Here is a 56244-nt window from a genome sequence, read left to right as displayed (position 1 = left end):
ACGGAGATGTAGGCATCGAGCTCGCCGTTGGACCCGGCTCGCGAGAGCTGGTACAGCAAGCGCGAGAACGCGGGGTCCTGCTTGTCTCGGCGCCCCACGAGCATATCGAGTTCGTCGAGGACGAACACGACGGAGTCGAAGTTCTGATTGACGATACGGAACAGTTCGTCCCACTTTTCCTTCGTGGCGACGCCGTGTTTCGGGACCTCGATTTCGACGTCGGCTGTATCTGCAGCCCGGCTGACGAGCTCGTACACGGCGACGCCGAGTGTATCGAGGTCCTGGCAGTTGACCTCTATCGTTCCAAACCGGATATCCCGGGTCTCACAGACCTTGCTGATGTTGTTACAGACAGCCTTCGTAATGAGAGATTTGCCCGTCCCGGAGGGACCATACAGGAAGAGATTCGGAGGGCGATTGTCACCGAGCGCAACACGGAGCATCTTGGTAATCTCCTGTAACTGCTCGTCGCGGCCCACGATTCGCTCTTCGGAGACCACGTGATTCGGGTCGAGGAGTGCTCGTTCCCGTATCAGGCCCTCCTGGTCGTCGAACTCTAGCAGCATATCTTCTATCGACTGGGAACCGGGTGAGCCCTCGTCCGTGACCCCGTCTGACTCGGCCGGCTCCCGTGACGAGGAGGAATTCGTCCGCGTGGAGTCTGTGTCTGCCGAAGCGGAAGTAGTAAGCTCAGCTTGAGAGGTCTCCGTCGCCTCCGACGTGTCGGACGTATCACGAGTCGGCTCGGAGTCGTCCGCGTCCATATCCACGTCCAGACATGGTGGTACCAAAAGTCTTCCCCAACCCCTGTCGAAGTGTATTTATTCGTAAGACGCTCCAGAGAGCAAATATCGAAGGGGATGCTGTAAGAAGTCCCCATTGTAGCCGTAGCCACCGACGAAGTGAGAACGGCAAGACACACACCCCTCTATCGATGTGTTCGAGGGATATTCGAGGAGGGGGTGATCTGGCGAGCGTAATCGGTCGAGGAGGACTGTGGGCGGAGATTCTGCTCGTGACTCGTTCTAGTGGGACTCTGCAGCGGTTGCGAAACGGAGCTATTTCTTTTCTTTCTAGTTTTCTAGAACAACACAACACACACACCCCTCTATCGATGTGTTCGAGATGTTCCGAACGGACCCATCAAAATTTCATCACGTACCGCAGTGCCATCTCTGCGTAACGTCCCTGATAACCAGTCTAACCACTCGTATCGACTGTTCTGTGTATCTCACCGCTCTTTCGATGTCGAGTAGAGGCCACACAGCCATCCTATGAACACATCGATAGAGGGGTGTGTCTCCCCGTTCCCTCTCAACGGAGTGAATCGACCCTCGTGACGGTCGTCGAGTCCGACTGGTCGGGACCGTAGTGGCGCTGACTTCAAGAATGAGTCCTGCTGTAATCGTACCAATGCACAGTATTTCTAGATGTACTGTGAGTACTGTGAGTGCTGTGGGTGCTGTGAGTGCTGTGAGTGCTGTGGATGCTGTGAGTGCTGTGAGTACTATGGGTACTCGTCCACGGGCGGTACAACGGACCGGCGTCGACATTGCCTGCGGCCAGTTAACCAACACACCGGCGAAAAGCGGATGTTGTTGGTTAACGGGCCGGACGTGAAAACCGTCCGGCGAAACACTCGGGGGCACTGACCGCGCAATCGGGTCACCGACGCGTGGTGGCGTCTGCGAGTGAGGCCGCAAATATCGGCGTTTCGCGGGCCTCGCCGGCGCGTACGAATAGATCGTTCCGGGAAGCCCTCTCGGGCGTCGGTCCGTTCGAGATGGTCGACGATATCGCAGCTCTCGGCCATGCCCGAGACGTCGTTTCCGGGGTCGACGAGCACTGGCACGCCCGACTGTCCGCTCACCCTTCTCACGTCCCGACGGAGAAACCGAAACGGCACGACGTCGTGCTGTTCGTACTCCGGCCCCAGTTCGTCGAGTTCGTCCTCCACCTTCGCACAGTACGGACACCCGGACAGCCGATACAGTTCGATACACGTAGCGTAGCGAGCCTGCTTCAAATAGAAACGGGGAGAGACGGTAACCGCGTTACCTCCGGCTCACCCTTCAGGTCTCTCGCCAGTATTTCCAGAGGTAGCGGAGATCGCGGGGATACAGGAGCTTGGCGATCTCGAACTTGTTCCCCTTGTTGATGTCCGACACGATATCGCGATCCAGCTCGTTCAGGTCCCGGACGAGCTGATCGTATCGGTCGTTGGGAGCGAGATACAGCAGCCGCATCATCATCAGACGGCGGTCCTGTCGGGTGGCGACCTCCTCGTGCCAGAGGTCGTCGTACACCGCCGTCTCTGGCGCCGATGTGTCCACCGAGCCATGGAGGCACCGGTCAGCTGTCATGGCCGCTGCACGACCCGATTTCATGCATTTGTAGATTCCCTCTCCCCAGACTGGATCGACCGACGGGACGGTGTCACCGATCGCGATGAAGGAGTCGGTGCTCATAGACTCCGGGGGCTGGACGTGGGCAGAGCCTCGAACCTGCGTATCCGCGACCCGTCTGGCGTCCTGAAAGCGCGGATCGGTATCGAGCCAGTGTTCCAGATACTCGTTTACGGTCCGATCTTGGCTCGAATGCTGGCGGTAGCTTTCGTTCTGGATGTAACAGACGCCCACTTTCGCAGTGTCTTCACCGGTGTGGAAAATCCAGGAATACCCCCCAGGTGCGTAGGTGTGATCGAGTCGTAACATCATCGAATCGGTGAGGTCGGCGTATCCCGGATAGTTCAGATCGACGCCCTCGAACAGGTACTCTATCCCGATTGCGTGGTTCTGGCGTTCGAGATCGACAACGCCCAGGTCCTTCGCGAGCGTCGCTGCTGGTCCTGTCGCGTCGATGACGATGTCCGCGTACAGTTCCGTATCACGGTTGTATCTGATACCGACGACCTCCCCGCCCTCGACGATTGGGTCACGGACGCGTGCGTCAAAGCGATACTCCACGCCGTTCTCTCGGCCGTCGTCGACCAGGAACTGTTTGAAATCGCCGTATTCCAGCACGAAGCCCGGTTGGTCCCTGACGAAGTGTTCGTTCGGGGACTCGAAAACCACCGAGTCCGTCCCGTGCATGACCACGTCGTCCGGGACCCCGAACGAGGTCATCATCGACGCGAAGGTTCCACCGGTGGACTTGTCGCTCTGTGCCGGGAAGGCCTCCTCGGACTCTGTTTCCAGGACGACCACATCGTACCCACGCGTGACGAGATCCCGGGCGCACTGGGCCCCGGCCGGGCCTGCGCCAGCGATTGCCACCTGATAGCTATCGCTCATGTGCTGTGGGAGTGTATCGCGTTCGGGAGGAAAAGCCCGCTCGAACGGGCCGAACGACACCGCTCTCCGCTGTTTTTCCTCTGCGTTTCCGCGCTGTCGATGACGCTGCTGTCCGTTTGACGCTGTCCAGTTTCACACGGCATTACGAGAAACCAACACATGTCGGATGATAAAGATGACGAACCAGTGTCTCGCTTCCGCTCGGACCGCGGCTGTATTTCGGTCAGCTCTCCACCCACCGTCGTTAACTGTCCCGAAAATACCATCCAGTATGGACAATATATTTACCAGTTCTGGATGTACAATTACCCGGACTGAAACAATGGATGCGACCACAGACGAGCTCACAGTAGACGATGTACACCGCATATTCGAGGCCTGGGAGGACAAAGACCCAGTAACCCCTTCGGAGTACTGGGCCGAAGAGGGCGTGTATATCGACCCGCACTATCCGGACGACGAATATCGGGGCCCGGAGGAAGTACGACGAGTACTCGAATCAGGGCTCGAAGAGAGCATCGCCCAACCCCGGCTCACGATTCAGAACGTGTGGGAAGATGGGGACGCGTTTGTCGTCGAAGTTCGGACACACCACACACTGATAGACGAAACCGAGGTGGACTATCAGCAGGTGTTCGTAATCGAGACCCGCGACGGTAAAATCACCCGATGGCAATCGTATCTGCCGTTCAAACGGCCCTCCGAATAGCGGGTAGCGAGAGCCGACACAGGTGGGCGCTCCGTTTTGCTTACCGTATCGAACGTTCCTCCGGGACCGTCCAATCTCGCCGCCAGCCGGTCGTCCGCTCAGACGTGTTTGAGAACCCCGCCGATGATGACCACGCCGAACACAGCTATATTGATGAACGGTATCGCGAGATAGAGGTCTTTGAGTTCTCTATCGCTCCAGAGCGTGTAGATGAGCCCGACGGTGAACACCGACATCAGGGCCGCTGCGGGCAGGCTTTCGAGCGCTATCAGCGCCGGCGCGAGCAGCCAGAGGGCGAGGAAGAAGGCGATTGCCCGCTCTCGTCCGAGGAACGTGGCCGTCGTAGTCAAGCCCGCTTCGCGGTCGGGTTCGATGTCTTCGATCGCGCCGATGATGTGATATCCCATCCCCCATGCCCACGAGCCGGCGATAATCGCGAGCGGCGGGAGCGTTCCTGCGATTGCAGCGTAGGCCGCGATGGGGGGCAACAGCAAGGTGCTGGTGATAAACGAGTCGATGAAGGGTTGGGCCTTCAGTCGGATGGGCGGCACGTTGTACAGGATGGCCGCGCTCGCGAGTATGGCGAGTGGAACGAGGACCAGTGGATCGGTCGACAGGAGGACGACCGAGGCCATAAGCAACCCACTCAGCAGGATGAGCGCCATGTTGATCTTGTCGTGTTTGTACATGACGGAGGGGGTGTCCTCGTCCAGTTTTCGCGGGTTCATCTGGTCTGTATCGACGTCGAACGCGTCGTTCATGCCGTACACGTAGAGATTCCCGGGAAGTGAGAAGTAGACGAGAAACCAGAACGACGTCACGGAGAACACCTGATTCAGGGAATCAGCAGCGTACAAAACGGCGAAAGTAATCGGTAACAACATATGAATCCACCAGATGGGCCTCGACATCTGGAACAGATGCAACGCACGGTCGCTCACGCTGTCGTACGCGTCGCCACTCACTTCGATTGATTGCTGTGACATGTTCAAATAGTGGAAGGTTTGTTTCTCACATTAAATTTACGAAATGTAATCTAATATTAACTTTTATAGTACACGCTAAAAAACATGACTGTGTGACACCATCGAGATTCGAACCTGACCGGGCCAAAGACCAGTTTCGCTTCCGTTGTATCGGCGGCTATTCGTGACAATTATAGAGAAATTAAAATGCGACTACTAATATGACGTTCGGAGCGGTGGTGCTTATGCCGGGTCCCTCTTCGATTCTGGGGTCGGTGTGGGGAGGCGGTGCGACAGTAACGATTGCCCTGTTACTTGCTGTGTTCTCCTTCGGGTATCGAAGCGACCTCTCGCCAGTCTTAGACCGGATTCTGTCCATGCTTCCGATTACGTTTGTCTACATCACGCTGACTGGGGTCGGCGTCGTCTTTCAGGCCGATGCAACGGCGTGGACGAGGACTAACTGGCTCTACGTGGTGACCGGGTTCGTCTCGATGTCGCTCGCCCACTGGGGGCAGTGGTTTATCAACGACCTGACTGATATGGACACCGACCAGTTCTCGAACGCGGACCGGCCGCTCAGTCAGGGGACCCTCTCCGAACGACAGGCGCTCGTCGCCGGAATCACGCTGATGACGTTCGGAACGCTGTTCGGTGGAGTGGTCCGGCTCGAGGCCGCCGTTGCCATCTTCGCGTGGGTCGGTGTGGCCATGGTCTACACGCTGCCACCGCTCCGGTTGAAAGACGGCGCGTACAGCGGCATGATTTGTTTCGGGCTGTTGGGAACTGTCGCGATACTGTTCGGTAGTCTTCTTATCTCGGAGACACCGACCCAGCAGGTCTGGCTGTTAGTCGCCGTGTTACTGGTCGTTATCCCCCTCAACAGCTCCTATCAGGATCTCCCCGACGAGGAGGGCGACGCCAAGGCGGGCATCGACAACTTCGTCGTGCGATACGGTTCGGACCGTATCAGTCGGTTCCTCGCCGTTAGCTTCCCGCTATCTTTCGCGGCGACGGCCGCGGTCTTCGGGTGGTATCTGGCACTCCCGGCGTTCGCTTTACTCGGACTTGCGGTGACGTACCTGCTGATGACGTGGGATGGTGGCGACGAAATCGACCCGCAGGTATCGTCGGTCATCGGCCTGTTCTTTGTTCTGTTGGCCGTTTCCGAGTTCCTCTGGTAACTAGCGCCACCTCTGTCAGATAATTTTTGTTTCATAAACATTGAAATGTATGCGCCGAAAACCGTGCGACGATGCCTTCCAACCGTCACCACCCCGCGCCCGTGAGAGACGAACTCCCCGACACGACGGTGGTCTCTATCGATTCCGAGACGGACCTAGAGACGCTGCACGTTCCGGGTCAGGGACCGGCTCTCGTGTTCGTCCACGGCGGATTAGGCTCGCTGTGGAATCACTACCTGCAGTTCGAGTATTTCCGAGGTGAGCGTGAAATCGTCGCGTATTCGCTGGCCGGGTACGGCGGGTCGTCGGCTCCCCCAGTCGGGTCGATGTTCGAGCACGCGAAACAGCTCAGAAAGCTACTGGACGAACTCGGTGTCGCCGACGTCGTCATCTGTGGGTGGAGTTACGGCGCCGCAATTGCGCTCGAATACGCCAACGAGTGGTCCGTCAGTGGGTTGGTTCTGGGTAACGGTGCCGATAACTCTCTGACTCCCTGGTGGGAGCCGCCGCTGGTAAACGGCGTTCTCGCCTCGGGTCTCTATCGGCTGTTCAGGGGAGAGACCGTTCCGAAGTCGTTTCTGCGGTCACGGATATTCCACAGTTCGATGCCCGAATCCGCGCTCGACAAATTCATCGAAACACAGTCCTTGCCACTGCCAAAGTCCTCGTGGGAAGTGCTGCGGAGTTTCTGGGGATACGACAGGAGTGACGGGACCCACGACATCGAGGCGCCAACCGCAGTCGTACACGGTCCGGCGGACGGACTCGTTCCGGCCGCGGCGGCACGGCAGACTGCAGGGAGAATCCCCGGGGCAGTGTACTGCACGTTCGAGCGGTCCGGACACGCGGTCATGTTCGAGCGACCACAGCGGTACAACGCGCTGGTCGAACTGGTCGTCGACTCCGCACGTACCGGAGACGAGCTTGCACCGCTCGTCCGTGAGCGGTTCGGGTAGCGGTTGAAGAGACACTGCACCACTACCACGGACCGCTCTCACCCCCAGTTGGCCAGCAACAGACCCGTCAGGGCCGCGTAACTTCCGACCACGTTCCACTCGACGACTCGGCGAACCGTCTCCGCTCGCACTCGACCGAACGCGAACCCGGCCGTGACCGCGAACACTACGCCGGCAAGGGCCACCGGGACCACGGTGCCAACCCCCTCTGTGACGGTCCCGAGGAGGATAGCGAACGCGACGGTACAGCCCCCTACGACTAGCCCGACAGTCCGTCGCGAGAGGTTTCGCCCGAGCGACTGGATGTCCGCTTCTCTGTCGCCGTCACGGTCCAGAAATGCACCGACAGTGTCGTGAGAGAGGTCCCAGACCCACGTCGCGGCGAACATGACCAGGAGCTCGACGCCCAGCCCTCCGTAGACGAGCCATCCCATCACACTCGCCGTCGACACGCTCGTCACGGTGACGAGCGTCGAGATACCCGGAAGCCCGAGTTTGTTGAACACGAGCGGGTCCGAAGCGAGCACTGCGAGCAGGACGCCTACGGCGAGGAGAAACATCGGCCCGACGACGACGGCCAGCAGCAGACCGACGGCGAGCATTGTCAGCGACACGACCAATGCCTGTCGTTTCGTGACTCTGCCCGATGGAATCGGTCGATGGGGCTTTTCGATCGCGTCAGACTCGGCATCGAAGTAGTCGTCGATGGTCAGCGCCGCGCCCCGGACGAACAGCCAGCTCGCTAACCCGGCCACCGCGAGTGGGCCGAGCGGGCGACCGCCGGAGCCGAGCACGAGTGGCAGGCAGAATATAGCGATGTCTACTGCGAAGTACCGTACAGGGGTGACACGGTTGAACTGGACGACGGCACGGGCGTAGTTTGTTGCCGACACCGGCATCACCCCTCAGTGGCACTCACCAGTGGAGTGGCCGGTAGGGGCGGCTCGAACCGGCCACAGACAGTCTGATCGATAGAGGACGTGACACAGGCACTCATACTGGTCACTCGACGATTTCGACGCCGTCCTCGTCCGCCAGAATGCCCACCTCTGTCGACACCGACACGCCGGTCTCCGCTTCGACCCGTTCGACGCCACCGTTGGTACACTTCTCGACGACACAGTGGGCGCCTTCGACCGACGCTCCGGCCGCCCGTACCGCCTGAATCATCGCTGTCATCGTACCACCGGTGCTGATCGTATCGTCGACGATAGTGACGCGGTCGTCACTCGAAACGCCGTTCAGATAGAGCTGTCCGGAGTAGTATTCGGAATCCATGTCGATTTCGACCTGACACTCCTCCTTTGCATCTATCTCGTAAGTGTACCAGCGGGCGACAGCCAGTGGCAGCTCTAGTTCTTTCGCCACGATAACACCTATCGGCAGTCCTTTGTCCTCTTCGACAGCGATGACGTCCGTCTCGGCCGAGATACGGTCACGTATCAGTTCGGTGGCCGCCGATAGCGTCTCCGGTTGCAAGGCGGGCAGCTGATCCGTCAATTCGTTTACCGTCGTAACGTAGTCCCTCGACTGTGTCACTCCGGCGTTTCGGTAGACGGATTTGATTCGTTCGGCGGCGCTCGTCTCGTCGCTAAGTTGTGCGATATTGTCAGTCATGGATTAGGACCAATCCAGTACGTTCTACCAGACATTTCAATGAAATAATTTTTGGTATTAGCTGTCATTTACTGAAATTACGCCGTCCGGCTTCTGTGTGTCCAACCGAGGCGGTTGAGGGGATTCCGGGGCAGGCAGAGGTAGCGCTCTGCACACCGTTGAGCGAGAGCGAGAAATCGGGAAGCAAGCTCTGGGCCGTTGCTTCCGTCGTGATTTATTCACAGACAGCTACCGTTTCCGAACCCAGCCGCTCACACACTACTGTTTGTAGTCATCTCGCGGATTGCGGGCCGAAGCTGGCTGCGGATTCCGACGGAGTCAATCCGTTTCAACTGCCACCGTAGCAGTACGACGCCGGGACGGGCGGCCAGTCCGACGCTACTCGACACGCCGGTTGTGGGCTGTATTTTCCCGGGTAAACCGCGTATACAAGCGATTATACCGGCACTACTTCCCGCTCGGCCGCCCGGTGAACGGACGAGCACGCTCACAGTTCGGTGGGCCCTGCTGGGCCCGAAGCCGCACGCAACGGTAGTCGGAGGGGCGAGCGTGTCGACACCAACTCCAGTTTTCGTGTTATAGGCTGGGTAACAATTACGAAACTAATCGGTATGGAAGAACGTGCTAAACCTAGAATCCGAACTCTCAGGCCGCCCGGTGTTCGTTACGGGCGCCGCCGGTTTCGTCGGGAGCCACCTGGTCGATACGCTCGTAGAGCACGACGCGAACGTCCACGCGTTCGTCCGCGCGACCTCCAGCGGTGAGCTCGGCAACATCACCCATCAGGCGGACGAAATCACCGTCCACCGCGGTGACCTGCGCGACAAGGCGTCGGTCGAGAACGCGCTCTCGGCGCTGCAAGGGACCGGTGACGCCATCATCTTCCACCTGGGTGCACAGGCACACGTCGGCGAATCCTGGGACCGACCCTACGACACAGTCGACTCGAACGTCGTCGGGACGCTGAATCTGCTCCAGTCGTGTATCGACCTCGACCTCGACATCGACAAGTTCGACACCGCGGGCACCTCCGAGGAGTACGGCAACGTCAACGAGGAGAAAAGCGACCTGTACGACTACGCGACCGACGGGGGGGTGCTCCTCTCGGAACGGTCGCCGGTGAATCCGAAGTCCGTCTACGCCACCTCGAAGCTGACGGCGGACTTCCTGACGATGAACTACTACGACGCCTACGGGCTGCCGACCGTGACCACCCGGATGTTCAACAACTACGGGCCGCGACAGAACCCGCGATACATCACCGGGACGATAATCACGCAGGCCCTGGAGCGTGAACAGATAGAGCTCGGTGCGCTCCACCCCAAGCGGGACATGTGTTACGTTCAGGACGGCGTCCGCGGGCACCTCCACGTCGCGCTGGCCGGTGAGTCCGGCGAGCAGTACGTCTACGGCTACGGGGAGAACGTCACGATGCGCGACTGGGCGAACATGATTCTCAGCGTCGGCAAGGACCACGACTACTGGGGCGAGCGGGAGATCGTCCAGCGCGACGACCGGTTCCGGCCGGGCGACAGCGACGTGGAAGAGCTCCGCGTGGGCTACGAGAAGATAAACCGGCTCACCGGCTGGGAGCCGGCCGTCAGCTGGGAGGAGGGCATCCGGCGGACCATCGACTGGTACGCCAAGAACCCACAGGCGTGGAAAATGCGGGTGGACTGGCGATGAGACGCGGCTACTGGGACGGCAAATCGGTCGTCGTGACGGGCGGTGCGGGGTTTCTGGGGGGACACCTCGTCGAGGCGCTCCGGCAGCGGTCCGACGACGTCGACGTCTTCGTCCCGCGGTCGGCGGAGTACGACCTCAGGAACCGCGAGGAGATACGCGCGATGCTCCGGGACGCCGACCCGGACGTGATTATCCATCTCGCGGCGTCCGTCGGCGGTATCGGCGCGAACCGCGACAACCCGGGCCGGTACTTCTACGACAACGCGGTCATGGGTATCGAGCTGCTGGAACAGGCGCGGCGACACGGCGTCGAGAAGGTGACGCTGCTGGGGACCATCTGTGCCTATCCCGAAGTCACGCCGATTCCGTTCCGCGAGGAGAACCTCTTCGAGGGGTTCCCCGAGGAGACCAACGCCCCGTACGGGGTCGCCAAACGGTCGCTGCTCGTCCAGTCACAGGCCTACCGGAAGCAGTACGACTTCAACAGCATCTACCTGCTCCCGGTGAACCTCTACGGCCCGCGGGACGACTTCGACCTGGAGACGTCCCACGTCATCCCGGCGCTGATACGCAAGTGTATCGAGGCGCGCGACAGCGGGGCCGACACCGTCACTGTCTGGGGAACCGGCTCGCCAACCCGCGAGTTCCTCTACGTGAAAGACGCCGTGACCGCCATCCTCGACGCGACCGAGACCTACGACCGGTCCGAACCGGTGAACCTCGGAAGCGGCGAGGAGCTGTCCATCGAGGCGCTCGCCGAGAAAATCGCCGAACTGACCGGGTTCGACGGCGAACTCGTCTGGGACACGTCCAAACCGGACGGCCAGCCGCGCCGGAAGCTCGACACCACCAGAGCCAGAGCGGAGTTCGGATGGGAGGCCTCGACGGCCCTGACCGACGGCCTTCGCGAGACGATCGAGTGGTTCGAGGCGAACCATCCCAGCCAGCGCGACCGGGTCGAGCAGTAGCGTGACGACAGTCGGTGTGTGAACGGCGAGGTGACACCAGTAGCGACCGTACTCGCACCAGCACGGCGGGGAGCCGTGCTCACCCGACACCGTCCGCTCAGCGATTCCCTGTACCGGTCAGGCGGCTAGTCCACTGGCGACACTGTCGCCCTCACCCCGTCGCCGGGTCGGAGTGTCGGCGTCACCAGCAGGTCTGACAGTTCGTCCCGGGGCACGTCCAGATCGAAGTCTCTGGTGAGCGTCGCCAGCGCGACACGGGCCCCCATCGTCGCGAAGCCGCGCCCGATACACGAGTGGGGACCGCTGGCGAACGCGAAGTACGCCCCGCGCTCGTCGGGGCTCTGGTCGTCCCAGCGCGACGGGTCGAACTGGGTCGGGCTATCGAAGAACCGCTCGTCCCGGTGGACGGACCACTGGGGCATGATGACGAGCGACCCGTCGCTGACGACGTACTGCCCGAGCTGCTGGTCACCCTGCGCCCGACGGATGACCGCCCACGCGGGCGGGTAGAGCCGGAGCGCCTCGGTGATCACCTGGCCGGTGTAGGTCAACTGTTCGGCGTGCTCGTAGCCCGGCTCGTCGTCGCCGATGACGTCGCGGGCCTCGGCGCGGACCCTCTCGCGCACCTCCGGGTGCCACGACAGGAGGGCCTGCGTGTACGTCGTCCCGAGCGCCGTCGTCTCGTGTCCGGCGATGAGAAACGAGACGACCTGGTCGCGCAGGTGGTTCTCGGGGTACTCACCCGACTGCTCGGCCAGTAACAGGAAATCGAGCATGTCGCTCGGCGTGTCGTTGGCACCGCCACTCGACCGCTTCGTCGCGATAATCTCCTCACCCATCCGCTTGAGACCCTCGGCGACCTCCCGGGCGTCCGACGAGGGGCGGTCCGGGAACCACTCCGGCGTGATGGTCGTAACCGAGAGCTCGAACTCCGAGGCTGCGCCCTGTGCGAGCCGGTGCATCTCGCTGGCGCCGTCGGCGCCGATGTCGGTACCGAACAGGGCCTGGGTGGCCGCTCGCACTGTCACCGTCGTCATGTCGCGGTGCAGATTCCGGTCCGTCTGGCCGGCTGTGACGGCGTCGCCCCACTCTTCGCGGAGCCGAACGGCCTGCGCCCCGACGCTGTCGACGTACGTTTCGAGCGGCCCGCCACCGAAGCCGGGCGCGATCGCTTCCCGCTGTCGTCGCCAGAGGTCGCCCTCCGTCTGGACGAGCCCGTTTTCGGCGATGAGCGCCGCGGCACCGCTGGCCGGCACCCGCGAGAAGTCCGCTATCCGGTCCATCGCCTCGTGACAGAGGTCGGGGTTCGTCACGACGACGATGGACGGTCCGGCCGGTATCGACACCTCGACGCCGTCGCGATACTGCGACTGCATTACCGAAAGAAAGCGCAGCGGTGAGCGGACGAACCGGAGCGCGTTGAAAACCCCCGAATCGGGCGGGTTGGGAAGCCGTTGGCTTTGCTCCATGTCACAGGCTACGGCCAACCCGTCTTCACAGTTGCGATAGTGTCAACCTATAGCAATGAGGTGGGTGCGTAGCGGCCGACGGGTCCCGCCGTTCCCGTCGACATCAGCCCGATTAGTCACCGCATAGTAAGGTGGTGGGAGTACGATAGTCCTCTCCGGGACACGGACCCAGTGGCGCCATGGGTCATGCTTGTCAGCATCGGAAGGGTCCTGGTCCCGTGTGTCTGCGGCCGGGCACTGGGTCCGCCCGGCCACTCATCGACGCCGTGAGAGCCCTGTCGGTCCGGACAGGCGTGGTCCAACTCAGTTGACACCACAAAACCTATTTCCGGGTAGCCGTCACTGTCGGCGTGGGCGACGGTCCCCGCACTGGCCCTGACCCCGCCACAGTACCGGGACTTGCCCACAGCGTGGTTACGCCGGGCACTGACCCCACCCGGTGTTCGCGTTTTCTCAGTGGCCGTCGACGATTCCGCGATGAATGTGGGGTGGGCTCGCTGTTCGCCACGTCACCGGCCGATGGTGTCTGTTTCCTGCCTGTCAGCCGCAGGTGGAGTGGTCCGACCAGTGTGACGGACGAGCACGGCTAACGAGAGGGCGTGCGCCGGGGCGACGATAGCCGTACTCAGAAACCCCCCGGCGACCGGAATCTGTGCGAGGCCCCACGAGCCGAGCCCGAGCACCACGACGAGCCCGAACACTGTCCACCCGATGCCGTAGGACCGGCGCTGACTCTGTCGGAACGCCGTCCGGTACGATTGCCCAGCGACAACCAGTCCGGGGAACAGGAACAGTCGCACTGCGAGCACCGAGAACAGGACGACGGTCACGAGCCCGACCAGCAGGTTCGACAGGGTGACGCGTGGCGTGCCCAGCCACTGTGGGAGAAACCCGACGAGGGCCAGTACCACGCCGTATCTGAGGACGGCGGTTCGATCCGTCTCGACGTCGAGCGCCCGCTGGAGTGTGAGATAGCCACCGGCGCCGACGGCGACGAGGACGAGCAGTTCGAGGCCGACCGCACCGAGGAGATACGGTACGCGGAGGTCGACGAGTGCACCGACGGCCCTGACTGTCCGTGACGTGCCCATGGGAACGAGCGAAAACTGCACGTTGACCGTCTCCCGGAACGAGGTCGGAACCTGCATCGGAATCGGGTCCACGGTGCGAATCCAGTCGGCGAGCCCGACGACGAGCCCGGCGACGGTGAACGGCACGACCTGGCGAGGCCGGCGACGAACAGCGGTCGCCACCGCACGCAAGACGGCCCACACCGTGAGTTCGGCGAGCGGTCCACCGCTCGGCTCAGAGTGGCGACGGTCCATCGGCGGTGTCACGAGGCTCCCTCCAGCGCGAGAACGCCGTGCGCGGTCGTGACGAAGAGCCTCCCGTCACCGATTATCGGTGTGGCTATCGGATAGTCGTCGGGTTCGAACGTGAACCGCTGTGCCCCCGACCCGGCGTCGATGGCGACGAGAGTGTGTCTCGATTCGACGGCGTACACGACACCGTCGGCCACGACCGGCGTCGACTCGCCGTTGAAGGGCGTGGTCCACAGCGACTCGCCCGTGGCCAGGTCCAGCGCGTGCATCGCGTCCTGGCTGTCCGAGAGGAAAACGCGCCCGTCGGCGACCGCCGGTGCCCCCTCGGTGACGTTCGCATCGAGCGACTGTTTCCACAGGGTCGCGCCGGAGGCCATGTCCAGCAGATACACCGCGTCCCGCGTTTGTACGACGAGTCCATCGTCGGTCGCGACCGGTGCCAGAACCATCTGTTCGTCGAGCTCGCGCTGCCAGTCCTGCGTGCCGGTCGCGGCGTCGTACGCGGTGGCCTGGTACGGCCAGTTCGTGACGAAGACGCGCCCGTCTGTGACGGCTGGGCGCTTGATTTCCACGCCGTAGCCGTCCTCCTCCCTCGGTGTTTGCCGCCAGTCGACTGCCCCGTCGTTGGCGTCGAGTGCGACAATCGAGTCGGCCCCCGGCGGGGCCGCGTACACTGTGCCGTCGTCGGTGACCGGGTCGACAGCCATCGGTTGCCCGAAGAAGCCGCCCCCGGCGGCCCGCGGACCGGTCCACCGCCGGGCGCCGATTGCGGCGTCCACACCGGGCAGCGCGATGCCGCCGCCGGCGTTCAGGCCGACCACACCAGCGGAGCCGGTCACCGCGAGCGTATCGGTGGTGTATATCGAGGCCCGGACTCGGGCCGGGGTCGAGCGGTACTGGCCGGCGCGCTCGAACTGGGTCGCGCCGGTGTCGCTGTCGAGCGCGACCAGTCCGTCGTGGGTCGCATACAGCGTCCCGTCGAGGTGAACCGGCGGGACCGGCCGGCCGAAAGACGACGAACTGGTGTACGTCCAGGTGACCTCGACATCGTCTTTCGGTCCCGAGGCTGTCGGATGCGCGCCCGTCCCGGCGGGGTCGTATCTGGCCATCGGCCAGTCGACGTCGCTGGCGGCGGCCGTCTCACCGGCATCGCCCGTGGGTGCCACTGCCCCGGCGACAGCGACCCCGGCGAGGGTGAGAAAGTGGCGTCTGGTGGAGGGCATCACCCTGAGTGTTACAGTCGAGCACAATAGTCCTTCGTCTCAGTCAGCGCCGTGGGGCTGTGCCTACGGCGCGGCGCGCCCGTCGAACGGGCCAGTTCAGTGGTGGGCAGACGACCACGGTACCGCTGTGGGTCATCGACGTTCGTTCCCGCAAGGAGAGAGAAAGCATTATATTACCGGCGTTGGCACAGACCCGTTGGGGATTGGGCCCACACGTGAAGTCTGTCGCACTGACGGTGCCACCGTGGGTCCGTGGCACCGGCCGGGCACTGGGTCCGCCCGGCCCGTCGTCGACGTTTCCGTGTCCCACCGCTGTGAGACACTTCTGACCGGTCGCTCCCGATACAGCTGCCACCACGAAACATACTGCGTGGGTGGCGCTACCGACTGTCCGGGTGACGGTCCCCGCGCTCTCCCTGACCCACCGGTGTCCGGGGACCGGCCCGTAGTGTGCTCGTGTCGGGCGACACGTCGCCCGATTTTTGCGATTCGTCGGTCGCGGCCCCGGTCAGACGGTCGGTGACCGCCGTTACCCGTCGACTCGGGTCACCGATGCCCGACAGCCCTATGGCCGTACAGCGAGTAACGCGCCGACTACGGCTCGTCTCTCACTGTACTGCCGATGACGAGCGCCGCGGCGATGATGACCAGGTTCTTGATGATGTACTGGCCCTCGACGGTCAGCGCGTAGGGGAACGTGACGTAGACGACATCGGGGAGGAGGACGAGCGGGAGAAACGTCCCCGGGAGCTGGATGGCCAGTAGCAACAGGCCGACGCGGGTAAGCGGCCGATAGAGCAGGCAGAGCCCGATGAGGACCTCCCAGACACCGAGTACGGGGACGAACAGTTCGGGCGGGACGATATACACCGTCGACGCGACGAGGTCGGCGGCCGGCGAGACGCCGAGTACCTTCAGTCCGCCGAACCAGACGAACACGATTCCGAGGGCCGCTCGCAGGGCCGGAACGCTCCATCGCTCCATCAGCGACGTGAGGGTCGCATCGACCGCGTCGAACCGCTCGCGATAGTTCAGCCACGGCTGCTCTGTCTCTGTTTCTTGGGCCGTCATTATTCTACCAAATCGTACGGTCTCAGCGGTCTAAAAACCTCTTAGCCCCTGATTGATAGTGGACGTCCGTAGAGCGAAAGAGGGAGACACAGCTGTTCCAATCGGGCGTCGAAGCGGGTCCCGTGGGGGAGGACTATCATCGCACGGACCGAAGACGGGGTGTATGGATGCACGCGGCCGCACCGTCGTGGCCCGGCCACGGAAGGCGGTGTTCGAGTTCATGGACGTCCCGGAGAACCAGGCCCGTATCTCGCCGCGGTTGTCGGCCGTCGAGACCGTCGGCACGCGCGACAACGGCGCCAAGCGAGCGACCTACACCTACCGGCTGTTCGGGCTGGCGTTCGACGGCGAGGTACGGGGCATCGACCACGACCCGCCCGAGCGGGTGACCTTCGAGATGACCGGCGACATCACCGGCCACATCCAGTGGGAGTTCGAGCCGACCGGCCGGGGGACGCGGGTCACGTACGCCGCGGAGTACGACCTCGGGTTGCCGTCGGCTGTCACCCGGCTATCGGGGCCGCTCATCGACCGGTTCAACCAGCGGGAGATAACTCGCACGCTAGAGAACCTCCGGCGAGCGCTGGAAGCCACCGAATCGCCGTAGGTAACCGGACGGTGGTGGGCGGGACGAGGGGGTGCACGCCAGATCGCTTCTCCGCTGGCGCGGTGTCCACGAACACCCCGAGAAGCGTCCGCCTTTCGGCCCGGGAGACGCTGTCTCAGCGGCCAGCGGACAGCCCACAGTCGCGAACGAGTGAGTGCACCTCGTCGGAGTCCGACAAACCGCCGTCGTTCGGACGCTCGATACCAGCGAAGCCAGTTCGGTCTCACGCAGACAGTCCGTCCATAGACCGTGTCGTCGGGCGGCCAGTGACCCCGACCGGGCCGCGGCCGGTGAGCCGACGCTAGTCGTCGCTCGTGGCGACCGTCGCCGGCGTCTGGTCGTCCCCGGGAACCGCCGCGTCGATAGTGGCGGCGTAGTACCCAGCGAGGCTGGCGGCCGCCGACAGGGAGTACGAGTGAGCCGCGGCCTCGTCGCTGGTGGGCTGGACAGCGGAATGGCGGGTGATACTGAGCGGTTCGGCGAGCAGTTCCTGCTGGGAGAGCGAGGTCAGACGGCGCTCCCGGCACGCAGCCGTGAGAACGGCTGGCTCGGGATACGTGGTGGTGACGACGTAGCCGTGGAACACGAGGTCGTCCGAGATACAGGCCTGGACCGCGATCTCGTGGGACTGCTCACCACCGCGGGTCGTGAGCACCAGTTCCGGAAGCGAATCGAAGCGATGGGTCACCTCGGGCAGCGTCGGATACGTCACGTCGAACTCCCATTCGGACGGGACGGTACCGATGACGTCGAGGAGAAGGCGCTGATTGGAGGTTGGGGTATTGTCTGTCATAGGTTCGCTGCGACTCTATATCGCCCACCGGCGAGCGGCGACCCTAAGGATTTCGAAGCGAGCACGACCGGGAAAATGAACAACATTTTATACACGCGGAGATAGGGGCAGTTCGACAGCCGACAGTGCCGTAATCGAACGAGCAACTCCCGATAGTTTAGCGAGTTGAGTATTCCTGCGTGCGACCGCAGCGAACCGCAGGTAGCGTTTCTCACGAAGCGTCGGCCGGCCAGTTTCGACTCCGGCCCCCATCGACAGTACCTGTTTGTCCGTGGCGGCCGTACGGGACCGTATGACCGGGTCGCCAGAGGCACTCACGGGTGTCACGGATGTGGACTGCACCGGGCAGCAAGCGCTCGTCACCGGGTCGACGAGCGGTATCGGCCGGGAGGCCGCGCTGGCACTGGGCCGGCTCGGCGCCGACGTCGTCGTCCACGGGCGGGACACAGCAGTGGGCGAGGCGGTCGTCGACGAGCTCACCGAAATCGGCGCCGATGGGACGTTCGTCCCGGCGGACTTCGAGAGCGTCGACGAAGTGCGGTCACTGGCCGAGACCGTCCGGACCGACACCGACGGGCTGGACATCCTCGTCAACAACGCCGGCGGGCTGTTCCGCGAGGGCCGACTGACCGACCTGGGCGTCGAGCGGACGTTCCACGTCAACCACCTCTCGCCGTTTCTCCTGACAGCCGCCCTCCTAGACCACCTCCGGGACGGCGCCCGCGTCGTCACCACCGCGTCGGCGGCACACCGGGGCACTGCGCTGGATACGGCGCGGGTGAAAAGCGTCGAGCGATACTCGGCCTTCTGGGCGTACAGCCACTCGAAACTGGCAAACGTTCTCTTTGCGACGGAACTGGCTCACCTGCTGGATGTCTCGGACCGGCCCATCACGTCGAACAGCGTCCATCCGGGCGCGATTCCGGGGTCCGGTTTCAGCCGGTTTCTCCCGGGTCCAGTGCCACAGCTCGTCCGGGGCCTGTCCGCCGTACCCGGGGTCACCACCGTCGCGGACGGTGCCGCGGAGCTGTTGTTCCCGGCCGTCTCACCCCGGACTGCGGATATCTCCGGGCGATACTTCGCCGACCAACAACCCACGAACCCGTCGAGTGAAGCCCGTGACGCGGACGCCGCCCGACGGCTCTGGGAGTTCAGTGCCGAGGTCCTCGACATCGACACCCCGCTCGAACCGCCCGAGCTGTAGCACTGCTGGCGGTGACCGCAGCAAGCCCCGTCTCTGTACCGTCTTTCGAGGCGGAGAGACACCGCAAAAAGCGAGCGGGTCCAGCCCCAGCGGCACCGACGAGACAGTGAGCTAAGCTATACCGTATAGCTGAGCTAATTGGCGACACCGACGAGGGCGCTCTCGTTCCCGTCGCGGCGACGATAACTGGAGTCGCCGTGCTTTAGGAGTCGAGGCCACGCTTTCCGAACGTATACAGTACCGCGACTGGTAGTCGGCGTACGATGGCGGAGAGCCCCTGTACGAACGTCTGTGCCGTAGCTGACGGTGTCTGCGTCGGCTGCGGGCGGACGGTGAGCGAAATCGCGTCGTGGCGGTCGATGACCGACGCCGAACGGGAGCGCGTCGTCGACGAGATTCGACGCGGTAATCGCGAGTATCCGAAGCCGGAGTAGGTCTCGACGGCATTCCGAGACAGCCGGCGGTATGGAGCAGTCCAGATTCGCCGGGACTGTCCGGTGGCCCCTGTCGATTCAGGTCGAATCCGAGCGACAGTGTACGGTATGTCCGGGTCAGATGTCAGTCATGCACAACTATTTTGTGTAGCGGTTCGTGGTAAATTTACAATATGACTGGGTCAAATGTAACGCGGTTGGTAGTGGTGGGTCTCGTGGTGGTAGCAGCGATGGGACTGATCTCCGGTGTCGCGGGCGCCGCCGAGTCGGGCGAACACCGTCCCAACGAGACGAGCGGAGCGATCACCGGCGAGCAGCTGACACATGCGGTCGACAGCGCTGCCAACCGAACCTCCGTCTGGGGGTTCACCGAAGCGGGACAGCCCATAGAGACGTACCGTCTCAGCGTCCGGACCGAGACGACGGCCCCCAACGCGGAGCTCTGTCTCACGCAGAACGGGACCACGACGTGCCAACCAGTCGGCAACGGGACCGCTGTCACGTTCCCCGTGGCGGGCAACACGTCGACCAGCCCGTTTGCCGTGACGCTCTCGCTCCGACAGCAGCGCAGCGGCGCCGTCCTGGACACGGAGACGCTGACCGTTCGACAGCTCAGCCGGTCAGGTGACCTCGATGGGGACGGGCTGCAGAACGCGGCCGAACTCGCCGTCGGCGGGAACGTCTCGGTGCCGGACACCGACGGCGACGGCCTCGCCGACGGACCGGAAGTCCACCAGTACAACACGTCCGTGAGGCGGGCGGACACGGACGGTGACGGACTGAACGACACCGCAGAGATTACCGAGTACGGCACGTCCCCGGTCGCGGCCGACACCGACGGCGACGGGCTCTCCGACGCGACGGAGGTGAGACTGGGGTACAACACGACAGCGCCAGATACGGACGATGACGGCCTGCGGGACGGTGCGGAGTTGGCAGCCGGGACGGACCCGGCGACGGCGGACACGGACGGGGACGGGCTGTCGGACGGCCGGGAGCGCAAACTCGGGACGGACCCGACGGCCGCTGACACGGACGGGGACGGGCTGTCAGACGGCCGGGAGCGCGAACTCGGGACGGACCCGACGACCGCTGACACGGACGGGGACGGTGTGTCGGATAGTCAGGAGCGGGCGCTCGGGACTGACCCGACGACCGCTGACACGGACGGTGACGGGCTGTCAGACGGTCGGGAGCGCGAACTCGGGACCGACCCTCAGACAGTCGATTCCGACGGTGATGGTCTGTCTGACGGCCGGGAAGCCCAGCAGCTGAACACCGACCCGACTGCGACGGACTCGGATAGCGACTTCCTCGACGACGGTCTCGAAGCCGGTCTCGGGACGAACCCGACGACGCCGCTGACCGCGACCTGGCTCGTCGGGCTCGTACTCGGCGTGGTCATCGGCGTCTTGGCATCGGTGGCAGCGATACAGCGGGGTCTCGTCATCGCAGTGGTCGACCGGCTCCGTGCGTGGAGATACGCGGCGGTTCAGTCGCTGTGGCCGTCGACCGACGGTGCCCGGGACCGGTCGGCCGAGTCGGTCAGTCAGCGGACGCCCGCCGCTCGGCCCGACCCGTCGGCCACCGCCGAGTCGGACCCCCTCACAGACTCGGAGGTCGTCACCCGGATGCTCGAGGCCGAGGCGGGGCGGATGCGCCAGAGCGAGATCGTCGAGGCCACGGACTGGTCGAAATCCAAGGTCAGTCGCCTGTTGTCACAGATGGCCGACGCCGACGAGGTGGTGAAGCTCCGGGTGGGCCGTGAGAACCTCATCTGCCTCGACGGGGCCCAACCCGCGGCCTTCGCCGCGGACCGGGTTCGGGATGGCGTGCCCGACGGCCCTCCCGGCGCTGCTCATAATTAGGCGACGAGCCGTACCGGGAGCGACAGCGCTGCCCCGTCAGCCGACCGCCGAGCAGCCGCTGCGGCGTGTCACGGCCGGATTCGTCACCTGAGCCTGTCGCCTGCCAGGGGAGACTCCCGTCGCGCCGGCCAGGGCCACGGTGACGCTGTCCCGACCTGAACTCTGGTTGTCGAAACGGCAGGTATCCATCTCAGTGTGGCTCGCAAACAGTTGTGAACTGACTGCAACGGTGATATTCCGTGCAACTGACCGGGACGGTCGCCTCGCTATATCACCGTGTGGCCAGTACGGGGAAGCGAGCATGACCGACTGTGAAACGACTGACGACGCAGCGACTGACGGTATCGACCGACAGGCCTCCACGTCCGACTCCCGGCTGACCCGCGACGATATCTTTCACGTGTTGCAGTGTCGGCGGCGCCGACTCGTGCTGAAATTCCTCCAGGAGTACGACGGAGACGGGAGCGTTCCCATGAGAGACATCGCCGAGCACGTCGCCGCTGTCGAACACGATACGACCGTCGACGGACTGGCGTCCAGACAGCGCCAGCGCGTCTATATCGCGCTCTATCAGGACCACTTGCCGAAGATGGATACGGCGGGAATCATCGACTACGACCAGAGCCGTGGCCACGTGGCGCCGACGGCACAGACAGTCGCCTTCTACCGGTATCTCGACCGTGAGCCGTCTCTGGTGTCGGACCAAGCGCGGACGGACGGGTAGTCAGACCGGGGCGTCGCCGGCACGCTCCGGTGTCGCCGCCGCTTCGGTGTGAGCTAGTGCACCGACTCGTCCGGCCGACGCTCGCAGACTGTTCTGCCCCGTCGCTACCGCGCCCTCGTACCGTCGTAGCGGCCGTGACGGCGCTCCCGCGCAGCTGCCGGCGGCGTTGTTTTCCAATCCTTAGCATCCGAATAATAAGGGCCGTAGCGGCGCGAGTGGGAACTGCATGTTTCACAAACTGACGCGGTCACAACTAGCCGCAGTGCTAGTGATAGGGCTGGTCGCACTGACCGGCTGCGCCGGTCTCGAAGGGTCTGGCACGGAGACGCCGGCCGCCGAGGACGAGTCGACACCGGACGAAGCGCCGACAGAGACAGACGACTCGGAGACAACTGAACCCGAGGACAATCTCCTGGCCGACGACGGCCAGTCCGACCCGGTAGCGACCGACACCGACGAGGCTCCGGGAGACGACGGCAGTGACGCGGATTCGACACCGAACGTGACCGGTGACGATTCGATACTCGACGAGGGAGACGATCCAGTGGGCAACGAGACCGGAGCGGACCAACTGGCTAACGACACGGAAGACGACTCGGTAGCCAACGACAGCGACGACGACTCGGTAGCCAACGACAGCGACGACGACTCGGTAGCCAACGACAGCGACGACGACTCGGTAGCCAACGATACGGAAGACGACTCGACAGCTAACGACAGCGACAACTCGATGGCCAACGACACGGAAGACGACTCGACAGCCAACGACAGCGACGACAATCCGCTGTACGACGATTCGTCGGAGAACAGTACCGACGACAATTCCACGGCGAACGACTCTGACGGCAGTTCATCCGAGAACAGTACCGACGACAGTCCGTTGTACGACGATACCGACGAAAGTTCCACGGCGGACGATATCGGAGTCGAACCGACTTCTACGACACCGCGACGGAATACGGTACTCGGGGAGTGACACCGGAGTACGGCCCCAGAGCGGGGCCGACTGGAATCGAGACCGAGAGGCACTGAGCTCGGTCGAGCGTTCCGGGGCTTCCCGAAGATAGGCGGTGTGTTCCGGACGGCGGCTCGCGGCCGCCACCGCGTGAACTGCTCGGGACAACCGGCAAGTCCCATCCATGCCGGCTGTTCGACCGGCTACGGGTGGGACTGGGCGGGGCCGCGGGCTCCGCGATGGACCGGATTTCTCCGTCCTGGCGAACGGGCGACGCCTGCGAGCCAACGTCGAGAAGGCGGAGGAGTTCTGCATCTCAGTAGCGAACACTGGTTCCGACAACACGACCGCTGATGTCCCCGAATTTTTATTACACATCGTTCTGAACGAAACATTGGGGGACGGGACACTGTGCCTCTGACAGCCTGCACACTGGTCCACGGAAAGTGGGTGCGGTGTTCGTCTGTCGCTGGCCGAGCAGTGGGTTCGCTCGGCCGACCGCTGCCACCAGTGCCGGACCACGTCGGTCCGACCGCACCGAGGCCGGCACACACACTCGTCGACAGCGGCTGTGGCCTCTTTTAACGGACGTGGTACCGTCGACGCGTTGTCGCACGGACCGGGCTGCCGGTACCGCCTGACGGCCGCTGTCCGTGACCGCCGCGGTGGACAGGTTTCGTTGCTGACACCACAAAGCACATGCCGGGAGCGATGTCACCAATCGAACGGGCCATGGTCCCCGCACAGCTTCAGCCCCAGCCTCGGTGCTGGGACCAGCCCACAGTGTGTCCCCACCGGGCGTTGCCCACGCCCGGTTTCTGCGGTTCCTTGCGGGCCGTCTGCGCCCGCGGGCGTGACTGATGGTTTGGTTCCAAGCGCCGTCACAGCGGGCGCGTCGCCGCGACCTCAGCCGTCCGAGAACTCGACACCGGTAATCTCGAAGCGGGCACCCCCGTCGGCACTCTCGGTCAGGCGGATGTCCCACCCGTGGGCTTCGACGACCTGTTTGACGATGTTCAACCCGAAACCCGTGCCCTCGGCACTCGTCGAATAGCCGACCCGAAAGACCCGCTCACGTTCGGCGGCGGGGACGCCCGGTCCATCGTCTGCCACGTAGAACCCATCGTCGAGGGGTCCCACGGTGAGAGACACCTCCGGCCCGTCGTCGTCCACGGCGTCGTCTGACTCCGTCCGACTGCCTGTCGTGCCGCGCTCGACGATGTCGTCGGACGCAGTCCGATTGCTTGTCGTGCCGTGCTCGACAGCGTTCCGAAAGAGGTTCTCGAACAGGTGTTTCAGCCGCGACTGTTCGGCGACGATAGTCGCGTCGGTCGTAATCGAGAGGGCCGCCGCCGACAGGCCGGTCGTCTGGGCACATTCCTCGGCGAGGGCAGGCAGCTGGACCGGGGCCGGCTCCGAGCCGGTCTCGCCGTGGCGTGCGAGGTCCACCAGCTCGTCGATAAGCCGCTCCATCCGGGCGACCGGGCGTTGACACCGTTCGAGCGCCGCTTCGTCGTCAGTCTCGATCAGATCCAGCGACGCCGACAGCGTCCGCAGGGGGTTCCGGAGGTCGTGACTGACAACCGTGACGAACTCGTCGAGCCGGTCGTTTTGCCGCTTTAGTTCGCGTTCGCGCTGCTTGCGGGCCGTGATATCGCGGAAGTACCCCTGGTTGTAGCACTCCCCGTCGATTTCGACGGTCTGGGCGCTTATCTCCACGGGGGTCTCGTCGCCGGCCGCGTCGACGACGGCGAGTTCGACCTGTTCGCCAAGCGTCGCGTCACGACCCTCACCGTCGCCTACGTGTTGTCTGAACAGTTCGGCGTACTCCTCGGCTTTGTCCGGGGGATGGAGCTCCGTCTGGTCGAGGCCGACAATCTCCTCGCGGGGACGGTCGAGCAACCGCGTCGCCGCCTGATTCGTTTCCCGAATCTCGCCCGACTCGGCGTCGGCGATGAACACCGCGTCCGGGGCTGCATCGAGCAGGGTCTGATACCACGCCTTCGTCTGAGCGAGATTCCGCTCTCGCTCCTTGCGCTCGGTGATATCCCGAATCGTCCCGCGGACACGCTTGCAGGTTCCGTCCTCGAACTTCGGGTCGGCCCGCGTGCGCACCCACTTCTCGGCGCCGTCGCCGGTGACGATGCGGACTTCGATATCGTACGGGTCGCCGTCTTCGAGCGCCCGTTTCACGCCGTCCCGAACCGCGTCGCGGTCCTCGGGATGATAGAACCGCTGGATATCCGCCTCGGGGTCCGGCTCGAACTCCGTATCGACGTCGTAAATCTCGTACACCTGCTCCGTGAAGTACGCCTCCTCGGTCCGGGGGTCGTACTCCCAGGCCCCGACGTCAGCGAGATTCTGGGTTTTCTCCAGCAGATCCGTCTTCCGTTCCAGCTCCCGCTCCGCGCGGAATTGCCCCACCGCCCTGCTGATACGGTTCGCGAGGAGGTCGTACTGGTCCGTTCCGGAGTCTTTCTGGAGATAATCCGTCGCGCCGAGGGTGAGTGCTTCGCTCGCGACTTCCTCACTCCCCTTTCCGGTGAAGAGAATAAACGGGAGGTCGGGATAGGTCTCGCGGACGGCGTCGAGGAACTCGAGGCCGTTCATGCCCGGCATATCGTAATCGGAGACGACACAGTCGACCGCGGACGTGAGCCGGTCCAGCCCCTCGGCCCCGCTGGTCGCAGTTTCGACGGTGAAACGGTCGTCGTCGCGTTCGAGAAACTCGGCGGTCAGCGCCCCGAAATCCGGGTCGTCATCGATATGAAGAACGTGGACGGCATCACCCATACTTCCAGTATATACACATAGTTATATAAGAGAGTTCCCCGCTGTATCGATGCTCTGTAGCCGCCAGTGCCACGCTGGGACAGATGAGCGTAATTCATCTGTCAACTCTGTGTAGCATTAGCAGGCCAGTCGCCGACAGCACAGCGACGCGGGTAGTTGCGCACGGGGTTGGGGACGGAGGTCCCGGCCACGGTACCGACACAGCCTGTGACAGGCCGCTCGGTCGGCGAGACGACGCCCGAGCCGTCTAGTAGTGTTTGAACAGCAGGCCCCTGATGTCGTCTTTCGTCCGAACTGCTTCGGTCGTCCCGTCGGGCAGGTCGACCTCGTACGGTTCGTTGCCGCCGCTCTTTCGCCACTTGTCGTCGTGTGTCTTGAGCAGCTGGTTGGCTGCCGAGAGGACCGCGCCCGGCCCGTCGGTGTTCGGTGTCGAATCGGCAGTATCGGCGTCCCCGCCGCTCTCACCGGCCTCGGAACCGCCGTCGGCATCGCCGTCTCCGTCCGACTCGGTCGGTTCGTCTCCCGCCGCCGTTGGTTCGTCGGTCGACGTGTCGTCACTGTCGGCCGCGTCACCGTCCTCGGCATCGGTGTCTACGTCGGAATCGCCCGCTTCAGAGTCGCCCACGTCCGCGTCGGGGCCTTCGGAGGCGTCGAGCTCGGCGAGTCGCGCCGCGAACTCCTCGACGCCCAGCGTCGAGAGCAGCTCCCCGCGCATGGTCGCGGTGTCGATTCCGCTGCCCGGCACTCCCTCCACGTCGGCGGCGATCTCTTGAAGGAGGTGGAACTCGGCCGTGGCGATGCGCTCGTGGGCACCCTCGCCCGACGGCTGTGTGGGTGGTGTGTACGTATCGAGGAGATACTGGACGGTGTCCGTCGTCCGGATGTGGCCGTAGGTGTCGATGTACGCCGCCTCGAGGTCCGACTGAATCGACTCCAGTCGCTGTCGCTGTGTCTCCGTGACCGTGATTTCGGGCATTAGTAGCCAAGTGTATACGGCCCAGCATGGTGTAGTTTATCCCCGATTCCACCGGTATCCGGGGCAGTGTCGACTCGGCGGTCCACGACGAGCCACGAGGGCAGTGGTCCGATTTCCGACGACGGGATCGACGGAGGTATCAGCCCCGTCCTGTCCGTGTCGCCGCCGTCAGGCCTTAGCCTCGCCGGCCCGTCGGTCCGACATGGAGTCACACGCCGGCTTCCACTCGCTCCACGAGGAGACGGCCACGTCGCTCGATGTGACCGGCAGCCTGCCCGAATGGCTCGACGGGAGCCTCATCCGGAACGGACCCGGGGCCTTCTCGTTTCCCGGCGGGAGCAGCGTCGACCACTGGTTCGACGGGTTCGCGATGCTCTACCGGTTCACGTTTACCCCGGCGTCCGCCTCCGATTCGGCCGACGACACCGTCCACTATCGGAATCGGTTCCTGCGCACCGACGCCTACGAGGCGGCGCGAAAGGGCGAGTTCGAGGGCGGGTTCGCGACGGGAGCGACCACGCTCCGCTCGCGGCTGGCGACGTTTCTCACGGACCCCTACGACAACACGAACATCGTCGCCGAACGCGTCGGCGGCGAGTACGTCGCGCTGACCGAATCGCCCCGCAAGGTCCGGTTCGACCCGAACCTCCTCGACACGACGGGCCACGTGGAGCACGACGACGTCTCGGCCGGCCACCTCTCGTGTGCACATCTCAAGCGCGACCCGGCGACGGGAGTCCTCGTCAACGTCGATACGGCCTTCGGCCGAACCAGCCAGTATCACGTCTACGCGACGGCGCCCTCCGGCGACCGGCGACACGTCGGCAGCGTCGAGACCGACCGGCCCGCGTACATGCACAGTTTCGCGCTCACGCCCCGGTTCGTCGTCCTGACGGAGTTCCCCCTCCGTCTCGACCCGCGGCGGTTCCTCAGGCCCGGCCGACAGGCCCCCTTCATCGAGCAGTTCGAGTGGGAGCCCGACCGCGGGACCCGGGTCATCGTCATGGACCGGACGACCGGCGCGGTAGTCGCGGAGCCGGTGACCGACGCCGTGTTCGGGTTCCACCACGTCAACGCCTTCGAGCGGGCCGACGGGACCGAACTCGTCTTCGACCTCGAGACGGTGCCCGACGCGACGACGATAGACTCGCTGTACCTGGAGAACCTCCGGGCCGGCGAGATGGGGGCTATCGCCGGGCGTATCGAACGGTTCACCGTGGACCTGGGACCGACAGACGCGGCGGACAGATACGGTCCCGGCGACGCGACGGTCTCGCGCGAGATGCTGTACGACGACGGCAGCGCGCTGCCGACGGTCGCCCCGACACGCTGGTGTCGCCCCCATCGGTACGTCTACGCGATGGGGATGGACACGCCGGTCACCGAGTGGGCCCGTCGGGTGCTGAAACTCGACACGGAGACCGGGACCGTTCGGACCTTCGACGGCGGTGGCGACTACTTCGGTGAGCCCATATTCGTCCCGGCGCCCGACCCCGACGCCGAAGACGACGGCGTCGTGTTGACAGTGGCGCTCGACACAGCGGCCGAACGGTCGCGGCTGCTCGTCCTCGACGGGGACACCCTGGCGGAACGCGCTCGGGCGACGCTGCCACACGCGGCCCCGTTCGATTTCCACGGCCGGTACTTCCCCGAACTCCGGGCGGCCCGGGGCGCCTCGTCGTCGTGACCATCTCACGCTGTCGGAGGGGTAGAGCGAGTCGGTCTCGCGAAGTCCACGTGTTCCGGCTCCTTCCACCGTGGCAAAGCGGCGATACTCACGGCGGGAAGTCGAGCCGACCTGTCGACAGCCGCGGTGGTCTGCGCTCTCAGTCCGCCACGACGTCCCCCAGCAGTTTCCGCTGGGCCGCGGCCAGATGCTCGGTGAACGTCGTGGTCGCGATACCGAGTTCGTCGGCGACCTCGCCGGCGCTCGCGTCGCGCGGATGCTCGAAGTACCCCATCTCGTGAGCGACTTCGAGGACCTCGGCCTGTCGGTCGGTCAGGACGTCGGGGTCGAGAACCATCGGCGTCCCCGAGCGCTGCCCGGCAGAACTGTCTATCAGCCGACGGAGGCTGAGGGTGCCGCCGGTCTCCTCTAACCTGTCGAGGACCCGTTTCAGTGTCTCGGTCCCGTCGACCAGGAACGTGACGACGATAGAGTCCTCGTCGACGGTGATATCGCGGAGTACACAGCCCGCTCGCTCGACCTGCTCGCAGACACAGCTGTGCTCGGCGGGCCGAACGACCCGGAAGACGTGTGCGTTCTCGTAGGAGAACACCTTCTCGACGCCGTCGTCGGCCGTCGCCGGCGGGGCGCCCGTGCCGTCGCCGCGAACGGTGAACTCCTCTATGACCTCGCCGTCGAGCCGGGACCGCGAGACGTCCGTGACTGACCACTTCGCGGTCGCGTGCGGCGTGACATAGCAGGAATCCGGGTCGAACACTTCGACCTCTGCGAGGATGTGGTCGGTCACGTACTGGTGTTCACACTCGGGGAATACCGCTTCTGACCCGAACATGTTCGCCCCGTCTGCCCGTATAAAACACCACAGATGTCAGGATAGCAGTTGAGGAGTACGCTCCCGAAATCTGGCGATAGAGGCACTACAAGTACACCCAAGAACTCGCCACTCATGGAACGAAACACGCTAGTCATCGGTCTGTTACTCGCAGCCGTGTTGGTGCCGATGTGGTACGTCGCCGCACACGGCGAACCGCCCGCAGAGGAGATCGCCATCGACGAGAGCGTCACCGAACACCGGCCCCTGGAGGGGGTCGTCGACACGCCGAACAAGCTCTCGCCCAGTCAGGTCGGCGTCATCGTCTGGGTCGCGCTGTTCGGGTTGCTGGCGCTCCTCGCGGCAGTTCACCAGTTCATGAACCGCGCGGTGAGACCGCCCGAGGGCGCAGTCACCGACGGCGGGACGAACAGGGAGAGCGGGTCCCTGCCGTGGCTGTCGACGGACCAGCGGTGGGTCGTCGAGTACCACGACGCCTCGGAGGCTATCGAGGGGCTGGTGGCGATGGGCGGGCTCACGGTGCTGTCAATCGTCTTCGCCGCGCTGTTGACCGGCGAGTACCTGACGCTGGCCCGGACCCAGTATTTCGGGCTGTACGCCGCCGGGATGTTCCTCTCGCTCGCACTGTCGACCGTCGCGTACTACGCGTGGTTCATGCCACACGTCGAGGTCGCCGAAATAAGGGGGCACTGAGCGTGGGGGACCCGAAATCCGACTCCGACGGGACGTGTGACTGTGCGAGCGAGCCGACCCTCTACAGCGACGCGCGGGCCGAACTGCGGCGTCGGGACTTCGCGAAGTTCCTCGCCAGCGTCGGCGGCCTGACCGCCGTCGCCAGTCTGACGGCGCCCCTCGCCAGCACGACGCAGGTGTTCGAGCGCAGTTACGAGGGGCCAGTCTACTCCGACGGGGTCTACCTCGTGGACGAAGCGGGCGAGCGCATCTCCGAGAACCGACTGGCATCGGGCGACCAGCTGACGGTGTTTCCGGAGCCGCGACCGGGTATCGAAGACGCCCCGACGCTGCTGGTCCGGTTCGAGGAGTCGTCCTACGGCGGGGACATCGACATGGGGTTCACCGTCGACGGCTACGCCGCGTTCTCGAAAGTGTGCACGCACGCGGGCTGTATGGTTTCCGACACGGAGGGACAGCTGTTCGTCTGCCCCTGTCACTTCGGGAAGTTCGACCCCACGGGCGGCGCCGCGGTCGCCGACGGCCCCCCGGGCCGGCCGTTGCCCCAGCTCCCGATTACGCTCACAAGCGACGGCTATCTGGCCGCCACGGGCGACTTCGAGGGCCCCATCGGGCCCGGGGGTGAGTGATGTCTCGCGCCGAGTGGCTCTACGACTGGTTCGACACCCGACTGGACGTCGAGGGCGCCCAGTCCTTTCTCGGGAAGGCGTTCCCGGCCGAAGACTCCTTCCTGCTGGGGGAGGTGGCCGTCTTCTGTTTCATCCTGCTGGTGCTTTCGGGCGTCTTTCTGGGCCTGTTCTTCGAGCCGTCGACCTCCGACGTGGAGTACGACGGCTCCGTACAGGAGTACCAGGGCGAGGAGATGCCCGAGGCGTTCGTCTCCGTGTTACACATCACCTACGACGTGCCGTTCGGGATGTTCATCCGCCGGCTCCACCACTGGGCGGCACACCTGTTTGTCGCCTCTATCGGCCTCCACATGCTCAGGGTGTTTTTCACCGGGTCCTACCGCAACCCGCGGGAGCCGAACTGGCTCGTGGGGACGGGCCTCGCAGCGCTGTCGATGGGGGCGGCCTACACGGGCTATGCGTTGCCCTTCGACGAGTTCGCCGCGACCGCGACGGGAATCGGCTACAATCTCACCGTCTCCGTTCCGCTCGTCGGGGACTTCTTCGGGCAGGTGATATTCGGCGGGGAGTTCCCGTCCAGTGCGACGATTCCACGGCTGTATTTCCTGCACGTCCTCGTGCTTCCGGTGGCCATCTCGGCGGGTATCGCCGTCCACATGGCGATTCTCGTCAGGCAGAAACACACCGAAGCCCCCCGCGACGAGGCCGTCGAGACCGGAGAGCGGACCGTCGACGCGGCGGACGACAGCGTCATCGTCGGTCTGCCGGCGGTGCCCAATCAGGCCGCGGTGTCCGCGGTCGTGTTCTTCCTGACGGCCGCGACGCTCTCTGCGCTCGCGGGGCTGTTGCCGGTCCACAACATCGCCGAGTACGGTCCCAACGACCCCGCCAGCACGCCGGCGCTCATCATGCCCGACTGGTTCCTGATGTGGGTGTACGGCTTCCTGAAACTGCTCCCCCAGTGGGCCAGTTTCACCGTCGGCCCGGTCCACGTCAGCGGGGAGTTCATCGGCGGCGTCGTCCTGCCCGGACTGGTCTTTCTGGCGGTCGGCATCTGGCCGTTCGTCGACCGCGAACCGGAGCCGACGCATTTCACTGCGAACCCGCTGGAGCGGCCCTGGCAGACGGCCGTCGGGGTGGCCGCCGTCGCGTTCATCATGATCGCCTCGATAGCGGGCATGAACAACATCCTCGCGGCACAGGTGCTCGGGACCACCACCAGCGCAGTCAACCCGATACTGACGGCGGCGCTGCTGGGTGTCCCGCCGCTGTTTGGCGCCGTCACCTATCTCCTGTTGCGGGACGGGGACTCGGCGACACCGCCCGATAGCGAGGCGACTGCCACGCCGGACGGCGGTGACCCGCCCGACGAACTGCGGGGCCGGCGGTCCGACGGAGGTGGGGCGGATGAGTGAGCGGCCCGCGCTCACGGAGTCGCGGTACCGACTGATAGATACGGCGAGTAAGCTCGTCGGCCTCGCACTCGTCGCCGCGGGGCTAGACGTCGGTGGCTCGACGCCAGCCGGCCTCGCACTGGCCCTCGCCGGCACCGCCTGTGCGACCCTTACTGTGTTTCTGAGCTATGAGTAGACAACACTCCGACGACGAACGCTGGATGGATAGCGCGCGAATCAGCCGCCGCGACTTCGTCCGTGGTCTCGGCGCTGCCTCCGTTCTGGGGGCAGTCGGGCTCTCCTTCGCGGACGAGGGCATGCGGGGGTTACGGGCCGTCGAAGACCCCATCGGGAACTACCCGTACCGGGAGTGGGAGGACCTCTACCGGGAGGAGTGGGACTGGGACTCGGTCGCCCGGTCGACCCACAGCGTCAACTGCACCGGTTCCTGTTCCTGGGACGTCTACGTCAAGGACGGACAGGTCTGGCGCGAGGAACAGGCCGGCGATTACCCGACCTTCGACGAGGACCTGCCGGACCCGAACCCGCGGGGCTGTCAGAAGGGCGCCTGCTACACGGACTACGTCAACGCGGACCAGCGCGTCCTCCACCCGCTGCGTCGCACCGGCGAACGCGGCGAGGGCCAGTGGGAACGGGTCTCGTGGGACGAGGCGCTGACCGAAATCGCCGACCACGTCGTCGACGAGGTGCAGGCGGGCCGATACGACGCTATTTCGGCGTTCACGCCGATTCCCGCGATGTCGCCCGTCTCCTTCGCCAGCGGGACCCGGCTCGTCAATCTCATCGGCGGCGTCTCCCACAGCTTCTACGAGTGGTACTCGGACCTGCCGCCGGGCCAGCCTATCACCTGGGGCACCCAGACGGACAACGCGGAGTCCGCCGACTGGTACAACGCCGACTACCTCATCGCGTGGGGGTCGAACATCAACGTCACCCGCATCCCCGACGCGAAGTACTTCCTCGATGCGGGCTACAACGGCACCAAGCGCGTCGGTATCTTCACCGACTACTCCCAGACGGCCATCCACACCGACGAGTGGCTCTCGCCGAAGGGCGGCACCGACGCCGCGCTCGCGCTCGGGATGGCCCGGACCATCGTCGAAGAGGGCCTGTACGACGAGGCGCATCTGAAAGAGCAGACCGACATGCCCCTGCTGGTGCGCGAGGACACCGGGAAGTTCCTCCGGGCGAGCGAGGTCGGGCTGGCCGCCGGCGCCAGAGACCCCGAGAAGGTGTTCGTCACCGTCGACGGCGACGGGCGACTGCGGGCGGCGCCGGGGTCGCTCGGCAACCGCGACGGCCAGCACGACTCGGAGGCGAGCATCGCGCTCGACTTCGACCCGCAGCTGAGCGTCGAGCGGTCAGTCCAGACGAGCGACGGAGACGTGCGGGTCCGGTCGGTGTGGGACCGACTCACCGAGGAGCTCGCCCAGTACACCCCCGAGTTCGTCCACGAGGAGACGACCGTCGGGACCGAGACCTACCAGCGAGTCGCCCGCGAGTTCGCACGGGCCGACGCCGCCAAGATAATCCACGGGAAGGGGGTCAACGACTACTACCACAACGACCTCGGCAACCGGGCCATCCAGCTGCTGGTGACGCTGACCGGCAACCTCGGCGAGCCCGGTACCGGGCTGGACCACTACGTCGGTCAGGAGAAGATATGGACCTACAACGGCTGGAAGGAGCTATCCTTCCCGCGTTCGGACCAGCGGGCGGTGCCGACGACGCTGTGGACCTACTACCACTCGAACGTGCTCGACAACGCCGACCCCGAGATGCGCCAGCGGGTCGAGACGGCCATCGACAACGACTGGATGCCGGTCTACCCCGCCGAGCGGGCGGACGGGAGTCGGCCCGACCCCTCGACGATGTTCGTCTGGCGGGGCAACTACTTCAATCAGGCCAAGGGGAACGTCGCCGTCGAGGAACAGCTCTGGCCCAAACTGGATCTGGTCGTCGACATCAACTTCCGGATGGACTCGACCGCGCTGTTCTCCGACATCGTCCTGCCCGCGGCGAGCCACTACGAGAAACACGACCTCTCTGAGACGGACATGCACACGTACGTCCATCCCTTCACTCCGGCCGTCGAGCCGCTCGGGGAGGCCAAGACCGACTGGGAGATATTCCGGCTGCTGGCCGAGCGGATACAGGAGCGGGCCATCGAGCGCGGCGTCGACCCGGTCGCGGACCGGGAGTTCGACCGGACCATCGACCTCACGACGGTGTACGACGACTTCGTGCGCGACTGGGAGACCGGCGACGCCGACGCGCTGACCGACGGCAAGGCCGCCGCGGAGTTCATCCTTGAGCACTCCGCGGAGACGAACCCGCCCGACAGCGACGAGCGCATCACCTTCGACGACACCGTCGAACAGCCCCAGCGGCTGCTGGGCGCCGGGGACCACTGGACGTCCGATATCTCCGACGACGAGGCGTACGTCCCGTGGCAGGACTACGTGAAAGACAAGCAGCCCTGGCCCACTTTCACCGGGCGCCAGCAGTACTACGTCGACCACGACTGGTTCCTCGACCTGGACGAACAGCTCCCGACCTACAAGTCGGTTCCGCCGGAGAAGGGCGGGGACTACCCGATGACCTACAACACGCCCCACGGCCGGTGGTCCATCCACTCCACCTGGCGCGACAGCACCAAGATGCTCCGGCTCCAGCGCGGGGAACCGCTGGTGTATCTCCACCCGGATGACGCCGAAGAGCGGGGCATCGAGGACGGCGACACCGTGGAGGTGTACAACGACCTCGCCAGCGTGGAGGTCCAGGCGAAGACCTACCCGTCCAGCGAGCCCGGGACGGCGCGGATGTACTTCGCCTGGGAGCGGTTCCAGTTCCCGGGTGAGAACAACTTCAACTCGCTGGTCCCGCTGTACATGAAGCCGACGCAGCTGGTCCAGTACCCCGAGGACGAGGAGGGGCACCTGTACTTCTCCCCCAACTACTGGGGACCGACCGGGGTGAACAGCGACGTAAACGTCGACGTGCGGCCGACCGAGGGCGGGTCGGGCTCGGGAGACGAGCAGGGCGACTCTTCCGATGTACCCAACGCCGAGGAGGACTCACAATGAGCACTGACCAGCAGACCGATACGGAGGGACAGGGAGAACAAGAGACGCGTATCAACGTCGCGGACGGCATCGACCACCAGGTCGCGATGGTGATGGACCTGAACAAGTGTATCGGGTGTCAGACCTGTACCATCGCCTGCAAATCGCTGTGGACGGAGGACGGCGGCAGCGAGTACATGTACTGGAACAACGTCGAGACCAAGCCCGGCGAGGGGTACCCGCGCGGGTGGGAGGAGTCGGGCGGCGGCTGGAAGTCAGACGAACACGGCGAGCGCCAACCCGGCGAGATTCCCGACGAAGCGGAGTACGGTCGCGCCTGGGAGTTCAACCACGAGGAGGTGATGTACGAGGGCAGCGACGAGCCCCTGCGACCCCGCGAGGGCGCCGAGTGGGGCCCCAACTGGGACGAGGACCAGGGGGCCGGGGAGTACCCCAACAGCTACTACTTCTATCTCCCCCGCATCTGTAACCACTGCACTCACCCGTCCTGCGTCGAGGCCTGCCCCCGGTCGGCGCTGTACAAGCGCGCCGAGGACGGCATCGTCCTCGTCGACCAGGACCGCTGTCGGGGGTACCGGTACTGCGTCGAGGGGTGTCCGTACAAGAAGGTGTACTACAACACCGTCTCGAAGAAGTCGGAGAAGTGTATCTTCTGTTACCCGCGCCTGGAAGGCGAAGGCCCCGACGGCGAGACGTTCGCGCCGGCTTGTGCCGAGGAGTGTCCGCCACAGCTGCGACTGGTCGGCTTTCTGGACGACGAGGACGGCCCGATATACAAGCTCATCGAGGAGTACGAGGTCGCCCTGCCGCTCCATCCGGAGTTCCAGACCCAGCCCAACGTCTACTACATCCCGCCCTTCGCCCCACCACAGCACACCGACACCGGCGAGACGGTCGACGTCGACCGCATCCCCCGCCAGTACCTCCGGGAGCTGTTCGGCGACCGCGTCGACGACGCGCTCGACACCATCGCCCGCGAGCGAGAGCGCGTCACGCAGGGGGGCGACAGCGAGCTACTGGAGATTCTACAGGACAAGAACCCGGCCCAGCAGTACCGGCTCGAGGTGTTCGAGGATGGCTGAGGGGCGGGGAGCGGTCGTCTCCGTGGCCGGGCTGGCGCTCCTCGTCGCCCTCTCGGCCGTCGGTGCGCCCCTCGCGGGGGCGCGGCCGGCCCACGAGATACCGGTCGCCACGGCGACGGGGAACCTGAGCGGGCCGACCGCGGAGGGGTGGTCTGACGTGCCGTCGTCGACGGTGCCGCTCACGAGCGCGCCCAGCAGCGTGCCAAACGCCAACGACACGACCGTCGAGCGCCTCCACGTGCAGGCCGCCCGGGGCGACGGACGGCTGTATCTCCGGCTGCGGTGGCGGGACGCCACTCGGGACACGGCCGCCGACGGCCCGCGGACCTTCTCGGACTCGGTGGCCGTCCAGTTCCCGGTCGACACGGCTTCACGGCCGCCTATCGCCATGGGTGCGCCGGACAACCGCGCCAACGTCTGGTACTGGGACGGCGCGGCGGGCGGCCAGGAACTGCTCGCGGGCGGGGCCGGCTCGACGACGGCGTTCCCCAACGCCTCGGTGAGCACGGCCGCCGTCCATCGGGGCAGCGGCGCCAACGCGACGTGGACGGTGGTGTACGAGCGCGAGGTCGGTGTCACGGACACGAACCGGACCACGGTTCCCGACGACCGGAACCTCGACGTCGCCTTCGCCGTCTGGAACGGCTCCAACGGCGAGCGGGCCGGCCAGAAGGCCGTCAGCGAGTGGCACTACTTCCCCTTCGGCGGCGGGCCGCCCGGCCCGCCCTACGAGGTGTTGCTGTGGGCCGTCGCGGGTATCGCCGTCGTGGTCGTGCTCTCGGTGACCGCCTACGGTGTCCGCCACAGCGGGGGGCCCGACTGATGGCGACGACAGACGACGGTTCGGGAATCGACCGGGACGCGGCGGCCCGGGGCGCCGTCTACCGGACGCTGGCCGTCGGCTTTCGGTATCCCGAGGAGGGGTTCCACGCGGCCGCCGCCGACGGGACGCTGACGGCGGAGCTGCGTCGATGCGTGGAGCTGACACCGCTGTCGGTCGAGGTCCCCGACCTCAGCACCGAGGACGACTACGAGACCCTCGCGGCCCGCTACAACGACATCTTCGAGCTGGGATACAGCGAGTACACCGACCGTACCGACGGCTCACTGGAGGCGTCTGGACCGCCGGTGCCGCTGTACGAGTCCAAGTATCGGCCCCAGGCGTCCTGGAACGACGTGAATCTGGACCTCGCGCGGGCGTACGAACACTACGGCCTCGAAATCGAGCAGGACCAGCGGGACAACCACGACGCGCTGACCTACGAGCTGGAGTTCGCCGGCTACCTCTGTCGTCGCGAAGCCGCCGTCGGAGCGGGCGCCACACGGGCCCGGCTGGATTTCCACGACCGCCATCTCGGCCACACCGCGACGGGCGTGGCCGACCGGCTCGACGAGGAGCCCGGCACCGACGTCTACGGCTCTCTGGGAACGTTGCTGGAGCGGTTCGTCCGCGCCGACCGGAACGAGCTCGCGGCGCGACGGGAGGGGGCCGAATGAGCATCCGCTGGAGGCGGCTCCGGCCGGACCGGACCGCCGACCCCGCGGCGTCCGTCGCCACGGGCACCCTCGGCGTGGCCACGGTCGCCGTCACCCTCCGGTTTCTCACCGCGCTGCTGGTCAACGCTCCCAGTACGCCGGGCGCGGCCCCGCTGTCGGCACTCGAAACCGCCTCGACGGTGGCGGCCGCGGCCGCGCTGGTCGCCGGTGGCCTGCGAGCGGCCACACCGACGGCCGGCGTCGGCGCCCTGTTCGGTGGCGTCTTCGGACTGCTCGCCGCGGGCACGCCCGTGGCCACCGTCCCGGCGACGGTCGCGCTCGCCGGCGGGACCGCGGTGTTCGTCGGCGCACACCGGGACGTGTTCACTCCGCTCAGCGGCGTCGCCGTCGCGCTCCTGACCCTCGCGCTGGCCTGGAGTAGCCTCAGTGGCGTCGTCGGCGTCGCTCCGGCCCGTCGACTGGGCTCGATTGTCGCGTTCCTGGCCCTCGGGGCGCTCCCGGCGCTGGGTACCGCCGACGTGTGGTCGCTGGTATCGGGCGCCGTCGGTCTCGCCGTCACTCTCTGGTTCGCCTACTCGCTGCCGTTCGTCGCCGGCGCGGTCACCCTCGTCACCACCGGTGCCGTCGGCACACCGCTGCCGGTGGTCGCCGTCGCCGTGGCCGGCGTCGTGACGGCCGGCAGCGCCGCCCTTCGGGTGCGACGCTGGTGGCTGGTAGCCGGCGTGGCGCTGGTGGCCGCCGCCGGCGTCCCGGTCACGGTGACACGCGCCGTCCCGTTCGCGCTCGGCGTCACCGCGCTCGTTCGGGGGGTCGACCGATGACCGACGACGAGTTCGAGCAGCATCTCCGCGAGGAGCCGGACCCGCAACTGGACCCGGCCAAGAGCCCCGGGATGCACACCGATATCGAGGCGCTGGCGGACATCGAAGTCGACCGTGACGACGTCACCATCGGGGAGGCGACCCCCGAGGAACTCGCCGCGACCGATACCGAACCCGTCGAGGCGTTCCCGGTGGCCGACCTACTCGACGAGTTAGACCGGGAGAGCCCGGTCGACCGACGGCGAGCGGCCCTCGCACTGGCGGACGCGCCGACCGCCGACGGGGTGGTACGCGGGCTGGCCCGCGCCGCGACGACCGACGACGACAGCGACGTGCGACAGTTCGCCGTGGAGGCGCTGACCGCCCACGGCGGCGAGCGGGCGGCCGCCGTCGCGGTCGAACTGCTCGACGACCCCGACCCGTGGGTCCGCGCCGAGGCGCTGGTCGCGCTCGACAACATCGACCGCGAGGCCCACGAGGCCGATATCGCGGCCACACTCGACGCGGACGACCACCACGCGGTGGTGCGGAACGCGGCCATCTCCCTGTTCAAGGTTCGCGGGGAAGCGATGGCGGAGACCCTCCTGGAACTGAGCAGGGCCGACAGTGAGCGCCTCCGGGAGTGGGCCGCCCACATGCTCGGCGGCGTGGACTCCGACCGCGCCCGTGACCGACTCCGAGAGCTGACTGACGACCCCGCGACGGTCGTCCGACAGACCGCAGAGCACGCGCTGGACACCGACCCCGCGCGGTTCCGCCGTCAGTTCGGCGGGGCGCTCGAAACAGACAGCCGACTCCTCCCCGGTGAGGACCGACTCAACCGGATACCGGACCTCTGACTCATGAGTGAACAGTCACCTCCTCTCGCCGACCGCGTCGAAGCACAGTTACGCAGCGTCCGCGACCCGAAGGCGGAACTCTCGGTGTTTCAGGCCGGGTTCGTCGAGGACATCGCCGTCGACGGCCGTGACGTGACCGTCGAGGCGGACCTGACCGCACTGAACGGCGAGACGGCCACCGGCGTCGTGCGAGCGATGCTGCAGGCGGTCAACGACGTCGACGGCGTCGAGTCGGCCCACGTCGAACGCGTCTCCCCCTCCAGCGAGGGGCGGTCGACCGTCGCGGCGTTCGACCACGTCGTCGCCGTCGCCAGCGCCAAGGGCGGCGTCGGCAAGTCTACCGTCGCGACCACCCTCGCGGCCGCGCTGGCCGGGGACCACGACGTCGCGCTGTTCGACGCCGACATCCACGGTCCGAACGTCCCGGGTCTGCTCGATATCTCGGGGCCGATACACTCGAGCGAAGAGGGAGACCCCCTGCCGGTCCGGACCGACGGCCTCGAAGTCATGAGCGTCGGTCTCATGGAGGACGGGGCCCCGCTCGCGTGGCGGGGCGCCATGGCCCACGACGCCGTCGACGACCTCTTTACCAACACCGCGTGGCGAAACGACGACGTTCTGGTCCTCGACCTCCCGCCGGGCACCGGCGACGTCGTGTTGACGACACTGCAGGAGGCCCCCGTCGACGGTGTCGTCGTCGTCACGACGCCGTTCCACGCCAGCGTCAGCGACACCGGACGGACCGTCGAACTGTTCCGGGACAACGACGTGCCGGTGCTGGGGGCCGTCGTGAACATGGCCGAGTACGTCTGTGACTGCTGTGGCGAACCGAACGACCTGTTTGACGGGGGCGCGCTCCCGGAGCTCGATGCGCCGGTCCTGGCCGAGCTCCCATTCTCCCGGCGCCTCCAGGCAACGCCGACACCGGGCGACGTGCCGTCGGTGGTGGCCGAACTGGGTGCCGAGGTGACGGCGGCCCTGGAGACGGCCGGTGAGGTGTCGGTGCCCGAGCACGCCGTCGACATCCGGGGGCTCCCGCCCGAGGAACGGAAGCGCCGAGTCCGCACGCGGTTCACCGGTCTCGAACGCGGTGCGGCGTTCGTCGTGGTCAGCGACCGCGACCCGACGCCGGTCGGGGCCTTCCTCGGCCGGCTCGTCGACGAGCCACGGGAGGCGTTCGACCCGTTCACGGTGCGGCGAGCCACGCCCAGCGACTGGGTGCTGGAGACGGTCCGTCCCTGAGCCGGACCCTTCTCACTCGGTCTCGATTCGCTCGCGGAGCCACGCGGTCGCGTCGGCGACGGCCGCCGGGTCGTCGCCGGTAATCTTCACCCGGCCCGGCTCGTCGTCTTTCCGGGGATAGCTCCCCACGGCGACGTCGAACTTCTCGCGGGCGGTCGTAACGGCCCCGACCAGTGCGCCTTCCGGCGCGGGCGTGTGTATCGTCTCCGCCGTCCGGTCGCCGTCGAACTCGTCGGCGATACTCTCGTACATCGCTTCGAGTTCCTCGGGAATGCCGGGCAGCACGTAGACGCCGTCGACGACACAGCCCGCGGCGAAGCTCTCGTCGGTCAGCAGCGCCTGTCCGCCCTCGGGGACCGACGCCCACGCGTCGAGGTCCAGCTCCATCTCGTACCGGTCGACCAGCTCCGGGTTGTCCGCGGCGAACTGTTCGGCCTTCGCTTCGAGATGCGCCCGCACGTCGTCGGGGACGACGAGGTCGCGACCGAACGCCCGTGCGACCCCGGCCTTCGTCACGTCGTCCGGTGTGCCACCGATACCACCGGTGACGATGACCGCGTCGAACGCGTCGCGGTACCTGGAGACGGCGTCGGCGATGACCGACTCGCTGTCGGGCACAGTCAGCACGCGAGTGACGGTCACGCCCGCCGCGGTGAGCTGTCGACCCAGCCACGACGCGTTCGTGTTCTCCGTATCTCCGGCCAGCAGTTCGTCTCCGACGGTGACCAGTGCCACGTCCATCTGTTCGCCGTCGGAGTCTGGCGGCGTTAAGGGTTTGGCTGTCCGGTGTCTGTCGTGGATGTCCAGCGGGTCACCCAATCGGCACTGACACGGGAGCCCATCGCCGGTCGCTATGGACGTGGGCCGGACCGGGGGCCATCTTGACCGCGACGCTGGGTTCCCAGAGCGGGCAGTGTTCCTTGCACCTCCGCTTCCCCGTCCCGCCGTGTTCCTCGGTCAGTTCGAGAGAGGCGAGTTCGAGATGCTCCTCGGTCACTTCGCCGACGTCGTTGTTCTTCACGTCGTCGCCGAGTCGGTCGACCTCGTCCAGCGCGATCAGGGCCGCGTCCTACTCCGTGGCGAGAATCTCCGTACACCGTCGGTGAGAACAGCCGATTCCCGTTTACGCCGGGTCGACTGGGGCCACGTATTGGCTCTTGACTTTCTCACCGTCTCGCCACTGCAGGTAGTAGTACTCCCGTCCTTTGATGGTCTTCGTCGTCAGCGTCCCCTTCGATGGGGGTATCGCAGCTTTCTCACGCGCTGTTTCGACTTTGTCTTCCCACGCGTCGCCGTCCTCCCAGCCGTCCGGCGTCTCGACCGAGTCATCCGCTGTTCCCGATTGGTCCGACTGTTCCAGCTCCGCGACCAGTGTCGTCACGTGGCGGATGGCTTCCTGCCGATGTCGCTCTATCGTGGACTCACCGCCATCGAACGGCTCCATCGCACGGAGACGTTCGAGGGCTTCGACCGCGCGGTCCCGGTCGCTCATGTGCTAACCAACAAGATCCGCGACGACTTCTGTTTGTTGGTTAACCCATCCACGTACGGTTGTGACGATTGGAGCGACTCTTCATAGCTTCTCTAGTCTCAGTTGTCCCTTTCAGCTCACTTCCTTGGCTATACGTTCCCGCTACTCGCTGTGGCTGATTCTCTCAGCTACGTCTTGCAGCTAATCCACTCAGTTGCGCTACTCAGCCACATTGTATAGCTAACCTTCTCGGCTATATCTATGAGCTAACTCTTCCAGCTAACTCGTTCAGCTAAGCTGTATAGCTGAGCTAAATAGCTATACTGATTAGCTATACCGTCTGACTGAGCTTTATAGCTAATGAGCCTGACTAACTGACTATGCTGGCTTACACGGTGTACTCGGAGGCGGGGGGCGTCGGCAAGACGACACTCGCGACGAATCTCGCGAAAGCGGAAGTTCGCGCCGGACGAAGGGTGCTGGCGATCGACCTCGACACACAGGAGGCCTCGATGTCGCACCTGCTGGACGTCGCCGAGGACCGCAACAACGACCAGGCGGACAGTCTCCTCCGACACATGATAGACCGGCCGCGGGGCGAGTTCGCTGACCTGATAAAGACGAGCGAAGGCATCGACGTCGTCCCGGCACACAACATCCTCGAGTACGCGTCGAAACATCTCCGCCGACGGGAGGAAGAAGCCGCGGACTTCGGGGAGTCCTGGAATCCGAACAAACAACTGCTCCGTGTCCTCCGGGAGGCCGGCGTTCACGAGACCTACGATACACTGATAATCGACCCGCCAGCGAGTGCCGACATCAAACTCCACAACGCTATCCACGCCACTCGCCATCTCGTGATTCCGTTCGAGCCCAGTGGGAAGGGGTACGAATCGGTGCAGGGTCTCGACCAGCTCGTCGGTGGTCTCGAAGAGTCACTGGGTATCGAAGTCGGCGTGCTCGCCGTGGTCCCGAACCGTTACAAGGGGATGAACGACCAGGACAGATTCCTCGAACAACTGACCGCGGACGGCTGGGAGACGCAGGTTCGATTCCGGGAGCGCTCCTCACTGCTCGAAGGCTGCTGGGCGGAACAGTGTACCGCATACCGCTATATCGAAACGCATCGCGACCGCGAGCGCGAGCACGAACTGGAGACCCTGGAGAAGTTCGACGCGCTTGCCGACCGAATCCGGGAAGAGACGGCGGTGAAAGCATGAAGCAAGGCTCCGCTGACGACCCGTTCGCTGACGAGGCCCCGGACGAGGCGGCCGGTGACGCCGAGACCGACGCCGATTCCGGCCTGACCGACGGTCCGGCGACCGAATCTGACTCGACCGACGGTCCGGCGACTGATTCCGGGCTCGCATCGCCCGAGACTTCACCAGCGGACACTCTCTCGTCACAGAGCCGTTCGCTCCCGTACATTCACTCGCGGGACGGCGTCAAAGACGGTCGAACGCAGCGACCTGTCTTCCTCCGCGACCACATCGAGGCCGGTATCGACGACCTCGTGACCCAGATGGAAGCCGAATTCGGCGAAGACGTCTACAAAACGGACGTCACTGAAGCGGCGATGGCTATCGCGGAGGAGCGTCCCGAACTCGTCCGGGAGAAGCTGGACGAATGGGGGTACGGCTGGTCCTGAAACGGCCGTCTACGCCGAGGCGCTAGGATTCGTCGTCCGTTCGATACGCCTGCAGCAGGTCGTCTAACAGCAAACAGCGCGGGTCCGTCACCGGATAGGCGGTGTCGATGTACTCCTCGGCCGTCTCGACGTCGCCGCGGATAGCGTACTGCCGGACGCGGGCGGCGTTCTCGTAGAACGCCTCGTTGAGTTCGGCATCGTCGTCGCCAGCGGTGGAGGGACGCGACGCGAACAGGTCGGTACGAAGCTCGTCGAAGTCGACCATCTCGGGTTCGTACTCGCCCAGCTCGGACAGGACGAACTCCACAGCGAAGCGCTGGAATTCCGATTTGCTCGAGAAGATATCCTCCTCGACCATCTCCTCGACGCGGTCCATCACCGCCTCGGGGAATCGGACTGTTGATTTGACCACGTTGTCCAAAGCAGACAGTGAACGGTTATAAAATCACCTCAGTGTGACGACTGGCCGACAGATTTCGGGCGGCGGACGGGGTCGTCCCGGTCGCGTCGCGAAACTGCGAGTCGCGACCCGCCGCTGTGTTCACGTCGACACGCCGGTGACCCAGCTCGTCCGTGCTGACAGTCATGATTCCGGCAGCGAACCAAACGCATTTTGGACACCTATACTAGAATACATATACCATGCAACGCCGTGGATACCTCGCCCTCTGTGGGACGGTATGTGGCGGGCTCGCCGGCTGCAGCGGGGACTCGAACGACACTCCCGATGGCGCTGTCGCTCCCGCCAGCGATGGGTATCCCGCGCAGTCCGGAACGCCGTCGACGGAACGGGACATCGATACGGGGTCGTTTCCCACGACGACTGTCGAGGGGGTCGACGTTCCGCTCGCACCGATAGACGCGACCCAGTACTGGTACCGCGAGGGGACTGCGCGGTTCGCGGACGCGAGGGGTCGGGCTCAGTACGCCCGGTCGCATATCACCGGGGCTGTGTTGAGTCCGGCCCCCGACGGCGGCGCCGACGACCCGGTCAGTGACTGGCCGAACGACGACCGTATCGTCTGCTACTGCGGGTGTCCGCACCATCTCTCCTCGCTCCGGGCCGCGACGCTCATCAAGAACGGATACGAGCGGGTGTTCGTCATCGACGAGGGGTTCTGGGAGTGGCAGACGCGGGGGTATCCTGTCTCCGGGACCGCTGTCACGTCCCGGCCAGCGGTACAGCGCATTCGCGGACGGACGGCGGCCGACGACGCCGGACAGACGGCGTGGGCGTGGCACGAGCCGACGGGACAGCGCGAGGCGACGCCTATCGCCGAGGGCGGGAGCTACACGCTCGAACTCCGGTTCTCCGACGTCGGGCCGGACTCGACGATCGCTGTGGAGACACCCGCCTATCGCGTCGAGGATTCGCTCGACGCGTTGACGACCCGGACGGTGACCGGGACGTAACCGATACCACGGACTCGTCCGGGTTCGCGGACGGCTACCAGACGGCTGCAGTCGAGCTCACACTACAAAGTCGACGCGAGACTGTCGGAAAAACCGGTCGTTCAGAACGAGGGGCTGTAGTCTTCGTACTCGTCCATGTCTTCCATCTCGTCGGTCTTCGAGGGCATCACCGCGGCACGCGGGCCGCCCGAGCGGACGACCTCGACGTTTTCGAGCCCGTCGACGCTCTCCGGGAGTCGGCGTTCGATGGCCTTCATCGTCATCGGGGCGATGCCACAGCCCGAACAGGCCCCGCCGATAGCGACGGTGGCGGTCCCGTTCGCTTCGTCGATGTCCCGGACCTCGAAGTTCCCGCCGTGTTGCTGAATCTGCGGGACGTTGTTGCTCAAGTAGTTACGCGTCTGTCGTTCGAGTCCTTCTGCGCTCATGACAACCATCTGTTTGCCCCATAGTATCATGAAACTGTGCATTTAGGGGGACCTAAATTTACGGTTCAGAATCGCTCTAAAACCTGTTTTGTCCTCAGATTCCGAATTTATACACTAATTCTGGCAATTTTTCGTACTGCCTAAACCTCGGCTCTCGGACCGACAGTGCCACACCCCGTCGGCGTCTCTCTCGAAGAACGGTGCTGTGTGGCCGGGCCGGCCTGTATCGATGGCTCGTCTTCTCAGGGGTCGCTGTCGGTCGCTGTGGGGCCCGTTCGGTCGACTTCGACCGTCGGCGCTGCTCCAGTGAACGGGAGCGTGGCCGCGAGCCGCTCTGTGACCGTCGGGCTCACGAGACCGGCCAGTTCCATCGCTTCAGATTCGCAATCGTCTAGTTCCAGCACCCGGCGAAAGAACCACGAGACGGTCACGTACGACTCGTGCAACGCCATCGCTCGCTCGCGCCCCGATTCAGTCAGCGTCGCCCCTTCGTACGGCCCGTAGGACACGACCCCGTTCTCCGCGAGTCGCTGGCACATCTCCGTCACCGCCGCCGGAGACCGGTCCAGCATCTCCGCGATGACACCCGGCGGGATAGGCGGGTCATGGCGGTGTTGTGCGATGTAGATCACCAGGAGATACTGTGGGGACCCGTTCATCGTGAGTCTGCAGCAGCGTCGGTCTCGTCCATCTCTTCCAGCGACTCATCGGCAGCCGACTGGTCGGTCAGCGCCTCCTCGATGGCCGTCTCGTCGACGTCGAAGACGGCTGCGTACACTCTCACCCACACTCGGGCGCGCGTTCGTCGGGGGGCGTCCACCACGATTCAGCCCCTCCACACCGGCTGTCGTCCGGCGACTCGCTGGCACGCTCCGCCGGTGTCGTCTAGTTTTGCGTGACTGCGTCCTGTGCGGTCTGGACGCGGTGTCGCGTCGTGGATACGGCTGTGTTCGGACATAGTCAGGATTCGATGACCGCAGTGGCGAGTCCGCTCGGCGCCGCTTCGTCCGCCACCGTGAGCGTGAGTTGCCAGCCGTCGTCGACGTCACCGACCCGAAGCGACGAGGGAAGCCAGTCCGGTCGGTGTCGATACAGTTCGAGCGCGATGGGTAACACGGGGAGGCGCCCGTCTCGCGGGGCCAGCGCGTACTCCGATATCTGGACGACGATCGACCGTGTCCCGTCCCGTCGCTCGACGAACCACGGGGACTGCGTGTACCCATCCAGAAGGCCGCGGTCTTCGAGCGTCGCCAGCGTGGCCGAAACCGGTCGGTCGGCCGTGTCTGCCGGTGCGAGCAGGCCCGCCGCCCTCGCGACCACCGCCGCCTGGTCCTCGGGCTGTACCCTGGTGTCGAGTTCGAGAGCCATGCGTTCGAGCAGACAGAGACAGAGGTCGTCGTGGTCGGTGCTCCGCTCTGCGACCTCGAAGTACGCGTCCATGACTGCGGACTCGACATCACCGTATCCTTCTGCCGACAGCGTCTCGAAGACTGCCGTCGCCGCGCTGTGACAGAACTCGACGAGCTGTCGCCGCTCCGGCTCGCTTCCTGTTACGACAGGCTCGGAGAGCCCCTCCGAGGTCGGTTTCCACGAATCGGGTACCGAGTGCGCGTTCGGCTCTGCGGCCGAACCCACTGGGTCCGTGTCTTCACAGACGATGGGGTCGTAGTATCGGACCTGCGGGTCGTATCGACGGAGGACCGCGCGATACTGCTCGGCCGCGCGGGCGGCTCTTTGTGCTACCGTTCTGTCGTCGAAGTGGAGCCCGTCGACCGGCACCGGCCGCTCGCCCGTTCGGGCACAGCGAACGACGTACTCACCGCCGTCGCTAGCCAGTGTCTCGATGCGGGTTCTGAGCTCGTTAAGCGCCGTCCCGACCATCGTGCTCCCTCCCGGGCTCTGCGTCCGGCTGTCCGCGCCTCGCTCTGGCTGTCGTTACGTTCCTGTGCTGACCGTTCATCGTGTGCTATCGTTTCTCGGGCGGTGTCCGCGCCCCTACTTTTAGGTCTACCTAAAACAACATAGTCTTTGCCATTACCGGGACTGTACCGGGGTCGAATCCCGGTTCTCAGAGTCGTGGTGCTCGTCAGCGCTCTCCCGTGACGATATCGGCTACCCGCTCCCTGTCGAAGAGCTGTTGGTCGCCGAACGTCTCGGGATACAGCCCACGGGCCGCCGCTTCGAGCTGGAACAGGTGGATAATCGGGCCTTGATAAGTCAGCCCACCGTAGTACACACGGCCGTCCTGCACCGCGGTGAGTTCGCTGGCGACACTGTGCTGTTCCATGTGTTCGAGGATGTTCCGCCGGAAGTACTGCTCGGTAATCTCGCCCTGGAGACGGACGGCGATGGCATCGGGGTCGATTTCGAGCAGCGTCTCGTAGTCGATGGTCCCGCCGCCTGCCTGGGCGTCTGTCACCCCGTTCGCGGCGAGCGCGTCACCCACCCGGAGGTCGCGCCAGTGTTTCGACTGTGTCCCCGCCCCGACCCGGTACGGGTAGAACGAGTCCGGCGGGGTACCAGCCGGATACAGCACAGCGAGATCCGGGGTCGTGGGCGGGAGCCGAGACTGGACGTCTCTCAGGACCTCGTCGTGGAGTTCCCGGAACGATTCGTAGCGGCCCCGCCGCTTGAACACCGCCGCGAGCTTCTCGAAGGCCTCGTACAGCGAGTAGTACCGGTAGTCGTGCCAGTCGTACACCCTGGTGAAGACGGTGTTGCCGAAGAAGGGCGCGACACGGGTCCGTATCTCCTCCACGTCGTCTCGGCTCCACTGGAGCCGGTTGCGCATGAAGTTCGGGTCGACGACGTGGATGTCGGCGTCCACGTCGTAGAACACCTCCCGACCTGTCCCGCCGTTGTAGAGCTCCGTTAGCGCGTCGGTGTCGACGGAGACGCCCGGCAGTTCGTCGTAGTAGTGGGTCCCGAACCGGGCTTTCACACCGATAGCCGAGAGCCCGTCGCCCGCGCCGAGCGCGACGCCCATGTCGGCGTAATCGGCGGTGTAGGCCAGCCAGCGCTGCGGGACGCTGTCGAACTCGACGGTGCCGACAGGCTCCATCGTCACCGAGTGTGACCCGTCCGCCGTGCCTCCCGTGGGCGACTCGCCGCCACCGCTACAGCCGGCCAGCCCACCGGTGGCGGCGATGGCGCCGTATTTCAGTGTGGCCCGACGTGTCGCCGATGTGTCGTCGGTCATCGGTCGAACGTCCCGGTGACGATGTCCGCGACCCGCTCGCGGTCGTACAGCTGTTCACCGCCAAACTCGTCGGCGTAGAGCTGGCTTGCGGCTCGTTCGGTCAACGAGAGGTTGATAATCGGTCCTTGGTAGAAGCCACCGGCGCGGTGGACGTTCCCGTTCTGTACTGCCGTCAGCTCACTCGCAACGTCGTGGTCCTCGAAGAACGAGAGGAACGTCTGCTGGAACTCCGTCGCCGACAGCGACTCGTACCCGTACAGCATCAGGTAGTCGGGGTCGACGTCGAGGAGTTTCTCGTAGCCGATGCTAGCCCGCGCCGCGGTGAACGTCTCGACGTCGGACTCTTCGAACGCGTCCGAGACGCCGAGGTCGCGCCACTGCTTCCAGCCGGTCCCCTGCTCGATTCGGAACGGGTAGAACACCTCGGGTTCCTCCGAGACTACCATCACTGTCGCAACCGACGGGCAGTCGTCCACCGGTGGCAGACGGTTCTGAAGATCGGTCCGGACCGCCTCGTGGAGGCTGGCGAACGCCTCGTACCGGGCCTGTTCCTGAAACACGTCGGCCAGTTTCTCGAAGGCCTCGTACATCGTGTAGTACCGATACCCGTCGTGCCAGCCGTAGTTCCGGCTGAACACCGTGTTCCCGAAAAAGGGCGCGACCTTCTCGGCGAGTTCGTCGATATCGGCCCGGCCGAGATTCTCGACGCGATTGGTGAGGAAGTTCGGGTCGAAGACGTGGAGGTCCACGTTCTGCTCGTAGAACAGTTCCTTGTCGATGCCGGCGTCGTAGAGCTGGAGGATATCGCTCCTGTCGACCGACACGCCCGGAATATCCTCGTAATGATGGGTGTGATACCGGCTCGTGGTCGTCAGCCCCGCCGGTGGGTCCTGGCCCAGCGCGATACCCATATCGGCCCAGCCGGCCGTCATCGCGAGCCACGTCTCGGGAACGCTGTCGAACTCGACGGTGCCCACCGGCTCGATGGTCGCCGAGTACGCCCCCGTTCCAGTCGGCGTGGCGCTCTGGTCGGCGACGTCCGAACAGCCCGCCAGTCCGAGACCTGCGGTGACAGCGCCGCCGTATCTGAGCGTGTCTCGCCGCGTCGGCGGGGTGCGCTCGTCGGTCATTCGCCACCCTCCCCGTCGAGGATGTCCGCGACTCGCTCGCGGTCGAACAGCTCGTTCTCCGCCGGCGTTTCACCGACGCCACGGAACTCGCCGAACTCGTCGGGATATATCTGCTGTGCGGCCGTCTCCAGCTGGAAGAGGTTGAAAATCGGGCCCTGCATGGGTGTGCCGCCGACGTAGACGCGGTCGTTTCGAATCGCGGTCAGCTCCTTCCCGACGGGGTCGTCTTCCAGCGCCAGCAGCGCCTCGAACCGGTCGGAGGGCTCGATGTCCCAGTGGTGGACGATGACGTCGGGGTCGATATCCAGCATCTGTTCGAGGTCGATGTCGGCCGAGCTGTTCGCGTAGGTCTTGTCCGACCCGGCGAAGGCGCCGACGGGTTCGAGCGGGCGGTAGTGGGCCTTCGCGAAGCCCGGGCCGTTGATCTCGTAGGCGCCGAACGTCTCCGACTCGGCGTTGTAGACGACGAGCGCGACGGTCGGTCGCTCGGACTCGGGTGGGAGCCGGTCGCTGATGCTCTCGACCATCTCGTCGCGGACGTTCCGGAGCTTTTCGCCGCGGTTCTGGACCTGATACACCTGACTGAACTTCTCGGCGAGTTCCCAGACGCTGTAGTACTGGTAGTTCTCGCGGCACTCGCCCTCGGGCGGCGTGCTGTGTGCGCGACTGAACCGGTTACAGAAGAACGGGCCGACCTTGCTCTCGATGTCGTCGAACTCCGACCGACTCCAGCCGGAGTCGAAGGAGAGCCAGCGGCAGGGGTCGAGATGGTGGACGTCGGCGTCCAGCTCGTAGAACAGTTCCTCGGGGAGCCCGTCGTTCCACAGCGCGGTCAGGTCGCTCGTATCGAAGGTCACGCCCGGAAGCTGGTCGTAGTAGCCGGTGTAGTAGTTGTCGGGGAAGCCCAGTGAGACGACGCGGTCCTGCTGGCCCAGCGCGACCAGGTGGTCGGCCCAGACCGCGTCGTAGATGGCCGCCGTCTCGGGGACGCCGTCGAACTCGACTTCGCCCATCGGCGCCATCTCGACTGTGTACGACCCGGTTCCGGTGGGCGTGCCCTCTCCGGACTGTCCGGCGAAGTCCGAACAGCCCGCCAGTCCGAGGCCGGCGGCGACTGCGGCGCCGTACTTCAACGTGTCTCTGCGCGTCGGTGCGTCGTGTCGAACGTCGGTGTCGTTGCTCATTAGCTGTCTCCGTTGACGATGTCTGCGACCCGCTGGCGGTCGAACAGTTTCTCACCGCTCTGCTCCGCGGGGAATCTGGTCGGTTCGTACTCACCGAACTCGTCGGGGTAGAGCTGCTTCGCGACGGCTTCCATGTTGAACAGGTTCGTCACGGGGCCGGAGCCGGTCGCGGTGCCGGGCAGGACACGCCCGGACTGGACGGCCCGGAGTTCGCCCCCGAGCGGGTCGTCGGCCAGCTGGCCGACGATACCGTTTTTCCAGTCGAGCTGCTCCCCGCCGAAATCGACCCCGGTGAGGAAGTTGTACCCGTTGCGCCAGAGAATCACCTCCGGGTCGGCTTCCAGCAGCGCCTCGAAGTCGACTCGCGTCGACCACTCCCCGTCGGGGATGATGTCGGCGAAGGCGTTGTTCGAGGGGTCGAGCTCCAGGTCGCGGAACACCTTGTTCTGGTAGCCCGGCGCGTCGGCCCGCATCACCTGTGCGGTGTCGAAGTCGCCCCACCAGTTCACGTTCATGTAGCCGTAGGAGGGACGCTCTTCGACCGGCGGCGTCCGCCGACGAATCTCCGCACGAAGCTCGTCGTGGACCGACTTGAGCGCCTCGTACCGCGCCGTCTCTTGGAACAGCTGCGCGATGCGTTCGGTCCCCTCGTACAGCGTGTAGTACGGATAGGCGTCCGAGAACTGGGGACGACGCATCCAGCTTCCGAAAAACGGCGCGACGTTCTCGGTGATCTCCGTGATGTCGCTGTCATCCAGCCCGAGATAGTGCTTTGCGACCGTCGGGTCGATGAGGTTGAGGTCGGGGTCGACCTCGTAGAATATCTCCTTGTCGGCGCTGTTGGAACCCGCCGGGAAGAAGTCGGTCACGCTCTCGGTGTCGATGTCGACGCCCGGGAGTCGGTCGTAGTACGCCGAAGGGAAGTGGTTCTCGGGTCCGTTCATCGCGAGGACGCGGTCGAACTGGCCCAACGACGCGACGATGTCGGCGTACCCGGTGATGTAGATCGTTATCTCCTCGGGCGGCCCGGAGAACTGCATCGTCCCAGTCGGCTCCATCGTCACCGAGTAGCTCCCCGTGCCAGTCGGCGTGCCCTCTCCGGACTGTCCGGCGAAGTCCGAACAGCCCGCCAGTCCGAGGCCGGCGGCGACAGCGCCGCCGTACTTCAGTGTGTCTCTGCGCGTCGGTGCGTCGTGTCGAACGTCGGTGTCGTCGCTCATTGGCTGTCTCCGTTGATGATGTCCGCGACCCGCCCGCGGTCGAACAGCTGTTCGCTCTCGGGTATCTGACCGAATCCCGTGAACTCCCCGAACAGGTCGGGGTACAGTTGCTTGGCCAGGGACTCGGTCTGGAAGAGGTTCGTCACCGGGCCCTGGGAGTTGTTGCCACCGCGGTAGACGTCGTCGTTCTGCACCGCGGTGAGCCGGCTGCCCAGCGGGTCGTCGGCCATCGGTTCGATGACCTGCTCGACGAACTCCTCGCGCGACTCGGTCGTGAAGATGCCGTTGTGAATCACCAGGACGTCCGGGTCATAATCGAGTAGCGTCTCGTAGTCGACTGTCGCATACGAGGTGTCGTTTGACACGGCCCCCTCCATCCCGTTCCGGACTTCGAGGTCGATGTACTGTTTCTTGCCGTAGCCGGGGTCGATGTGGTAGGCTCCGAACTCGCCGTTCTCGACCATCTCCGGGCCAGTCGCAACCAGCCCGACTTCCGGACGCTCCGACTCCGGCGGCAACTCGGCCCGGAGGCCACCGATGAACTCGTCGTGGAACGCGCTGAACGCCTCGAACCGCTCCTCGCGCTGGAAGACTCTCGACACTTTCTCGAATATCTCGTACAGCGAGAGGAACGGATAGTCCCGCTGCTCGCCGACACGTCGGCGAGCGTAGTGGCCGAAGAAGGGGCCGACTTTTTCCGAGAGTTCGTCGACGTCCTCGGGCGTGAGCAGCCACTGACTCATATACTCGGGGTCCATCAGATGGACGTCACAGTCCATCTCGTAGAACCACTCCTTGTCGGCCTCGTAGTCCGAGTTGACCTCTATCTCCGCCAGCGACTCACCGTCGACGTCGACGCCCGGGAGTTCGTCGTAGAACTCGAAGGGGTACTGGCTGGTTTTGTAGACGGCTTGCAGGCGGTCGCCGACGCCGAGCGCGACGCCTATGTCGGCGTGTGTCACCCGGTAGGACATGTACGTCTCCGGGACGCCGTCGAACTCGACTTCGCCCATCGGCGGCATGGAGACCGTGTACGGGCCGGTCCCGGTCGGCGTGCCGTCGCCGCCGGACTGCCCGGCGAGGTCCGAACAGCCGGCCAGTCCGAGACTGGCTGCTGCCGTGGCGCCGTACTTCAGTGTGTCTCTGCGTGTCAGTCCGTCCTGTCGTCGGTCGGTGTCGTTGCTCATTAGATGTCTCCGTCGATGATGTCCGCGACTCGCTGGCGGTCGAACAGCTGCTCGTCTTCGGGGAGTTCCGGATACCCGTCGCCGTCCTCGTAGGTCGGCCACTCGCCGAAGACCTCGGGGTAGAGCTGTTTGGCGCCCATCTCTATCTGGAAGAGATTCATTATCGGGCCCTGATACCGCATCCCCTGTGCGTACACCCGGTCGTTCTGTACCGCGGTCAGGTCGCTGCCGACGGGGTGGTCTCTGAGTGTCGCTCGCATCTCGCTCATGCTCCGGGACGGCGTCAACCCCCACAGATGGAAGATCGCGTCGGGGTCGGCTTCGGCCATCGTCTCGAAGTCGACCTGTCCCCAGAGGCTCCCCCAGTCCTCCTCGGCGAAGGCGTCGACCGCCCCCAGCGGTCGAGTGTCGGCCAGCCAGTAGCCGGGTTTGTTGAGATGGTACGTGTAAAAGGACTCCCCGTCACCGGCGATAGACACACGCACCGCGGTCGGCCGTTCGTCCTCCGGCGGCAGGTCCCGCTGCACGGTGTCTACGAGGTCTGTGTGGACCTGTTCGAGGGCCTCGTACCGCTCGTGTGCATCGAAGACACCTGCGACACCCTCGAACAGCTCCCACAGGTCGTAGTACTCGTAGTCATCGTAGCCCTCCGGCGGCGAGGCCCGTGTCCCGCTGTAGAAGTTACCGAACCACGGCCCGATCTGGGTCTCGACCTCCTCGATATCGCCCCGGTCCCAGTTTTGCTGGGTCGAGGCCCACGCCGGGTCGGCGAGGTGAACGTCGCTGTCGAGCTCGAACAGCAACTCCCGAGAGAGGCCATCGCTCAGTGGGTCGTGGAGGTTCTCCCAGTCGAACGAGACCCCGTCGAGATGCCGGTAGTAGTGGTTCATCGTCGTCCCCGACATCTCCGGGACGTAGACTGCGTTGACGGCGTCGCCGTGCCCGAGCGACACCGCCATGTCCGCGTACTGCGGGAAGACGGTGAAGACGGTTTCGGGGACGGCGTCGAACGCGACCGTACCCATCGGTGACAGCGTCACCGAGTAGCTCCCCCCGCTAGTCGGGGTTCCCTCGCCGGACTGGCCGACGAAGTCGGCACAGCCCGCCAGTCCGAGGCCGGCGGCGACCGCCCCGCCGTATTGCAGCGTCTCTCTGCGCGTTCTTCCACTGTTCTCGTGGGCCATATTTTAGGCTAGCCTAAAAATTATAAAAACACTTCGGTTCTTAGGCAAGCCTAAACCTACGGTTCGCTCCCGACGGTGCCCGTGGTGCGTTCGAGGAACGCCTCGGGCAGCGCCTCGATTTCGCCCGTCCGGACGCCCCAGAGCTTGGCGTAGAGCCCGAGGCCGTCGCTCCGGAACAGGCGGGCCAGCGACCGCGAGACCCGCTCGTGGTAGGCGTCCAGTCGGTCTCGAACGGCTCCGACGAGGCCATCACCCGCCTCCGCCGTCGCTCCGGGCGACGGGGTCGTCAGTTCCCGGGGCCTCGTCACCGCCGCGACGGGGGCGGAGCGGTTCGATGCGCGGTCCCCGCGGTGTCAGGTCGACCTCGGCCTCTATCTCGAACACCTCCGCGAGGAGCGCTTCGGTGACGACTTCCTCGGGCGTGCCGCGGGCCTGAATCTCGCCGTCTCTGAGCGCGACCATCTCGTCGGCGAGCCGGGCCGCCTGCTGGATGTCGTGCAGGACGACGACGACCGTAATCTCGCTCTCTTCGCGCAGCGTCTCGATTATCTCCATCACCGCAAGCTGGTGGTGCAGGTCGAGGAAGGTGGTCGGCTCGTCGAGCAACAACACGTCGGTCTCCTGGGCGAGTACCATCGCGATCCACGCCAGTTGCTTCTGACCGCCCGAAAGCTGGCCGACCTCGCGGTCGCGGAGGTGGTCACACCCCGCGAGCGCTATCGCCCGGTCGACGGCGGCCTCGTCGTCTTCGGTGACGCTCTCGAAGAACCCGCGGTGGGGGTACCGGCCGTGGTAGACCAACTCCTCGACCGTGATGCTATCCGGCGAGGTGCTCTCCTGTGAGAGCAACCCCAGCTTGCGGGCCAGTTCTTTCGTCCCGAGCGACCGGATATCCCGTCCGTCGACGACTACCGAACCCTCTGTGGGGGTGAGCTGGTCAGCCAGCCCTTTCAGGAGCGTGCTCTTCCCCGAGCCGTTCGGACCGACGAGGGCCGTGACGGCGCCACTGCCGGCGGTAATCGACTCCCCGTCGACGACGGGCTCGTCGGTCCCGGGGTACTGTAAGACCAGTTCCTCGCCCGTGAGAGAGCCGTCCGCTCCGCTCTCCGCACCGCTTCCGCCCCGGCCGGATTCGAGGGCGTTCTCGGCCATCAGATCTCACCCATCTCGTCCTGCTTGCGCATCAGGTAGAGGAAGTACGGGCCGCCGACCAGACCGGTCACGATGCCGACCGGAATCTGCGTCTCCGACCCGACGAGGACGCTCATGCCGAGGCGGGCGCCGACGTCGGCCCCGACCATCAGCGCCGGGCCGGCGAACGCACACCCGACGATGAGCCTCCTGTAGTCGCTGCCGACGATGTTGCGCACCATGTGCGGGACGATGAGGCCGACGAAGCCGACGATGCCGGCGACGGCGATACTCGCGGCGGCCGCGAGCACGGCGACGCCCGAGAGGGCAAAGCGGACCTTCTCGACGGACATCCCGAGTGATTTGGCCGTCTTCTCGCCCAGCAGCAGGACGTTCAGCTGTCGAGACC

The 56244-nt window shown here is 65.1% G+C and carries 56 protein-coding genes and 1 pseudogene (2 of these 57 cut by a window edge); 26 read left to right on the top strand and 31 right to left on the bottom strand.

Annotated features, from left to right (window positions below; all coding sequences use genetic code 11):
- The 3 genes and pseudogenes from NDI56_RS17930 to NDI56_RS17920 form a co-directional block, all read right to left on the bottom strand.
- Positions 1-566, bottom strand: the 5' portion of a protein-coding gene (locus NDI56_RS17930) for an orc1/cdc6 family replication initiation protein (RefSeq protein ID WP_310921070.1). 709 nt of this gene lie to the left of the window's left edge; only the first 566 of its 1275 coding nucleotides appear in the window; its start codon is at positions 564-566; the stop codon falls past the left edge of the window.
- 1205 nt (positions 567-1771) lie between these two features.
- Positions 1772-1999, bottom strand: a pseudogene (locus tag NDI56_RS17925) (glutaredoxin family protein); the annotation flags it as partial.
- A gap of 73 nt (positions 2000-2072) precedes the next feature.
- Entirely contained in the window at positions 2073-3293 is a 1221-nt protein-coding gene (locus NDI56_RS17920) for an FAD-dependent monooxygenase (protein ID WP_310921069.1), read from the bottom strand.
- A 322-nt stretch (positions 3294-3615) separates the two neighbouring features.
- On the opposite strand from NDI56_RS17920, the gene NDI56_RS17915 reads away from it, so the two are divergent.
- Positions 3616-4002: a nuclear transport factor 2 family protein gene (locus tag NDI56_RS17915; RefSeq protein WP_310921068.1), complete on the top strand. Its 387-nt coding sequence runs from the start codon at positions 3616-3618 to the stop codon at positions 4000-4002.
- Between the two features lie 98 nt (positions 4003-4100).
- Here the strand turns inward: NDI56_RS17915 and NDI56_RS17910 are convergent, their stop codons facing one another.
- Positions 4101-4988 (bottom strand): prenyltransferase, encoded by an 888-nt coding sequence (locus NDI56_RS17910; RefSeq protein ID WP_310921067.1) that lies wholly within the window; start codon positions 4986-4988, stop codon positions 4101-4103.
- Between the two features lie 200 nt (positions 4989-5188).
- On the opposite strand from NDI56_RS17910, the gene NDI56_RS17905 reads away from it, so the two are divergent.
- Both NDI56_RS17905 and NDI56_RS17900 read left to right on the top strand, forming a co-directional pair.
- Complete coding sequence (locus NDI56_RS17905) at positions 5189-6151, top strand: UbiA family prenyltransferase (protein ID WP_310921066.1); 963 nt, start codon at positions 5189-5191, stop codon at positions 6149-6151.
- A 71-nt stretch (positions 6152-6222) separates the two neighbouring features.
- On the top strand, positions 6223-7107 hold the full coding sequence (locus NDI56_RS17900; RefSeq protein ID WP_310921065.1) for an alpha/beta fold hydrolase: 885 nt from the start codon (positions 6223-6225) through the stop codon (positions 7105-7107).
- Between the two features lie 38 nt (positions 7108-7145).
- On the opposite strand, the gene NDI56_RS17895 is transcribed toward NDI56_RS17900, so the two are convergent.
- Complete coding sequence (locus NDI56_RS17895) at positions 7146-8006, bottom strand: UbiA prenyltransferase family protein (protein ID WP_417936033.1); 861 nt, start codon at positions 8004-8006, stop codon at positions 7146-7148.
- 103 nt (positions 8007-8109) lie between these two features.
- Positions 8110-8724 carry a phosphoribosyltransferase family protein gene (locus NDI56_RS17890; RefSeq protein WP_310921063.1) on the bottom strand — a complete coding sequence of 205 codons (615 nt, stop codon included), beginning with the start codon at positions 8722-8724 and terminating at the stop codon, positions 8110-8112.
- A gap of 657 nt (positions 8725-9381) precedes the next feature.
- Here NDI56_RS17890 and NDI56_RS17885 point away from each other — a divergent pair.
- Both NDI56_RS17885 and NDI56_RS17880 read left to right on the top strand, forming a co-directional pair.
- The gene (locus tag NDI56_RS17885; RefSeq protein WP_310921062.1) at positions 9382-10410 is read left to right on the top strand and encodes a GDP-mannose 4,6-dehydratase; all 1029 of its coding nucleotides are present in this window, start codon (positions 9382-9384) and stop codon (positions 10408-10410) included.
- Positions 10407-11378: a GDP-L-fucose synthase family protein gene (locus NDI56_RS17880; RefSeq protein WP_310921060.1), complete on the top strand. Its 972-nt coding sequence runs from the start codon at positions 10407-10409 to the stop codon at positions 11376-11378. Before NDI56_RS17885 ends, NDI56_RS17880 begins: the two co-directional genes overlap by 4 nt.
- Positions 11379-11503: 125 nt before the next feature.
- On the opposite strand, the gene NDI56_RS17875 is transcribed toward NDI56_RS17880, so the two are convergent.
- The 4 genes from NDI56_RS17875 to NDI56_RS17860 all read right to left on the bottom strand — a co-directional run bounded on the left by NDI56_RS17875 (position 11504) and on the right by NDI56_RS17860 (position 16463).
- The gene (locus NDI56_RS17875) at positions 11504-12847 is read right to left on the bottom strand and encodes a cytochrome P450 (RefSeq protein ID WP_310921059.1); all 1344 of its coding nucleotides are present in this window, start codon (positions 12845-12847) and stop codon (positions 11504-11506) included.
- A 509-nt stretch (positions 12848-13356) separates the two neighbouring features.
- Positions 13357-14184, bottom strand: coding sequence for a hypothetical protein (locus tag NDI56_RS17870; protein WP_310921058.1), 828 nt, complete (start codon positions 14182-14184; stop codon positions 13357-13359).
- Complete coding sequence (locus tag NDI56_RS17865; protein WP_310921057.1) at positions 14181-15392, bottom strand: PQQ-binding-like beta-propeller repeat protein; 1212 nt, start codon at positions 15390-15392, stop codon at positions 14181-14183. The genes NDI56_RS17870 and NDI56_RS17865 overlap by 4 nt, the downstream gene beginning before the upstream one ends.
- A gap of 594 nt (positions 15393-15986) precedes the next feature.
- The gene (locus tag NDI56_RS17860; protein WP_310921056.1) at positions 15987-16463 is read right to left on the bottom strand and encodes a hypothetical protein; all 477 of its coding nucleotides are present in this window, start codon (positions 16461-16463) and stop codon (positions 15987-15989) included.
- 163 nt (positions 16464-16626) lie between these two features.
- On the opposite strand from NDI56_RS17860, the gene NDI56_RS17855 reads away from it, so the two are divergent.
- A complete protein-coding gene (locus tag NDI56_RS17855) occupies positions 16627-17070 on the top strand; it encodes an SRPBCC family protein (RefSeq protein WP_310921055.1) in 444 nt (147 codons plus the stop codon).
- A gap of 301 nt (positions 17071-17371) precedes the next feature.
- Here the strand turns inward: NDI56_RS17855 and NDI56_RS17850 are convergent, their stop codons facing one another.
- Complete coding sequence (locus NDI56_RS17850; protein ID WP_310921054.1) at positions 17372-17863, bottom strand: hypothetical protein; 492 nt, start codon at positions 17861-17863, stop codon at positions 17372-17374.
- Between the two features lie 292 nt (positions 17864-18155).
- Here NDI56_RS17850 and NDI56_RS17845 point away from each other — a divergent pair, with 292 nt between their 5' ends.
- The 5 genes from NDI56_RS17845 to NDI56_RS17825 all read left to right on the top strand — a co-directional run bounded on the left by NDI56_RS17845 (position 18156) and on the right by NDI56_RS17825 (position 23069).
- A complete protein-coding gene (locus NDI56_RS17845; RefSeq protein WP_310921053.1) occupies positions 18156-19067 on the top strand; it encodes an SDR family NAD(P)-dependent oxidoreductase in 912 nt (303 codons plus the stop codon).
- A 263-nt stretch (positions 19068-19330) separates the two neighbouring features.
- On the top strand, positions 19331-19501 hold the full coding sequence (locus NDI56_RS17840; protein WP_310921052.1) for a DUF1289 domain-containing protein: 171 nt from the start codon (positions 19331-19333) through the stop codon (positions 19499-19501).
- Between the two features lie 230 nt (positions 19502-19731).
- Positions 19732-21369, top strand: coding sequence for a DUF7343 domain-containing protein (locus NDI56_RS17835; RefSeq protein ID WP_310921051.1), 1638 nt, complete (start codon positions 19732-19734; stop codon positions 21367-21369).
- 301 nt (positions 21370-21670) lie between these two features.
- The gene (locus NDI56_RS17830) at positions 21671-22093 is read left to right on the top strand and encodes a DUF7344 domain-containing protein (protein WP_417936032.1); all 423 of its coding nucleotides are present in this window, start codon (positions 21671-21673) and stop codon (positions 22091-22093) included.
- A 268-nt stretch (positions 22094-22361) separates the two neighbouring features.
- Entirely contained in the window at positions 22362-23069 is a 708-nt protein-coding gene (locus NDI56_RS17825; protein WP_310921050.1) for a hypothetical protein, read from the top strand.
- An 885-nt stretch (positions 23070-23954) separates the two neighbouring features.
- Here the strand turns inward: NDI56_RS17825 and NDI56_RS17820 are convergent.
- Together NDI56_RS17820 and NDI56_RS17815 are read right to left on the bottom strand one after the other, a co-directional pair.
- Positions 23955-25841, bottom strand: a complete 1887-nt coding sequence (locus tag NDI56_RS17820) for a PAS domain S-box protein (RefSeq protein WP_310921049.1) — start codon at positions 25839-25841, stop codon at positions 23955-23957.
- A gap of 247 nt (positions 25842-26088) precedes the next feature.
- Positions 26089-26817, bottom strand: coding sequence for a hypothetical protein (locus tag NDI56_RS17815; RefSeq protein WP_310921048.1), 729 nt, complete (start codon positions 26815-26817; stop codon positions 26089-26091).
- A 202-nt stretch (positions 26818-27019) separates the two neighbouring features.
- Here NDI56_RS17815 and NDI56_RS17810 point away from each other — a divergent pair, with 202 nt between their 5' ends.
- Entirely contained in the window at positions 27020-28504 is a 1485-nt protein-coding gene (locus NDI56_RS17810; RefSeq protein WP_310921047.1) for a carotenoid oxygenase family protein, read from the top strand.
- Positions 28505-28643: 139 nt separating this feature from the next.
- On the opposite strand, the gene NDI56_RS17805 is transcribed toward NDI56_RS17810, so the two are convergent.
- Positions 28644-29336: a helix-turn-helix domain-containing protein gene (locus tag NDI56_RS17805; protein ID WP_310921046.1), complete on the bottom strand. Its 693-nt coding sequence runs from the start codon at positions 29334-29336 to the stop codon at positions 28644-28646.
- 114 nt (positions 29337-29450) lie between these two features.
- On the opposite strand from NDI56_RS17805, the gene NDI56_RS17800 reads away from it, so the two are divergent.
- Genes NDI56_RS17800 through NDI56_RS17750 form a run of 11 tightly spaced genes read left to right on the top strand, consistent with a single transcriptional unit; the run spans position 29451 to position 40640 of the window.
- Positions 29451-30029 carry a hypothetical protein gene (locus NDI56_RS17800; protein WP_310921045.1) on the top strand — a complete coding sequence of 193 codons (579 nt, stop codon included), beginning with the start codon at positions 29451-29453 and terminating at the stop codon, positions 30027-30029.
- A complete protein-coding gene (locus NDI56_RS17795; protein WP_417936040.1) occupies positions 30026-30658 on the top strand; it encodes a QcrA and Rieske domain-containing protein in 633 nt (210 codons plus the stop codon). Before NDI56_RS17800 ends, NDI56_RS17795 begins: the two co-directional genes overlap by 4 nt.
- Positions 30658-32073 carry a cytochrome b gene (locus tag NDI56_RS17790; protein WP_310921043.1) on the top strand — a complete coding sequence of 472 codons (1416 nt, stop codon included), beginning with the start codon at positions 30658-30660 and terminating at the stop codon, positions 32071-32073. The genes NDI56_RS17795 and NDI56_RS17790 overlap by 1 nt, the downstream gene beginning before the upstream one ends.
- A complete protein-coding gene (locus tag NDI56_RS17785) occupies positions 32066-32248 on the top strand; it encodes a DUF8120 family protein (RefSeq protein ID WP_310921042.1) in 183 nt (60 codons plus the stop codon). Before NDI56_RS17790 ends, NDI56_RS17785 begins: the two co-directional genes overlap by 8 nt.
- The gene (narG, locus tag NDI56_RS17780) at positions 32241-35159 is read left to right on the top strand and encodes a nitrate reductase subunit alpha (protein ID WP_310921041.1); all 2919 of its coding nucleotides are present in this window, start codon (positions 32241-32243) and stop codon (positions 35157-35159) included. The genes NDI56_RS17785 and narG overlap by 8 nt, the downstream gene beginning before the upstream one ends.
- The gene (gene narH, locus NDI56_RS17775; RefSeq protein WP_310921040.1) at positions 35156-36241 is read left to right on the top strand and encodes a nitrate reductase subunit beta; all 1086 of its coding nucleotides are present in this window, start codon (positions 35156-35158) and stop codon (positions 36239-36241) included. Before narG ends, narH begins: the two co-directional genes overlap by 4 nt.
- The gene (locus tag NDI56_RS17770) at positions 36234-37064 is read left to right on the top strand and encodes an ethylbenzene dehydrogenase-related protein (RefSeq protein WP_310921039.1); all 831 of its coding nucleotides are present in this window, start codon (positions 36234-36236) and stop codon (positions 37062-37064) included. The genes narH and NDI56_RS17770 overlap by 8 nt, the downstream gene beginning before the upstream one ends.
- Positions 37064-37738, top strand: coding sequence for a molecular chaperone TorD family protein (locus NDI56_RS17765; protein ID WP_310921038.1), 675 nt, complete (start codon positions 37064-37066; stop codon positions 37736-37738). Before NDI56_RS17770 ends, NDI56_RS17765 begins: the two co-directional genes overlap by 1 nt.
- The gene (locus tag NDI56_RS17760) at positions 37735-38559 is read left to right on the top strand and encodes a DUF8068 family protein (RefSeq protein ID WP_310921037.1); all 825 of its coding nucleotides are present in this window, start codon (positions 37735-37737) and stop codon (positions 38557-38559) included. The genes NDI56_RS17765 and NDI56_RS17760 overlap by 4 nt, the downstream gene beginning before the upstream one ends.
- On the top strand, positions 38556-39398 hold the full coding sequence (locus NDI56_RS17755) for a HEAT repeat domain-containing protein (protein ID WP_310921036.1): 843 nt from the start codon (positions 38556-38558) through the stop codon (positions 39396-39398). Before NDI56_RS17760 ends, NDI56_RS17755 begins: the two co-directional genes overlap by 4 nt.
- A gap of 3 nt (positions 39399-39401) precedes the next feature.
- Positions 39402-40640, top strand: a complete 1239-nt coding sequence (locus tag NDI56_RS17750) for a P-loop NTPase (protein ID WP_310921035.1) — start codon at positions 39402-39404, stop codon at positions 40638-40640.
- A gap of 12 nt (positions 40641-40652) precedes the next feature.
- Here NDI56_RS17750 and NDI56_RS17745 read toward each other — a convergent pair whose 3' ends face one another.
- From NDI56_RS17745 to NDI56_RS17735, 3 genes are all read right to left on the bottom strand, one after another.
- A complete protein-coding gene (locus NDI56_RS17745) occupies positions 40653-41381 on the bottom strand; it encodes a competence/damage-inducible protein A (RefSeq protein WP_310921034.1) in 729 nt (242 codons plus the stop codon).
- Between the two features lie 70 nt (positions 41382-41451).
- Positions 41452-41661, bottom strand: coding sequence for a hypothetical protein (locus tag NDI56_RS17740; protein WP_310921033.1), 210 nt, complete (start codon positions 41659-41661; stop codon positions 41452-41454).
- 102 nt (positions 41662-41763) lie between these two features.
- Complete coding sequence (locus tag NDI56_RS17735) at positions 41764-42132, bottom strand: DUF6788 family protein (protein WP_310921032.1); 369 nt, start codon at positions 42130-42132, stop codon at positions 41764-41766.
- Positions 42133-42491: 359 nt separating this feature from the next.
- Between NDI56_RS17735 and NDI56_RS17730 the strand changes: the two genes are divergently transcribed.
- Together NDI56_RS17730 and NDI56_RS17725 are read left to right on the top strand one after the other, a co-directional pair.
- A complete protein-coding gene (locus NDI56_RS17730) occupies positions 42492-43331 on the top strand; it encodes a ParA family protein (protein WP_310921031.1) in 840 nt (279 codons plus the stop codon).
- Complete coding sequence (locus tag NDI56_RS17725; RefSeq protein WP_310921030.1) at positions 43328-43759, top strand: DUF7970 domain-containing protein; 432 nt, start codon at positions 43328-43330, stop codon at positions 43757-43759. Before NDI56_RS17730 ends, NDI56_RS17725 begins: the two co-directional genes overlap by 4 nt.
- 22 nt (positions 43760-43781) lie before the next feature.
- Here the strand turns inward: NDI56_RS17725 and NDI56_RS17720 are convergent, their stop codons facing one another.
- Entirely contained in the window at positions 43782-44171 is a 390-nt protein-coding gene (locus NDI56_RS17720; protein ID WP_310921029.1) for a ribbon-helix-helix domain-containing protein, read from the bottom strand.
- Positions 44172-44401: 230 nt separating this feature from the next.
- Here NDI56_RS17720 and NDI56_RS17715 point away from each other — a divergent pair, with 230 nt between their 5' ends.
- On the top strand, positions 44402-45172 hold the full coding sequence (locus NDI56_RS17715; RefSeq protein WP_310921028.1) for a rhodanese-like domain-containing protein: 771 nt from the start codon (positions 44402-44404) through the stop codon (positions 45170-45172).
- Between the two features lie 101 nt (positions 45173-45273).
- Here NDI56_RS17715 and NDI56_RS17710 read toward each other — a convergent pair whose 3' ends face one another.
- The 13 genes from NDI56_RS17710 to NDI56_RS17650 form a co-directional block, all read right to left on the bottom strand.
- Positions 45274-45600: a NifU family protein gene (locus NDI56_RS17710; RefSeq protein WP_310921027.1), complete on the bottom strand. Its 327-nt coding sequence runs from the start codon at positions 45598-45600 to the stop codon at positions 45274-45276.
- Between the two features lie 242 nt (positions 45601-45842).
- On the bottom strand, positions 45843-46259 hold the full coding sequence (locus NDI56_RS17705; RefSeq protein WP_310921026.1) for a metal-dependent transcriptional regulator: 417 nt from the start codon (positions 46257-46259) through the stop codon (positions 45843-45845).
- Positions 46256-46378 carry a hypothetical protein gene (locus tag NDI56_RS17700; protein ID WP_310921025.1) on the bottom strand — a complete coding sequence of 41 codons (123 nt, stop codon included), beginning with the start codon at positions 46376-46378 and terminating at the stop codon, positions 46256-46258. Before NDI56_RS17700 ends, NDI56_RS17705 begins: the two co-directional genes overlap by 4 nt.
- Before the next feature lie 182 nt (positions 46379-46560).
- Positions 46561-47481 carry a DUF7551 domain-containing protein gene (locus tag NDI56_RS17695; RefSeq protein ID WP_310921024.1) on the bottom strand — a complete coding sequence of 307 codons (921 nt, stop codon included), beginning with the start codon at positions 47479-47481 and terminating at the stop codon, positions 46561-46563.
- Between the two features lie 205 nt (positions 47482-47686).
- Positions 47687-48799, bottom strand: coding sequence for an ABC transporter substrate-binding protein (locus NDI56_RS17690; RefSeq protein WP_310921023.1), 1113 nt, complete (start codon positions 48797-48799; stop codon positions 47687-47689).
- The gene (locus tag NDI56_RS17685) at positions 48796-49929 is read right to left on the bottom strand and encodes an ABC transporter substrate-binding protein (RefSeq protein WP_310921022.1); all 1134 of its coding nucleotides are present in this window, start codon (positions 49927-49929) and stop codon (positions 48796-48798) included. Before NDI56_RS17685 ends, NDI56_RS17690 begins: the two co-directional genes overlap by 4 nt.
- On the bottom strand, positions 49926-51113 hold the full coding sequence (locus NDI56_RS17680; protein ID WP_310921021.1) for an ABC transporter substrate-binding protein: 1188 nt from the start codon (positions 51111-51113) through the stop codon (positions 49926-49928). The genes NDI56_RS17685 and NDI56_RS17680 overlap by 4 nt, the downstream gene beginning before the upstream one ends.
- Complete coding sequence (locus tag NDI56_RS17675; RefSeq protein WP_310921020.1) at positions 51113-52333, bottom strand: ABC transporter substrate-binding protein; 1221 nt, start codon at positions 52331-52333, stop codon at positions 51113-51115. Before NDI56_RS17675 ends, NDI56_RS17680 begins: the two co-directional genes overlap by 1 nt.
- Positions 52330-53520, bottom strand: a complete 1191-nt coding sequence (locus NDI56_RS17670; RefSeq protein WP_310921019.1) for an ABC transporter substrate-binding protein — start codon at positions 53518-53520, stop codon at positions 52330-52332. The genes NDI56_RS17675 and NDI56_RS17670 overlap by 4 nt, the downstream gene beginning before the upstream one ends.
- The gene (locus NDI56_RS17665) at positions 53520-54704 is read right to left on the bottom strand and encodes an ABC transporter substrate-binding protein (protein ID WP_310921017.1); all 1185 of its coding nucleotides are present in this window, start codon (positions 54702-54704) and stop codon (positions 53520-53522) included. The genes NDI56_RS17670 and NDI56_RS17665 overlap by 1 nt, the downstream gene beginning before the upstream one ends.
- A 56-nt stretch (positions 54705-54760) precedes the next feature.
- The gene (locus NDI56_RS17660; RefSeq protein WP_310921015.1) at positions 54761-55012 is read right to left on the bottom strand and encodes a hypothetical protein; all 252 of its coding nucleotides are present in this window, start codon (positions 55010-55012) and stop codon (positions 54761-54763) included.
- A complete protein-coding gene (locus tag NDI56_RS17655) occupies positions 54954-55856 on the bottom strand; it encodes an ABC transporter ATP-binding protein (RefSeq protein WP_310921014.1) in 903 nt (300 codons plus the stop codon). The genes NDI56_RS17660 and NDI56_RS17655 overlap by 59 nt, the downstream gene beginning before the upstream one ends.
- Positions 55856-56244, bottom strand: the 3' end of a protein-coding gene (locus NDI56_RS17650) for a FecCD family ABC transporter permease (RefSeq protein ID WP_310921013.1). 739 nt of this gene lie beyond the right edge of the window; 389 of the gene's 1128 nt are visible here — the last part of the coding sequence; its start codon lies beyond the right edge, outside the window; its stop codon occupies positions 55856-55858. Before NDI56_RS17650 ends, NDI56_RS17655 begins: the two co-directional genes overlap by 1 nt.

The organism is Halomicroarcula saliterrae, assembly GCF_031624395.1.
Taxonomy (GTDB): Archaea; Halobacteriota; Halobacteria; order Halobacteriales; family Haloarculaceae; genus Haloarcula; species Haloarcula saliterrae.
The sequence above is the reverse complement of the archived record's forward strand: the minus strand, read 5'-3'. Positions and strand labels throughout refer to the sequence as shown.

Bases quoted from the DNA above. Each gene is read 5' to 3' on its own strand.
- NDI56_RS17920 (WP_310921069.1), bottom strand. From the start codon at position 3,293: ATGAGCGATAGCTATCAGGTGGCAATCGCTGGCGCAGGCCCGGCCGGG.
- NDI56_RS17915 (WP_310921068.1), top strand. From the start codon at position 3,616: ATGGATGCGACCACAGACGAGCTCACAGTAGACGATGTACACCGCATA.
- NDI56_RS17910 (WP_310921067.1), bottom strand. From the start codon at position 4,988: ATGTCACAGCAATCAATCGAAGTGAGTGGCGACGCGTACGACAGCGTG.
- NDI56_RS17905 (WP_310921066.1), top strand. From the start codon at position 5,189: ATGACGTTCGGAGCGGTGGTGCTTATGCCGGGTCCCTCTTCGATTCTG.
- NDI56_RS17900 (WP_310921065.1), top strand. From the start codon at position 6,223: ATGCCTTCCAACCGTCACCACCCCGCGCCCGTGAGAGACGAACTCCCC.
- NDI56_RS17895 (WP_417936033.1), bottom strand. From the start codon at position 8,006: ATGCCGGTGTCGGCAACAAACTACGCCCGTGCCGTCGTCCAGTTCAAC.
- NDI56_RS17890 (WP_310921063.1), bottom strand. From the start codon at position 8,724: ATGACTGACAATATCGCACAACTTAGCGACGAGACGAGCGCCGCCGAA.
- NDI56_RS17880 (WP_310921060.1), top strand. From the start codon at position 10,407: ATGAGACGCGGCTACTGGGACGGCAAATCGGTCGTCGTGACGGGCGGT.
- NDI56_RS17875 (WP_310921059.1), bottom strand. From the start codon at position 12,847: ATGGAGCAAAGCCAACGGCTTCCCAACCCGCCCGATTCGGGGGTTTTC.
- NDI56_RS17865 (WP_310921057.1), bottom strand. From the start codon at position 15,392: ATGCCCTCCACCAGACGCCACTTTCTCACCCTCGCCGGGGTCGCTGTC.
- NDI56_RS17860 (WP_310921056.1), bottom strand. From the start codon at position 16,463: ATGACGGCCCAAGAAACAGAGACAGAGCAGCCGTGGCTGAACTATCGC.
- NDI56_RS17855 (WP_310921055.1), top strand. From the start codon at position 16,627: ATGGATGCACGCGGCCGCACCGTCGTGGCCCGGCCACGGAAGGCGGTG.
- NDI56_RS17850 (WP_310921054.1), bottom strand. From the start codon at position 17,863: ATGACAGACAATACCCCAACCTCCAATCAGCGCCTTCTCCTCGACGTC.
- NDI56_RS17845 (WP_310921053.1), top strand. From the start codon at position 18,156: ATGACCGGGTCGCCAGAGGCACTCACGGGTGTCACGGATGTGGACTGC.
- NDI56_RS17840 (WP_310921052.1), top strand. From the start codon at position 19,331: ATGGCGGAGAGCCCCTGTACGAACGTCTGTGCCGTAGCTGACGGTGTC.
- NDI56_RS17835 (WP_310921051.1), top strand. From the start codon at position 19,732: ATGGGACTGATCTCCGGTGTCGCGGGCGCCGCCGAGTCGGGCGAACAC.
- NDI56_RS17830 (WP_417936032.1), top strand. From the start codon at position 21,671: ATGACCGACTGTGAAACGACTGACGACGCAGCGACTGACGGTATCGAC.
- NDI56_RS17820 (WP_310921049.1), bottom strand. From the start codon at position 25,841: ATGGGTGATGCCGTCCACGTTCTTCATATCGATGACGACCCGGATTTC.
- NDI56_RS17815 (WP_310921048.1), bottom strand. From the start codon at position 26,817: ATGCCCGAAATCACGGTCACGGAGACACAGCGACAGCGACTGGAGTCG.
- NDI56_RS17810 (WP_310921047.1), top strand. From the start codon at position 27,020: ATGGAGTCACACGCCGGCTTCCACTCGCTCCACGAGGAGACGGCCACG.
- NDI56_RS17805 (WP_310921046.1), bottom strand. From the start codon at position 29,336: ATGTTCGGGTCAGAAGCGGTATTCCCCGAGTGTGAACACCAGTACGTG.
- NDI56_RS17800 (WP_310921045.1), top strand. From the start codon at position 29,451: ATGGAACGAAACACGCTAGTCATCGGTCTGTTACTCGCAGCCGTGTTG.
- NDI56_RS17790 (WP_310921043.1), top strand. From the start codon at position 30,658: ATGTCTCGCGCCGAGTGGCTCTACGACTGGTTCGACACCCGACTGGAC.
- NDI56_RS17785 (WP_310921042.1), top strand. From the start codon at position 32,066: ATGAGTGAGCGGCCCGCGCTCACGGAGTCGCGGTACCGACTGATAGAT.
- narG (WP_310921041.1), top strand. From the start codon at position 32,241: ATGAGTAGACAACACTCCGACGACGAACGCTGGATGGATAGCGCGCGA.
- narH (WP_310921040.1), top strand. From the start codon at position 35,156: ATGAGCACTGACCAGCAGACCGATACGGAGGGACAGGGAGAACAAGAG.
- NDI56_RS17770 (WP_310921039.1), top strand. From the start codon at position 36,234: ATGGCTGAGGGGCGGGGAGCGGTCGTCTCCGTGGCCGGGCTGGCGCTC.
- NDI56_RS17765 (WP_310921038.1), top strand. From the start codon at position 37,064: ATGGCGACGACAGACGACGGTTCGGGAATCGACCGGGACGCGGCGGCC.
- NDI56_RS17760 (WP_310921037.1), top strand. From the start codon at position 37,735: ATGAGCATCCGCTGGAGGCGGCTCCGGCCGGACCGGACCGCCGACCCC.
- NDI56_RS17755 (WP_310921036.1), top strand. From the start codon at position 38,556: ATGACCGACGACGAGTTCGAGCAGCATCTCCGCGAGGAGCCGGACCCG.
- NDI56_RS17750 (WP_310921035.1), top strand. From the start codon at position 39,402: ATGAGTGAACAGTCACCTCCTCTCGCCGACCGCGTCGAAGCACAGTTA.
- NDI56_RS17745 (WP_310921034.1), bottom strand. From the start codon at position 41,381: ATGGACGTGGCACTGGTCACCGTCGGAGACGAACTGCTGGCCGGAGAT.
- NDI56_RS17735 (WP_310921032.1), bottom strand. From the start codon at position 42,132: ATGAGCGACCGGGACCGCGCGGTCGAAGCCCTCGAACGTCTCCGTGCG.
- NDI56_RS17730 (WP_310921031.1), top strand. From the start codon at position 42,492: ATGCTGGCTTACACGGTGTACTCGGAGGCGGGGGGCGTCGGCAAGACG.
- NDI56_RS17725 (WP_310921030.1), top strand. From the start codon at position 43,328: ATGAAGCAAGGCTCCGCTGACGACCCGTTCGCTGACGAGGCCCCGGAC.
- NDI56_RS17715 (WP_310921028.1), top strand. From the start codon at position 44,402: ATGCAACGCCGTGGATACCTCGCCCTCTGTGGGACGGTATGTGGCGGG.
- NDI56_RS17710 (WP_310921027.1), bottom strand. From the start codon at position 45,600: ATGAGCGCAGAAGGACTCGAACGACAGACGCGTAACTACTTGAGCAAC.
- NDI56_RS17705 (WP_310921026.1), bottom strand. From the start codon at position 46,259: ATGAACGGGTCCCCACAGTATCTCCTGGTGATCTACATCGCACAACAC.
- NDI56_RS17695 (WP_310921024.1), bottom strand. From the start codon at position 47,481: ATGGTCGGGACGGCGCTTAACGAGCTCAGAACCCGCATCGAGACACTG.
- NDI56_RS17690 (WP_310921023.1), bottom strand. From the start codon at position 48,799: ATGACCGACGACACATCGGCGACACGTCGGGCCACACTGAAATACGGC.
- NDI56_RS17685 (WP_310921022.1), bottom strand. From the start codon at position 49,929: ATGACCGACGAGCGCACCCCGCCGACGCGGCGAGACACGCTCAGATAC.
- NDI56_RS17680 (WP_310921021.1), bottom strand. From the start codon at position 51,113: ATGAGCAACGACACCGACGTTCGACACGACGCACCGACGCGCAGAGAC.
- NDI56_RS17675 (WP_310921020.1), bottom strand. From the start codon at position 52,333: ATGAGCGACGACACCGACGTTCGACACGACGCACCGACGCGCAGAGAC.
- NDI56_RS17670 (WP_310921019.1), bottom strand. From the start codon at position 53,520: ATGAGCAACGACACCGACCGACGACAGGACGGACTGACACGCAGAGAC.
- NDI56_RS17665 (WP_310921017.1), bottom strand. From the start codon at position 54,704: ATGGCCCACGAGAACAGTGGAAGAACGCGCAGAGAGACGCTGCAATAC.
- NDI56_RS17655 (WP_310921014.1), bottom strand. From the start codon at position 55,856: ATGGCCGAGAACGCCCTCGAATCCGGCCGGGGCGGAAGCGGTGCGGAG.